Annotated in this window: 59 protein-coding genes, 3 tRNA genes and 2 riboswitches (2 of these 64 running past the window's edge); of the genes, 32 read left to right on the top strand and 30 right to left on the bottom strand. The window is 57.3% G+C overall.

Going from position 1 to position 56452, the window contains the following annotated elements; genetic code table 11:
• On the top strand, window positions 1-281 hold the 3' portion of the coding sequence (rnr, locus tag J5Y17_RS01675; protein ID WP_219783459.1) for a ribonuclease R. Its footprint begins 1975 nt before the window's first position; 281 of the gene's 2256 nt are visible here — the last part of the coding sequence; its start codon lies off the left edge, out of view; it ends in the stop codon at window positions 279-281.
• 95 nt (window positions 282-376) lie between these two features.
• Window positions 377-1633: a lytic murein transglycosylase gene (locus tag J5Y17_RS01670; RefSeq protein WP_219783458.1), complete on the top strand. Its 1257-nt coding sequence runs from the start codon at window positions 377-379 to the stop codon at window positions 1631-1633.
• A gap of 3 nt (window positions 1634-1636) precedes the next feature.
• Here the strand turns inward: J5Y17_RS01670 and J5Y17_RS01665 are convergent, their stop codons facing one another.
• The 7 genes from J5Y17_RS01665 to J5Y17_RS01635 all read right to left on the bottom strand — a co-directional run bounded on the left by J5Y17_RS01665 (window position 1637) and on the right by J5Y17_RS01635 (window position 8652).
• A complete protein-coding gene (locus J5Y17_RS01665; protein WP_219783457.1) occupies window positions 1637-2116 on the bottom strand; it encodes an RNA pyrophosphohydrolase in 480 nt (159 codons plus the stop codon).
• 66 nt (window positions 2117-2182) lie between these two features.
• Entirely contained in the window at window positions 2183-3508 is a 1326-nt protein-coding gene (locus tag J5Y17_RS01660; RefSeq protein ID WP_219783456.1) for a S41 family peptidase, read from the bottom strand.
• Between the two features lie 45 nt (window positions 3509-3553).
• Window positions 3554-4675 (bottom strand): murein hydrolase activator EnvC, encoded by a 1122-nt coding sequence (locus J5Y17_RS01655; protein WP_219783455.1) that lies wholly within the window; start codon window positions 4673-4675, stop codon window positions 3554-3556.
• Entirely contained in the window at window positions 4672-6198 is a 1527-nt protein-coding gene (gene gpmI / locus J5Y17_RS01650) for a 2,3-bisphosphoglycerate-independent phosphoglycerate mutase (RefSeq protein ID WP_219783454.1), read from the bottom strand. The genes J5Y17_RS01655 and gpmI overlap by 4 nt, the downstream gene beginning before the upstream one ends.
• A gap of 104 nt (window positions 6199-6302) precedes the next feature.
• A complete protein-coding gene (rlmH, locus tag J5Y17_RS01645; protein WP_219783453.1) occupies window positions 6303-6773 on the bottom strand; it encodes a 23S rRNA (pseudouridine(1915)-N(3))-methyltransferase RlmH in 471 nt (156 codons plus the stop codon).
• Entirely contained in the window at window positions 6773-7174 is a 402-nt protein-coding gene (gene rsfS / locus J5Y17_RS01640) for a ribosome silencing factor (RefSeq protein ID WP_219783452.1), read from the bottom strand. Before rsfS ends, rlmH begins: the two co-directional genes overlap by 1 nt.
• 161 nt (window positions 7175-7335) lie before the next feature.
• Complete coding sequence (locus tag J5Y17_RS01635; RefSeq protein WP_370628816.1) at window positions 7336-8652, bottom strand: mechanosensitive ion channel family protein; 1317 nt, start codon at window positions 8650-8652, stop codon at window positions 7336-7338.
• A 258-nt stretch (window positions 8653-8910) separates the two neighbouring features.
• Here J5Y17_RS01635 and leuC point away from each other — a divergent pair, with 258 nt between their 5' ends.
• The 3 genes from leuC (at window position 8911) to J5Y17_RS01620 (ending at window position 11581) form a co-directional block, all read left to right on the top strand.
• Window positions 8911-10338, top strand: a complete 1428-nt coding sequence (gene leuC / locus J5Y17_RS01630) for a 3-isopropylmalate dehydratase large subunit (RefSeq protein ID WP_219783450.1) — start codon at window positions 8911-8913, stop codon at window positions 10336-10338.
• Between the two features lie 12 nt (window positions 10339-10350).
• Entirely contained in the window at window positions 10351-10956 is a 606-nt protein-coding gene (leuD, locus tag J5Y17_RS01625) for a 3-isopropylmalate dehydratase small subunit (RefSeq protein ID WP_219783449.1), read from the top strand.
• 106 nt (window positions 10957-11062) lie between these two features.
• A complete protein-coding gene (locus J5Y17_RS01620; protein ID WP_219783448.1) occupies window positions 11063-11581 on the top strand; it encodes an HdeD family acid-resistance protein in 519 nt (172 codons plus the stop codon).
• Window positions 11582-11625: 44 nt separating this feature from the next.
• On the opposite strand, the gene J5Y17_RS01615 is transcribed toward J5Y17_RS01620, so the two are convergent.
• Window positions 11626-12282: a 3-oxoacid CoA-transferase subunit B gene (locus J5Y17_RS01615; protein WP_219783447.1), complete on the bottom strand. Its 657-nt coding sequence runs from the start codon at window positions 12280-12282 to the stop codon at window positions 11626-11628.
• A gap of 11 nt (window positions 12283-12293) precedes the next feature.
• Window positions 12294-12947 (bottom strand): CoA transferase subunit A, encoded by a 654-nt coding sequence (locus tag J5Y17_RS01610; protein ID WP_219783446.1) that lies wholly within the window; start codon window positions 12945-12947, stop codon window positions 12294-12296.
• 371 nt (window positions 12948-13318) lie between these two features.
• Between J5Y17_RS01610 and J5Y17_RS01605 the strand changes: the two genes are divergently transcribed.
• The 3 genes from J5Y17_RS01605 to leuB all read left to right on the top strand — a co-directional run bounded on the left by J5Y17_RS01605 (window position 13319) and on the right by leuB (window position 16361).
• A complete protein-coding gene (locus J5Y17_RS01605) occupies window positions 13319-14155 on the top strand; it encodes a hypothetical protein (protein ID WP_219783445.1) in 837 nt (278 codons plus the stop codon).
• A gap of 65 nt (window positions 14156-14220) precedes the next feature.
• Window positions 14221-15195 carry an endonuclease/exonuclease/phosphatase family protein gene (locus tag J5Y17_RS01600; RefSeq protein WP_219783652.1) on the top strand — a complete coding sequence of 325 codons (975 nt, stop codon included), beginning with the start codon at window positions 14221-14223 and terminating at the stop codon, window positions 15193-15195.
• A gap of 62 nt (window positions 15196-15257) precedes the next feature.
• On the top strand, window positions 15258-16361 hold the full coding sequence (gene leuB, locus J5Y17_RS01595) for a 3-isopropylmalate dehydrogenase (RefSeq protein WP_219783444.1): 1104 nt from the start codon (window positions 15258-15260) through the stop codon (window positions 16359-16361).
• Between the two features lie 74 nt (window positions 16362-16435).
• Here leuB and J5Y17_RS01590 read toward each other — a convergent pair whose 3' ends face one another.
• Entirely contained in the window at window positions 16436-16756 is a 321-nt protein-coding gene (locus J5Y17_RS01590; protein ID WP_219783443.1) for a hypothetical protein, read from the bottom strand.
• Window positions 16757-16830: 74 nt separating this feature from the next.
• On the opposite strand from J5Y17_RS01590, the gene J5Y17_RS01585 reads away from it, so the two are divergent.
• The 4 genes from J5Y17_RS01585 to J5Y17_RS01570 all read left to right on the top strand — a co-directional run bounded on the left by J5Y17_RS01585 (window position 16831) and on the right by J5Y17_RS01570 (window position 20152).
• Window positions 16831-17778: a DMT family transporter gene (locus J5Y17_RS01585; protein WP_219783442.1), complete on the top strand. Its 948-nt coding sequence runs from the start codon at window positions 16831-16833 to the stop codon at window positions 17776-17778.
• 66 nt (window positions 17779-17844) lie between these two features.
• A tRNA-Pro gene (locus J5Y17_RS01580) sits at window positions 17845-17921 on the top strand.
• Between the two features lie 387 nt (window positions 17922-18308).
• Window positions 18309-18851, top strand: coding sequence for a hypothetical protein (locus J5Y17_RS01575; RefSeq protein ID WP_219783441.1), 543 nt, complete (start codon window positions 18309-18311; stop codon window positions 18849-18851).
• A 167-nt stretch (window positions 18852-19018) separates the two neighbouring features.
• The gene (locus tag J5Y17_RS01570; RefSeq protein ID WP_219783440.1) at window positions 19019-20152 is read left to right on the top strand and encodes a S8 family serine peptidase; all 1134 of its coding nucleotides are present in this window, start codon (window positions 19019-19021) and stop codon (window positions 20150-20152) included.
• Between the two features lie 216 nt (window positions 20153-20368).
• Here the strand turns inward: J5Y17_RS01570 and J5Y17_RS19125 are convergent, their stop codons facing one another.
• The gene (locus tag J5Y17_RS19125; RefSeq protein ID WP_255571788.1) at window positions 20369-20836 is read right to left on the bottom strand and encodes a nucleotidyltransferase family protein; all 468 of its coding nucleotides are present in this window, start codon (window positions 20834-20836) and stop codon (window positions 20369-20371) included.
• A 556-nt stretch (window positions 20837-21392) separates the two neighbouring features.
• Between J5Y17_RS19125 and J5Y17_RS01560 the strand changes: the two genes are divergently transcribed.
• From J5Y17_RS01560 to J5Y17_RS01530, 7 genes are all read left to right on the top strand, one after another.
• Window positions 21393-21572, top strand: coding sequence for a hypothetical protein (locus J5Y17_RS01560; protein WP_219783439.1), 180 nt, complete (start codon window positions 21393-21395; stop codon window positions 21570-21572).
• Between the two features lie 16 nt (window positions 21573-21588).
• Window positions 21589-21891 (top strand): helix-turn-helix domain-containing protein, encoded by a 303-nt coding sequence (locus tag J5Y17_RS01555; protein WP_255571786.1) that lies wholly within the window; start codon window positions 21589-21591, stop codon window positions 21889-21891.
• A gap of 218 nt (window positions 21892-22109) precedes the next feature.
• Complete coding sequence (locus tag J5Y17_RS01550; protein WP_255571785.1) at window positions 22110-22634, top strand: Tn7 transposase TnsA N-terminal domain-containing protein; 525 nt, start codon at window positions 22110-22112, stop codon at window positions 22632-22634.
• Between the two features lie 267 nt (window positions 22635-22901).
• A complete protein-coding gene (locus J5Y17_RS01545) occupies window positions 22902-24773 on the top strand; it encodes a Mu transposase C-terminal domain-containing protein (RefSeq protein WP_219783438.1) in 1872 nt (623 codons plus the stop codon).
• Window positions 24709-25725 carry an ATP-binding protein gene (locus tag J5Y17_RS01540; RefSeq protein WP_219783437.1) on the top strand — a complete coding sequence of 339 codons (1017 nt, stop codon included), beginning with the start codon at window positions 24709-24711 and terminating at the stop codon, window positions 25723-25725. Before J5Y17_RS01545 ends, J5Y17_RS01540 begins: the two co-directional genes overlap by 65 nt.
• The gene (locus J5Y17_RS01535) at window positions 25722-27392 is read left to right on the top strand and encodes a TniQ family protein (protein WP_219783436.1); all 1671 of its coding nucleotides are present in this window, start codon (window positions 25722-25724) and stop codon (window positions 27390-27392) included. Before J5Y17_RS01540 ends, J5Y17_RS01535 begins: the two co-directional genes overlap by 4 nt.
• 110 nt (window positions 27393-27502) lie before the next feature.
• Window positions 27503-28012, top strand: coding sequence for a hypothetical protein (locus J5Y17_RS01530; RefSeq protein ID WP_219783435.1), 510 nt, complete (start codon window positions 27503-27505; stop codon window positions 28010-28012).
• A gap of 195 nt (window positions 28013-28207) precedes the next feature.
• Here the strand turns inward: J5Y17_RS01530 and J5Y17_RS01525 are convergent, their stop codons facing one another.
• The 4 genes from J5Y17_RS01525 to J5Y17_RS01510 form a co-directional block, all read right to left on the bottom strand.
• Window positions 28208-30343 carry an ankyrin repeat domain-containing protein gene (locus J5Y17_RS01525; RefSeq protein ID WP_219783434.1) on the bottom strand — a complete coding sequence of 712 codons (2136 nt, stop codon included), beginning with the start codon at window positions 30341-30343 and terminating at the stop codon, window positions 28208-28210.
• A complete protein-coding gene (locus J5Y17_RS01520; protein ID WP_219783433.1) occupies window positions 30343-30552 on the bottom strand; it encodes a hypothetical protein in 210 nt (69 codons plus the stop codon). The genes J5Y17_RS01525 and J5Y17_RS01520 overlap by 1 nt, the downstream gene beginning before the upstream one ends.
• Before the next feature lie 48 nt (window positions 30553-30600).
• Window positions 30601-30963: a hypothetical protein gene (locus J5Y17_RS01515; protein ID WP_219783432.1), complete on the bottom strand. Its 363-nt coding sequence runs from the start codon at window positions 30961-30963 to the stop codon at window positions 30601-30603.
• A gap of 289 nt (window positions 30964-31252) precedes the next feature.
• Window positions 31253-31329: transfer RNA gene (locus J5Y17_RS01510), tRNA-Arg, on the bottom strand.
• Between the two features lie 174 nt (window positions 31330-31503).
• On the opposite strand from J5Y17_RS01510, the gene J5Y17_RS01505 reads away from it, so the two are divergent.
• Complete coding sequence (locus tag J5Y17_RS01505) at window positions 31504-32562, top strand: LacI family DNA-binding transcriptional regulator (RefSeq protein WP_219783431.1); 1059 nt, start codon at window positions 31504-31506, stop codon at window positions 32560-32562.
• A gap of 147 nt (window positions 32563-32709) precedes the next feature.
• A complete protein-coding gene (gene ilvD, locus J5Y17_RS01500; protein WP_219783637.1) occupies window positions 32710-34554 on the top strand; it encodes a dihydroxy-acid dehydratase in 1845 nt (614 codons plus the stop codon).
• 57 nt (window positions 34555-34611) lie between these two features.
• Here the strand turns inward: ilvD and J5Y17_RS01495 are convergent, their stop codons facing one another.
• Complete coding sequence (locus J5Y17_RS01495) at window positions 34612-35520, bottom strand: META domain-containing protein (protein ID WP_219783430.1); 909 nt, start codon at window positions 35518-35520, stop codon at window positions 34612-34614.
• Between the two features lie 138 nt (window positions 35521-35658).
• Window positions 35659-35763, top strand: a riboswitch (TPP riboswitch).
• Between the two features lie 44 nt (window positions 35764-35807).
• On the opposite strand from J5Y17_RS01495, the gene thiB reads away from it, so the two are divergent.
• The 3 genes from thiB to J5Y17_RS01480 are packed head-to-tail and all read left to right on the top strand — an operon-like array spanning window position 35808 to window position 38990.
• On the top strand, window positions 35808-36782 hold the full coding sequence (thiB, locus tag J5Y17_RS01490) for a thiamine ABC transporter substrate binding subunit (RefSeq protein ID WP_219783429.1): 975 nt from the start codon (window positions 35808-35810) through the stop codon (window positions 36780-36782).
• Window positions 36758-38302, top strand: a complete 1545-nt coding sequence (locus tag J5Y17_RS01485; RefSeq protein WP_219783428.1) for a thiamine/thiamine pyrophosphate ABC transporter permease ThiP — start codon at window positions 36758-36760, stop codon at window positions 38300-38302. The genes thiB and J5Y17_RS01485 overlap by 25 nt, the downstream gene beginning before the upstream one ends.
• The gene (locus J5Y17_RS01480) at window positions 38295-38990 is read left to right on the top strand and encodes an ATP-binding cassette domain-containing protein (RefSeq protein ID WP_219783427.1); all 696 of its coding nucleotides are present in this window, start codon (window positions 38295-38297) and stop codon (window positions 38988-38990) included. The genes J5Y17_RS01485 and J5Y17_RS01480 overlap by 8 nt, the downstream gene beginning before the upstream one ends.
• A 48-nt stretch (window positions 38991-39038) precedes the next feature.
• Here the strand turns inward: J5Y17_RS01480 and J5Y17_RS01475 are convergent, their stop codons facing one another.
• From J5Y17_RS01475 to dapF, 6 genes are all read right to left on the bottom strand, one after another.
• Window positions 39039-39857 carry a cytochrome c1 gene (locus tag J5Y17_RS01475; protein ID WP_219783426.1) on the bottom strand — a complete coding sequence of 273 codons (819 nt, stop codon included), beginning with the start codon at window positions 39855-39857 and terminating at the stop codon, window positions 39039-39041.
• 17 nt (window positions 39858-39874) lie between these two features.
• Window positions 39875-41188, bottom strand: coding sequence for a cytochrome b (petB, locus tag J5Y17_RS01470; protein ID WP_219783425.1), 1314 nt, complete (start codon window positions 41186-41188; stop codon window positions 39875-39877).
• Between the two features lie 11 nt (window positions 41189-41199).
• Complete coding sequence (gene petA, locus J5Y17_RS01465; RefSeq protein WP_219783424.1) at window positions 41200-41763, bottom strand: ubiquinol-cytochrome c reductase iron-sulfur subunit; 564 nt, start codon at window positions 41761-41763, stop codon at window positions 41200-41202.
• Window positions 41764-42007: 244 nt separating this feature from the next.
• A complete protein-coding gene (locus tag J5Y17_RS01460) occupies window positions 42008-42649 on the bottom strand; it encodes a glutathione S-transferase (RefSeq protein ID WP_219783423.1) in 642 nt (213 codons plus the stop codon).
• Window positions 42646-43905 carry a tRNA (N(6)-L-threonylcarbamoyladenosine(37)-C(2))-methylthiotransferase MtaB gene (mtaB, locus tag J5Y17_RS01455; RefSeq protein WP_219783422.1) on the bottom strand — a complete coding sequence of 420 codons (1260 nt, stop codon included), beginning with the start codon at window positions 43903-43905 and terminating at the stop codon, window positions 42646-42648. Before mtaB ends, J5Y17_RS01460 begins: the two co-directional genes overlap by 4 nt.
• A complete protein-coding gene (gene dapF / locus J5Y17_RS01450) occupies window positions 43905-44741 on the bottom strand; it encodes a diaminopimelate epimerase (protein WP_219783421.1) in 837 nt (278 codons plus the stop codon). Before dapF ends, mtaB begins: the two co-directional genes overlap by 1 nt.
• 114 nt (window positions 44742-44855) lie before the next feature.
• Between dapF and J5Y17_RS01445 the strand changes: the two genes are divergently transcribed.
• Window positions 44856-44931: transfer RNA gene (locus J5Y17_RS01445), tRNA-Lys, on the top strand.
• A 167-nt stretch (window positions 44932-45098) separates the two neighbouring features.
• Here the strand turns inward: J5Y17_RS01445 and nqrF are convergent.
• From nqrF to J5Y17_RS01415, 6 genes are read right to left on the bottom strand one after another with little or no spacing between them, the layout of a single operon-like run.
• Entirely contained in the window at window positions 45099-46322 is a 1224-nt protein-coding gene (nqrF, locus tag J5Y17_RS01440; protein ID WP_219783420.1) for an NADH:ubiquinone reductase (Na(+)-transporting) subunit F, read from the bottom strand.
• Between the two features lie 15 nt (window positions 46323-46337).
• Window positions 46338-46946: an NADH:ubiquinone reductase (Na(+)-transporting) subunit E gene (gene nqrE, locus J5Y17_RS01435; RefSeq protein WP_066601138.1), complete on the bottom strand. Its 609-nt coding sequence runs from the start codon at window positions 46944-46946 to the stop codon at window positions 46338-46340.
• Complete coding sequence (locus J5Y17_RS01430) at window positions 46946-47599, bottom strand: NADH:ubiquinone reductase (Na(+)-transporting) subunit D (protein ID WP_219783419.1); 654 nt, start codon at window positions 47597-47599, stop codon at window positions 46946-46948. Before J5Y17_RS01430 ends, nqrE begins: the two co-directional genes overlap by 1 nt.
• Window positions 47599-48411, bottom strand: coding sequence for a Na(+)-translocating NADH-quinone reductase subunit C (locus tag J5Y17_RS01425; RefSeq protein ID WP_219783418.1), 813 nt, complete (start codon window positions 48409-48411; stop codon window positions 47599-47601). Before J5Y17_RS01425 ends, J5Y17_RS01430 begins: the two co-directional genes overlap by 1 nt.
• The gene (locus J5Y17_RS01420) at window positions 48404-49603 is read right to left on the bottom strand and encodes an NADH:ubiquinone reductase (Na(+)-transporting) subunit B (protein ID WP_219783417.1); all 1200 of its coding nucleotides are present in this window, start codon (window positions 49601-49603) and stop codon (window positions 48404-48406) included. The genes J5Y17_RS01425 and J5Y17_RS01420 overlap by 8 nt, the downstream gene beginning before the upstream one ends.
• 4 nt (window positions 49604-49607) lie before the next feature.
• Window positions 49608-50951 carry a Na(+)-translocating NADH-quinone reductase subunit A gene (locus J5Y17_RS01415; RefSeq protein ID WP_219783416.1) on the bottom strand — a complete coding sequence of 448 codons (1344 nt, stop codon included), beginning with the start codon at window positions 50949-50951 and terminating at the stop codon, window positions 49608-49610.
• A gap of 169 nt (window positions 50952-51120) precedes the next feature.
• On the opposite strand from J5Y17_RS01415, the gene J5Y17_RS01410 reads away from it, so the two are divergent.
• On the top strand, window positions 51121-52152 hold the full coding sequence (locus J5Y17_RS01410) for an FAD:protein FMN transferase (RefSeq protein ID WP_370628813.1): 1032 nt from the start codon (window positions 51121-51123) through the stop codon (window positions 52150-52152).
• Between the two features lie 29 nt (window positions 52153-52181).
• The gene (gene nqrM, locus J5Y17_RS01405; RefSeq protein ID WP_219783415.1) at window positions 52182-52421 is read left to right on the top strand and encodes a (Na+)-NQR maturation NqrM; all 240 of its coding nucleotides are present in this window, start codon (window positions 52182-52184) and stop codon (window positions 52419-52421) included.
• A gap of 18 nt (window positions 52422-52439) precedes the next feature.
• On the opposite strand, the gene J5Y17_RS01400 is transcribed toward nqrM, so the two are convergent.
• Complete coding sequence (locus tag J5Y17_RS01400) at window positions 52440-52637, bottom strand: hypothetical protein (RefSeq protein WP_219783651.1); 198 nt, start codon at window positions 52635-52637, stop codon at window positions 52440-52442.
• Window positions 52638-52715: 78 nt separating this feature from the next.
• On the opposite strand from J5Y17_RS01400, the gene J5Y17_RS01395 reads away from it, so the two are divergent.
• The 5 genes from J5Y17_RS01395 to tenA all read left to right on the top strand — a co-directional run bounded on the left by J5Y17_RS01395 (window position 52716) and on the right by tenA (window position 56395).
• On the top strand, window positions 52716-53237 hold the full coding sequence (locus J5Y17_RS01395; RefSeq protein WP_219783414.1) for a CBS domain-containing protein: 522 nt from the start codon (window positions 52716-52718) through the stop codon (window positions 53235-53237).
• Between the two features lie 114 nt (window positions 53238-53351).
• Window positions 53352-53448: riboswitch (TPP riboswitch) on the top strand.
• A 61-nt stretch (window positions 53449-53509) separates the two neighbouring features.
• Complete coding sequence (thiM, locus tag J5Y17_RS01390; protein WP_219783635.1) at window positions 53510-54298, top strand: hydroxyethylthiazole kinase; 789 nt, start codon at window positions 53510-53512, stop codon at window positions 54296-54298.
• A complete protein-coding gene (gene thiE / locus J5Y17_RS01385; protein ID WP_219783413.1) occupies window positions 54295-54918 on the top strand; it encodes a thiamine phosphate synthase in 624 nt (207 codons plus the stop codon). The genes thiM and thiE overlap by 4 nt, the downstream gene beginning before the upstream one ends.
• On the top strand, window positions 54915-55718 hold the full coding sequence (gene thiD / locus J5Y17_RS01380) for a bifunctional hydroxymethylpyrimidine kinase/phosphomethylpyrimidine kinase (RefSeq protein WP_219783412.1): 804 nt from the start codon (window positions 54915-54917) through the stop codon (window positions 55716-55718). Before thiE ends, thiD begins: the two co-directional genes overlap by 4 nt.
• Window positions 55715-56395, top strand: a complete 681-nt coding sequence (gene tenA, locus J5Y17_RS01375) for a thiaminase II (protein ID WP_219783411.1) — start codon at window positions 55715-55717, stop codon at window positions 56393-56395. Before thiD ends, tenA begins: the two co-directional genes overlap by 4 nt.
• 3 nt (window positions 56396-56398) lie before the next feature.
• Here tenA and J5Y17_RS01370 read toward each other — a convergent pair whose 3' ends face one another.
• A protein-coding gene (locus J5Y17_RS01370; RefSeq protein ID WP_219783410.1) for an HAD family acid phosphatase crosses the window boundary here: on the bottom strand, window positions 56399-56452 show its 3' portion. Its footprint extends 408 nt past the window's final position; 54 of the gene's 462 nt are visible here — the last part of the coding sequence; its start codon lies off the right edge, out of view; the stop codon is at window positions 56399-56401.

Genomic DNA, 56452 nt, shown 5'->3' with positions numbered 1-56452 from the left:
GCACCATGGGCGCGGAGTTTTTCCATTTCGATCCCGAAGAACAGACCCTGATGGGCGCTGACACAGGCATCGTGATTTCTATCGGGCAAAAAGTCACCGTCCGGATCGCCGAAGCCGTGCCTGTGACCGGCGGGCTGGAGCTAGAACTTCTGTCCGTCGATGGCGCCATGTTGCCACGCGGCCCGCGTCGCGCCAAAGGCCGGCCAGTGTCCCGTAAATACAACAAGAGCAAAGCCAAAAAGGCCAAGATACAGAAAAAGGTTCAGCGTCGCAGGAAATAAGATCGCAGCGGAAATTCGCCGCCCGCAATTTGCCCGGTTCAAGCTACAGGCCGATTCAGTTTAGCCTGAAATAAAATTAAAATGGAGCAGTCAGCATGCGTTCTCTTGTTCTTGGTGCCGCCGGTATTTTTCTGGGGCTTGGCCTTTCCTCAACGTCGGCGCAAACGTCGGGGCGAGTGATAGAAACCCCACCCCAACTTCCAGGAGCTCAATTGGTGCAAAATGTGGCATCTCAGGCCGGATTCGAGACTTGGATCGCGAATTTCAAACAGCGAGCACGGCGCGAGGGCATTTCCGAAACGGTGCTCAACCAGGCGTTTCGTGGCGTTCAATACAACGCGGATGTGATCGCAAAGGATCGCAAACAATCCGAGTTTACCAAGCAAATTTGGGATTATCTCGACAGCGCCGCCTCCCCTACCCGTGTGTCCAACGGCCAGAAGGCCATGCGCCAACATGCCCGCACATTGGACGCGATCGAACGCCACTATGGCGTCGACAAACATGTCGTGGCCGCAATTTGGGGTCTTGAAAGCGCCTATGGCGAGCATCGTGGCGACATCAACGTGATCGAAGCGATGGCGACGCTGGCCTATGACGGACGGCGAGGGAAATTCTTTGAAGCACAATTGATCGCAGCGCTGAAAATCCTTCAAAAGGGCGACACCCATCCGCGCAACATGAAGGGCAGCTGGGCAGGGGCCATGGGCCACACCCAATTTATTCCGACCTCGTTCGAGGCCTTTGCCGTCGATGGCGATGGCGATGGCAAACGCGACATCTGGTCAAACGACCCGACGGATGCCCTGGCCTCAACAGCCGCCTATCTGGCGCGGCACGGTTGGAACAAAGGTCAGCCGTGGGGGGTCGAAGTGCGCTTGCCGCGTGGGTTCGACTATAGCTCCGCCCGCCGTGACAACATGCGCAGCCCCTCTGATTGGGCCGCTTTGGGCGTGGTTGGGGTCGATGGCAGGGCTGTGCCGAACTATGGCCGCGCTTCTATCCTCTTGCCTGCGGGCTCTGCAGGAGCTGCCTTCATGATCTTCGACAATTTCGCGGTGATCGAGCGGTACAACAAAGCGGATGCCTATGTGATCGGGGTCGGCCACCTGTCGGATCGGCTCAAGGGCGGACCTGCCATACAGGCGTCATGGCCCCGCGGGTATCAGCCGCTGTCCTTCCAGGAAAAGAAACAGATGCAGCGGATTTTGACGCGCAGAGGTTTTCTCGACGACAAAGTGGACGGCATCATCGGCCCGAACACGATCAATGCGATCCGCGCATTTCAGAATTCCATCGGGGTCACCCCCGACGGCTACCCGTCACAGGAATTGCTGAAACATCTGCGTTAATCTTTAAGCAAGGTGGCCGGAGAATTCGGCCACCAATGCCTCATAGATGTCACGCTTGAACGGCACGATATCTGAGACCAATTCAGCTGAATTCGACCATTTCCACTGACCGAACTCCGGGTGATCGGTCTCGATATTGATCGCGGTTTCCGGCCCCGTGAGACGAAGCGCAAACCACAGCTGTTTCTGGCCGCGATATTTGCCCTTCCAGACCTTGCCCAAAAGGTGATCCGGCAAGTCATAGGTCAGCCAATCCGAAGTTTGCGCGACCACTTCGACCTGATCGGCGGTCACCCCGATCTCTTCCCACAATTCTCGCAGAGCCGCTTCTTGCGGCATCTCGCCCGGATCAATCCCGCCCTGCGGCATTTGCCAGGCTCCCGGCGTGTCGATGCGCTCGCCGACAAAGACCTGGCCTTTGTCGTTCAACAGCATGACGCCCACGCAGGGGCGATAGGGAAGCGTAGAGAAATCTGTGCTCATGGGTTTTCTTTGCCTTCAGTAAAAGGGGCGCTCAATGCGCCCCCTTATAAGCTCTGTTATTTGGGATCAGTTGCCGATTTTCGACAGGCCTTTCAAAAGGTCGATCGCATAGGCCAGTTGGAAGTCCTCATCGCGCAGCTTCGCGGCCTCTTCGGCGGCGGCGCGCTCCTCTTCAATCTTGGCACGTTCGTCCTCGGTCAGGCTGTCATTGTCCAGCGCACCGCGCAGATCGGCCTCGGAACGGAACGTCGGCGTGTCCTCCGTCTCTTCGGTGACAGGCTGGCGCGGCGGTTGCTGCACAACGATGTCAGGCGAAATGCCCAACGCCTGAATCGAACGACCCGACGGCGTATAGTAACGCGCCGTGGTCAGACGCATGGCACCATCAGAACGCAGGGGCATGACGGTCTGAACCGAACCCTTGCCAAAAGATTTGGTGCCGACCACAACCGCGCGGTGATGATCCTGAAGCGCGCCGGACACAATCTCGGACGCCGAGGCAGAGCCGCCGTTGATCAGCACGACAATCGGCTTGCCCTCGGCCAGATCGCCCTCGGTGGCGTTCACGCGGGTGCTTTCTTCCGGCGTGCGGCCACGGGTCGAAACGATCTCGCCCTCATCGAGGAAAGCGTCAGAGACCTTGATCGCCTGATCCAAAAGACCGCCCGGGTTGTTGCGCAGATCGACGATGATGCCGTCAACATTATCGATGCCACCCAGTTCTTCGATCCCCTCTTTCAGACCGCTTTCCAAGTTCGGATAGGTCTGGTCGTTAAAGGTGGTGACACGCAGCACAATGGCATGATCTTCGACACGCGAACGCACGGCGGTGAGTTTAATCGTGTCGCGGATGATCGACACATCAAACGGCTCTTCGACGCCTTCGCGCACCACGGTGATGATGATCTCGGAGCCCACCGGCCCGCGCATCAACTCCACGGTTTCATCCAAAGTCATGCCCAGAACGCTTTGACCATCCACGCCAGTGATGAAATCGCCCGCTTCGATCCCGGCGATATCCGCAGGCGTCCCATCCATAGGCGCGACGACTTTGACAAAGCCTTCTTCTTGGGTCACCTCGATGCCAAGACCGCCGAAGGAACCGGAGGTCTGCACACGCATATCCGCAGCGTCCTTCGGCGACAGATAAGACGAGTGCGGATCGAGCGAGGAAAGCATGCCGTCAATGGCCGCCTCGACCAGATCTTCGGCATCGACCTCTTCGACATATTGCGCGCGGATGCGTTCGAACACATCGCCAAACAGGTCGAGCTGCTCATAGACATTCGACGATTTCTCCGCCTCTTGTGCCAGAAGCGGCCCCGCGAACTGGGTCGAGATCAACGTGCCTGCAAGGATGCCGGCCACGCCAGCCATCATGTATTTTTTCATCTCAGTCCTCTCTCACGAACCCACATCTGCAAGTTCTGAATCGTCTCACAGCGGGCCGCCAGCAAACCACCGTTCCGGGTTCACGGGCTGGCCACCCTCTCTTACCTCTATATAAAGCGTCTCCGACAGACTCGCGCCAGTGCCTTGGGTAGCATTTTTAACAAAGTCGTCGAGATCGGGAGCAGCGCCCCCCATGAGACCCACGGCCGTTCCGGCGGGAACAACCGCGCCAACATCACCATAAACCTCATCGAGCCCGGCCAGAATGAGCAATAGGTCATTTCCGGGCTCAAGAATGATCACGTTTCCGTAGTCGAGAAACGGTCCCTTATAGCGCACGGTGGCGGGCCAGGGCGTGGTCACAAGCGACAAGGGCCGCGTCGCCCAAAGCCAGCCGGGGCGTTCCACGCCCGCCGCATCGGCCTCGTTAAAGCCCCGAAGCGGTCGGCCCGGCACGGGCGCGGACCATGTGCCGGGCTCCAGCGCCGGCATAGGCGCGATCCCATCCACCACATCCATCACGGCAAGCCCCGCAGCAAAGGCTTCAAGCGTCTCCGAACTGTCGATCAATGTTTTGATCCGCTCCGGATCGGTTGTGAACCGCCGCGGCAGATCGGTGCGATCCGACATGGCCTGCGACAGATCAGTGCGCGCCTGTTGCACGTCTTGAAGTCCTTGCGACAGGGTCTCCAAAGCCTCGCTCTGCAACTCGCGCAGGATTTGCACCTCTTCGAGGCGAATACGCATTTCTTCGACCTCGGCCTGCACCGACGGCGCGACAGAAGCCACCAACATGCCGGCTCGCGCCTGTCCCAGAGGGCCACTCGGATGCACCAAAGCCTCGGGCGAGGCATCCGGTTTCATACCGATTAGAACCCCCAAAAGCTGAGCATATTGCCCGCTTTCATCGGCGAACTCGCGCGACAACTCGCTCTCGCGCAAAGACACCTGTCTGAGACCCGAACGCATGGCTTCGAGACCATCTTCATAGGCGCGCACGACGCCTGTCAGGGCCTTGACCCGATCCGGTGCAGACTCGGCGGCCTCCAACCTGCTGTGCGCATCGTTGAATTGCGCAACCGCCAGCTCGGCCAGGGCCGCCGGGCTTTCCTGGGCCACGACCGGCGTGGCCAGCACCAAGGCAAAGGCTGCGATCAGGGTCTTCATTTGACGATGAGACTCACACCCGTCATTTCCTTCGGCTGCGGCAATCCCATCAGTTCAAGGATCGTCGGCGCCACATCGGCCAGACGCCCACCATCGCGCAGAGACACGCCTGCGGGCCCGCCGAACAGGATCACCGGAACCGGGTTCGTGGTATGCGCCGTGTGCGGCCCGCCGGTCACCGGATCGACCATGGTCTCGCAATTGCCGTGATCCGCGATCACCAACATCGCGCCGCCGACCTTTTCCAGCTCGGCGACCACCTTGCCCAGACCGTCATCCACCGCCTCACAAGCAGCCATCGCAGCCTCCAGAATGCCGGTATGCCCGACCATATCAGGGTTGGCGAAATTGGTCACAATCAAGTCGTAACCCTCATCAATCGCCCAGACGAATTTCTCCGCCACTTCCGGCTCGCTCATCTCCGGCTGAAGATCATAGGTCGCCACTTTCGGCGATTTCGGCATGAAACGATCTTCGCCCTCCTCCGGCACTTCCTTGCCGCCATTGAGAAAGAAGGTCACATGCGGATATTTCTCGGTCTCGGCTAGGCGGAACTGTTTCAGCCCGTGTTTGGCGACCCATTCCCCCAGCGTGTTCTTGATGTCGCGCGGCGGATAGGCGGTTTGCATATAGGCGTTGTGGCCCGTGGAATATTCCACCATGCCCAAGAGTTCCGAATAGGTCGGACGCGGGCCGGTGTCGAAATCCGCGAACTCCGGCTCACCAATCGCGCGCAGAATCTCGCGCGCCCGGTCGGCCCGGAAATTATTGCAAAAGACCCCATCGCCATCGACGATGCCGTCATAATCCCCAATCACGGTGGCTTTCACGAATTCGTCCGTGTCACCGCGCGCGTAGGAGTTTTCCACAGCCTCAAGCGCCGTCGCAGCGCGTTCCACGCCGATGCCTTTGACGATGGCCTCATAGGCCTGAGACACCCGCTCCCAGCGGTTGTCTCGATCCATCGCGTAATAGCGCCCGATCACAGTGCCGATGGTCGCAAACTCCGGCAGACGTTTTTCAAACTCCGCCATGAACTTGACTGCGGATTGCGGCGCCACGTCACGCCCGTCGGTGATCGCATGAATCACAACCGGCACACCGAGATCGGTGATCGCCTGCGCGGCGGCCAGCGTATGCTCGATATGGCCATGCACGCCACCGTCGGAAATCACACCCATGAGATGCGCTGTGCCACCCGCCTCTTTGACGGTCTTGGCAAAGCGCACAATCGCCTCGTTTTTAAAGAAAGAGCCGTCTTCAATGGCTAGGTCAATCTGACCCAAATCCATCGCAACAACTCGACCCGCACCGATGTTGGTATGCCCCACTTCGGAGTTGCCCATCTGCCCGGTCGGCAGCCCCACATCCGGCCCGAAGGTGATCAGTGTATTGTTCGGACACTCCGCCATCAGCCGATCAAAATTCGGCGTCTTCGCCAGAACCGGCGCGTTGGCCTCGGGCGTCGGGCCAACGCCCCAACCATCGAGAATGCAAAGAACAACGGGTTTCGGCGCGGCCATAGCGGGCTCCTTTACAATAAGAGAACGACCTCTTTGCCCCTATCTAACGCGCCACCGCGTGCGTTTGAACCGCTTTGCGCTTCTTCTTGGCAAAAATACTCTCACTACACCCGATGATAGGGCGATCCGGCCAGAATAGAGGCGGCGCGATAAAGCTGTTCGGTCAGCATCGCTCGGGCCAGCATGTGCGGCCAGACCATTTTCCCCAGCGAGATTGAGAAATCCGCCTGCGCCCGCAGGCTTGGGTCGATCCCATCCGCACCACCGATGACGAAAGCCACGTCAGAGCGCCCGGCATCGCGCCATTCCGCCAGTTTGTTGGAAAATTCGGGCGAGGACACAATCTTGCCGCGCTCGTCCATCGTGACAATCACGCCGCCTTTCGGCAGGGCGCGCTGCAACAGATCGGCTTCGGCCTTCATGCCGCCGCCTTTCTTGTCTTCGACTTCCGTGATGGTCAAAGGCCCGAGGCCCAGCGCACGCCCGGTGCGGTCGAACCGGGTGGTGTAATCGTCAATCAGCGCGGCTTCAGGACCGGCGCGAAGCCGGCCCACAGCGCATATCTGAACCCGCATTAGCTCTCGGACGAAACTTCAGTGGCTCTGCCCTTGAGCGCCTCTTTGGCCTCTTCCGGGGACATCCACATTTTTTCGAGCTGGTAGAAATCGCGCACTTCCGGACGGAAGATGTGGACGATCACATCGCCTGCGTCGATCAGCACCCAGTCGCCCTGTTCCTTGCCCTCGACACGCGAGAAAATGCCGAACTGCTGTTTCAGCGTGTCGGACAGTTTTTCCGCCATCGCGGACACCTGACGCGTCGAACGACCGGAGCAAATGACCATGTAATCGGCCACTTCGGATTTCCCCGAGAGGTCGATGGACACGAGGTCTTCGGCTTTGTCTTGATCAAGGAAAGAGGTAACGAAATCGAGCAATTGCTCGCCTCCGATCTTCACCGGCATGGCTCCCGTCATGGGCGCCTCCGGGGTTGCGGCGCTGTTTGCCGCGCTCTGTGCGTGAGACAGGACATAGTCCTCCTTGGGATACGCGCCGGTCGGCCCCGGCACTGGGCATGGATCAAAGATAGCATCGCTCTGGCGAAATCTCAATGTTTGGCGAATTCGCGGAGCAACGTTCAGTCCAACGCCTTCGTCGCAAGGGTAGAGCCATCCAACACGCGCACCTCGCGTTGCGGGAAGGGAATGGAAATCTCATGGGCTTTGAACGCATCCCAAAGCGCCAGATAGACATTGCCGCGCACATTGGTGAGGCCGCCCGTGGGGTCCGTAATCCAGAACCGCAGGATGTAATCCACGGAGCTGTCGCCGAAGCCCACGATGTGACAGACGGGCGGTTTCGATGTGAGCACACGATCCACGGTCTGCGCGGCCTCAATCGCGACCTTGCGCACCAAATGTGGGTCGTCGCCGTAGGCGGTGCCGAAATAGATGTCGAGACGCACGAAATCATTGGTGTGAGACCAATTCACCACCTGACCTGTGATCAGATCCTCGTTCGGGATCAGGTATTCCTTGCCGTCCCGTGTCGTGATCGACGCATAGCGTGCGCCCAGCGCGTTGATCCAACCAAAGGTCTCGCCCAGAGAGATCACATCACCGGGCTTGATCGACTTGTCCAAGAGAATGATCACACCCGAGATGAGATTCGACACCACCTTTTGCAGACCAAAGCCCAAACCGACACCAATCGCGCCCGAAAGCACCGCAAGGCCGGTGAGATCGAAACCCACAGCCTTCAACCCGATAAAGAAGGCGGAGCCAAAGAGAGCGAGCTGAACCACCTTGATGATCAGCTCTTTCATCGAGGGCGAAATATCCTCATTCCGCCGGATTTGGGTCGATGTTTGCCCCGAAATAAGCTTGGCCATGGTAAAGAGCAGGCCTGTGACGACTAGCGCCTTGAGCACCGCAAGAGCAGACAGGCGGAAGCTGCCGAAGGTGATGGCGACAGAGTCGAGAAACGCCGCCGCGCCCTCAATGCCGCCAAAGAAATAGAGCGTCACATAGGCCCAAAGCCCCCAGCGCATCAGGCGGCGCAACGCACGGTTTTTCACCAGCTGCACCACCAGTTCAACCGCGACCCAAGCCGAAACGATTCTTGCCAGAATCGCGATAAGGTAGGAGCGCGACGGCCAGGTGATTTCCTGCATCACGGCATAGACACCCCAAAGCAGCACCGCCCAAACGATCAGAACCAGCCGCTTTTCAATCGCCAAAAGCCAACGGAGTTGCCATTTCGGGCGCCCTTCGAGCCCCCGCATCCAATCGCGCATCCGCGCCTGCAAGTAGCGCCCCAAAAAGATTGCGACACTTAAAGCAACGAGTGAAATCCCGATCTGATAAAGGTTCCAGCGCCGAAGCAGCCCCTCGAGAAAGGTCAGCACATCGCTGCCCGTCTCGCCCAAAAGGTTGGTGATCTGTGTCGGATCCACGCCATACTCCCTTTTCACCAAGCTTTGCATGGCCGGGCGCGCACCTGCAAGCGCATCTCTCTTGCGAGACTCGCGGGCAAGCTATATGTCAGCGCCATGGAACGTATGTTTGAGATCGCAGACCGTGCATGGTTGCCGTGGCGTTTCCACGGCGCAATGCAATCCGTGCTAGCCCGACTTTGATGTCGGACCTTTCGGCGTGTCCGCGCGCCTGATCCAAAACTTTCCAATTTCACAGCACATCCACGGGAGAGCGAAATGACCGCCCCGAAGACACTCTATGATAAAATCTGGGACGCCCATGTGGCCCATGAGCAAGAGGATGGCACCTGCCTGCTCTATATCGACCGCCACCTCGTCCACGAAGTGACGTCCCCTCAGGCCTTTGAAGGTCTGCGTATGGCGGGCCGTAAAGTCCGCGCGCCGGAAAAAACCATCGCCGTGCCGGACCACAACGTGCCGACCACTCTGGACCGCGTGTCCGGCGTCATCGCCAACGAAGAGTCCCGCATTCAAGTCGAAGCCCTCGACAAAAACGCGAAAGAGTTTGGCGTGAACTACTACCCGGTCTCTGACGTGCGTCAGGGCATCGTGCACATCGTCGGCCCGGAACAGGGCTGGACCCTGCCCGGTATGACCGTTGTTTGCGGCGACAGCCACACCGCGACTCACGGCGCGTTTGGTGCGCTGGCCCACGGTATCGGCACCTCCGAGGTGGAACACGTTCTGGCGACGCAAACGCTGATCCAGAAGAAATCCAAGAACATGAAGGTGGAAATCACCGGCAAGCTGCGCCCCGGCGTGACCGCCAAGGACATCACGCTGGCCGTGATCGGCGAAACCGGCACCGCCGGCGGCACCGGCTACGTCATCGAATATTGCGGCGAAGCGATTCGCGATCTGTCGATGGAAGGTCGGATGACCGTCTGTAACATGGCGATCGAAGGTGGCGCCCGCGCCGGTCTCATCGCGCCGGACGAAACCACCTTTGAATATGTCAAAGGCCGCCCGCACGCCCCGAAAGGCGCGCAGTTCGAGGCCGCTCTGGCGTGGTGGAAGACGCTTTACACCGACGAAGGCGCGCATTTCGACAAGGTCGTGACGCTGAAAGGCGAAGAGATTGAGCCGGTTGTGACCTGGGGCACCTCGCCCGAGGACGTTCTGCCGATTTCCGCTGTTGTGCCTGCGCCCGAATCCTTCAAAGGCGGCAAGGTGGACGCAGCGAAACGCGCCATTGAGTACATGGGTCTCGAAGTGGGTCAGAAACTGACCGACATCCAGATCGACACCGTATTCATCGGCTCCTGCACCAACGGTCGGATCGAAGACCTGCGGGCCGCGGCTGCGATCCTCAAAGGCAAGAAGATCAAGGACGGCATGCGTGCCATGGTCGTGCCGGGGTCTGGTCTTGTGCGTGCGCAAGCTGAGGAAGAAGGTCTCGCCGACATTTTCAAAGAGGCCGGTTTCGAATGGCGTCTGGCCGGGTGCTCCATGTGCCTTGCCATGAACCCCGATCAGCTGTCCGAGGGTGAGCGCTGCGCCTCCACCTCGAACCGCAACTTCGAGGGTCGTCAGGGCTATAAGGGCCGAACGCACCTCGTGTCGCCTGCCATGGCCGCCGCTGCCGCCGTCACCGGTCACCTGACCGATGTGCGCGAGCTGATGAACGAAACCGAGACCGCCTAAGGAGCCGCAAAGATGGAAAAGTTCGAAAAACTGACCGGTATCGCGGCCCCCATGCCGCTGGTGAACATCGACACGGATATGATCATCCCGAAAGTGTTCCTGAAAACCATCAAGCGCTCCGGCCTTGGTGTGAACCTGTTCGACGAGATGCGCTACGACCGTCAAGGCAATGAAATCCCCGATTTCGTCCTGAACAAACCGCAGTATCGCGACACGCAGATCCTCGTGGCGGGCGACAACTTTGGCTGTGGCTCCTCGCGGGAACACGCGCCTTGGGCGATTGCGGATTTCGGCATCAAATGCGTGATCTCCACGTCGTTTGCCGACATTTTCTACAACAACTGCTTCAAGAACGGCATCCTGCCGATCGTGATGCCGCAAGAGGTTGTGGATGTGTTGATGAAGGACGCCGAGAAAGGCTCGAACGCCCGTATGGTCGTCGATCTGGAGGCGCAGACGGTGACCACGTCTGATGGCGAAAGCTTCCCCTTCGAGGTTGACGCGTTCAAGAAACACTGCCTGCTCGAAGGCCTCGACGATATTGGCCTGACCATGGCGCATGTCAAAGACATCGACGCCTATGAAGACAAAATGGCTCAGGCGCGCCCCTGGGTTTAATCCTAAGGCGTGATCGCGAAAAACATGAAACGGCGTGCCACATGCGCGCCGTTTTCTTTTGGCCGTAAACACTTATATCTACGGTAAGGCATAAAAGGAGAGCGTCATGACGAACTGGAAAACATGGGTCGCGATTGGCGTACTGACCTTTCTCTTCGGCCTTCTGGCGCTCGGAAATGCGGTTGCGACGTCGCTCGCAATCACCGTGGTGCTCGGCGCTCTTTTTATCTTGGCAGGGGCGGCGAAACTTTGGGCCGGGTTCTCAGGCATTGAACACGACAACCGCGTGTTTTCGATGATCTGGGGGCTGATCAGCCTTATGATCGGCGTGAGTTTCGTAGCCAATCCGATGGACGGCACGGTCTCCTTGACCCTCGTCATCACCTTTTTCCTACTGATCTCCGGCGTGGTCCGGCTTTTGATGGCTTGGCGGATGCGGGAAAGTCGGATGTTCTGGATGCTGCTTCTCTCGGGCGCGGTGACCGTGCTTTTGGGCGGCTATATCCTCGGGAATTTCGCCGCGATTTCTCTGTCGCTTTTGGGGCTTTTTCTGGGGATCGAGCTTTTGGTCGATGGCGCGGCCCTGGTCGGCTTTGGCCTCTTCCTGCGGAATTTCCGTTCCTAGGGGCGCGTATGAAAAGAGGGGCTGAGCCCCTCTCTCCAACAATCTCAGCAATCCAACTGCATCTCCGGCACATCCGATCCATGGATCAGTTTCGCCTCGGTCATCTCAAGGATCACTTCAAGCGGCACATTCGGCGCGCGCTCAATGAGATGCAGCCCGTCATCTTCGGGCTTCATGACCGCCAGTTCCGTAACGATTAAATCAACGCGCCGCTGAGAAGTCAGCGGCAGGGTGCATTCCCGCACAATCTTAGCCTTGCCTTTGGCGGAGTGCTGCATCGCGATGATCACCTTTTTCGCGCCCGTGACCAAGTCCATCGCGCCCCCCATACCGGGGGTGTAGTGACCGGGGATCATCCAATTCGCCAGATGCCCCTTTTCATCAACCTGAAGCGCTCCCAGAACCGTCAGATCAAGATGCCCTCCGCGGATCAGCCCAAAGGAAAAGGCAGAATCAATGGTGGACGCCCCCGGCACGAAAGACACAAAGCGCCCGCCCGCGTCGGTGAGGTGACGGTCGGTCATGCCCTCTGGCGGACGATGGCCCATGCCGACGGCGCCGTTTTCGGCCTGAAAGAACACGCCCATGCCTTCGTCGAGATAGTCCGACACCAATGTCGGAATGCCGATGCCGAGGTTCACAAGGCTCCGGGGTTCGATTTCCTGCGCGACGCGGCGCGCAATGAGGATTTTAGGGTCCATGATTGTCGCTCCTATGCCGAGGTCTTGATGACGTGATCCACGAGCACGCCAGGAGTTTTGACCAAATCGGGCGGGATCATCCCGACAGGCACGATCTCTTCGGGTTCGCAGATCACCGTTTTGCCCGCGAGTGCCATGATCGGATTAAAATTCGTGGCCGTCAGCATGTAGGCCAGATTGCCGACATAATCACAGCTCCGCGCCGCGATCAGAGCGAAATCGGCCGTAAGCGGCTTTTCCAGCAGGAAGGATTTACCATCGACCTCGACGATCTCCTTTCCCTCCGCGACCTTGGTGCCAACGCCTGTCGGCGTCAAAATCCCGCCGAGACCGACACCTGCCGCACGGATGCGTTCAACCAGCGTACCCTGCGGCACCAATTCCACTTCCAACTCGCCCGAGGCGAATTGCGCCTGCACGATCGTATTGAGGCCCATGTGGCTACAGATGAGTTTGCGAACACAATGCGCCGCAAAGAGAGGACCGGGGCCTGTGGTATCACGCGCCGTGTCGTTGGAAATCAGCGTCAGATTCTTTTTACCCGCGTCCGCCAACGCGTGGACGATCCCGTCCGGCACGCCGACGCCCATAAATCCCGACAACATGACGGTCGCGCCATCCGGTATAAGCCCGACCGCTTCGTCGATTGATATGGCCAGATGCATGTCTTCTCCTCCAAGCCTCGCTCTGCGTGGGAGAGAAAATCACGGAACCGGGAGCATTTCCATGCTTTGGGTCAAGAATGTAAAAAAGGAGCCTTATTTCTTAATGTCGTAATCCTTAACGAAAAGCACCCTAGATATGGTAGTCCGCCCAGATTACGCCACAAGCATAGTCCACAATGATGCAAAATCGCACCGCTTTGTCCACGAAAGCGCCTCATTTCTATTGTTAACCTTAACCATTCCTTGCTGGCAGATATGAAAGTGGGCAAAAGTTGGGCAAGATTGTGGCAATCCGTCAAACATGGCGGGATCAAAATGGGAAAAGAGCGCGGCACCGTATCGCGCTCAACCAGTTTGAAGGGAAATGGGCAGTGTTTCATCGCGTGCTAGGAGCGCTTTCACGTGCATTCTTGGTGGTCGTTCTGATCATCATTCCGTCCATGCTGTTGCCGAATGTGTCTAACGATGCCGCACAAGTCGTTGCCCTCGTCGCCTTCTTCGGCGCGGCTTTGACCTTTTTCGAATATGTCTCCGCCTATCCGGGCCTCGTGGAATTCCGGGACGCGCCGCCGTTCAACCGGGTGCGGTTCACCTCGCTTTTCACGACCATTGTCTTGCTGTCCCTGATCGCGCGCGGCACGCAGAACCCAACGATCGTGACCGAATTTGTCACCGCCGTCGGCGCGCTGATCGGCTATGTCCTCGACTTCCCCTATTCGCCCGTGCGTCTGATGATCCTCGCGATGCCGGACGGCAGCTCCGTGCAAGAACTCGAAATGATGCGCGAAGCAGCTGGAATGAGCTATCTGATTTCGCTCATGGCGCTGTCGATCTTCCTCATCGTGCTGCGGCTTGGCCATTGGCCCTCCCGCTCCGGGTCCTTCAATGTTTGGATCAACCTGCCCACCTTCGACCCGACCGCAGGTGGCGACGTTGTCGAGCGGCTGAAACGTGACGCACGTTTCAATATCGTCATCGGATTTCTTCTGCCCTTCCTCATCCCAGCGGTGTTGAAATCGGCGACGAACCTCTTCGGCGGCCTTGGCACCACCACCGACCAATCCATGATTTGGGCCGTCGCCGCATGGGCATTCCTGCCGTCCTCTCTTTTCATGCGGGGCATCGCCATGGGCCGGATCGCCTCGATGATCGCCGAAAAGCGTCGCCAAACCTACGCCCGCGTCGATCTCGATCACCTTCCGGCGTGATCCGACTCGCCACACTTTTTCTCTGCCTTTTGCCTGCCTCTTTGGCCGCACAAGACCCTTTGCGGGTGGCCACATGGACGGTGGAACTTACCCGCAAGGGTCCCGGGCTTTTGCTGCGCGACATCAACGAGGGCGACGATCCCCAGGTGCTTGCCGCGATACAGCATATCGACGCGCTCTCGCCGGATGTGCTTTTGCTCACCAGTTTCGACACCGATCTCGATGGCCATGCGCTAGCCGCTTTGGCCAATCAGCTTGGCTATCCCTATCACTTCACCCGCCTAGGCAACTCCGGCCGCCCGACGGGCCGCGATCTCGACAAGGACGGGCGTTCGGGCGAACCCGAGGATGCGCAATACTACGGTGAGTTCACCGGCCAGGGTGGCGTGGCTCTCCTGTCGCGCTTGCCGATCATGACCGACGACATCCGCGATTTTTCCGAAATGCTCTGGCGCGACCTGCCCGAAGCCTCCCTACCCGAGGGGTATTTCCAAGACGAGGATTTGGATGTTCTGAGGCTCTCGTCGCATGTGCATTGGAATGTGCCTGTGATGTGGAATGACCAACCGCTGCATCTCCTCAGCTACGCAGCTGCCTCGCCAGTGTTTGATGGCGACGAGGATCGCAACGGGCGACGCAATGCGGATGAGAACCGGTTCTGGTCGCTCTACCTCGATGGCGCTCTGCCGGTGCCGCCGCCCGAAGGCGCGTTCATTCTCTTGGGTGACAGCAATCTCGACCCAATGGACGGCGATGGGCGGCGTGAGGTGATGCAGGCGCTGCTCTCAGACCCTCGCTTTCAGGACATCAAGCCCCGCTCTGACGCTGGCCCAGTGGCCAATGCGGACCATCTTGGCGATCCGGCACTCGACACAGCGGACTGGACGGATCCCGAGCCCGGCAACCTACGCGTGGACTATGTTTTGCCCTCTTCCGAACTGACGGTCGTGGATGCTGGCGTGGCTTGGCCCAATGCGAACCTGAAAGAAAACGACTTTCGCCATGGGCTTGTCTGGGTTGATATCGCTCCCATTCCTTGACGAGGCGGCAAGCAGTCGTTACGCCGCTTTCAACCTTAAAAAACCAAGGACTGGACGCGATCATGAGCACGCCTTCTCTTCTCATTCTCCCCGGTGACGGCATTGGCCCCGAAGTGATGGCCGAAGTCGTTCGGATCATCGATTGGTTCGGTGACAAGCGTGGACTCAAATTCGATGTGACCATGGATCTCGTGGGCGGCGCCGCCTACGACAAACATGGTGTACCGCTCGCGGATGAGACCATGGCGAAGGCGCAAGAAGTCGATGCCGTTCTCCTCGGCGCCGTGGGTGGTCCGAAATACGACGTGCTCGATTTCTCCGTGAAACCGGAACGCGGCCTGTTGCGTCTGCGCAAGGAAATGGACCTTTTCGCCAACCTGCGCCCGGCACAGTGCTTTGACGCGCTGGCTGATTTCTCCTCGCTGAAAAAAGACATCGTGGCCGGTCTCGATATCATGATCGTGCGCGAACTGACCTCCGGCGTTTACTTCGGCGAGCCGCGCGGCATTACCACCGTCGACGGCGAGCGCGTGGGTATCAACACCCAGCGGTACACCGAATCCGAGATCCGTCGCGTCGCCATCGCCGCCTTTGAGCTGGCCATGAAGCGCAACAAAAAGCTTTGCTCAATGGAAAAGGCCAACGTGATGGAGGCCGGCATCCTGTGGCGCGATGTGGTCACCGAGGTCTCCGCCGACTACCCGGAAGTCGAGCTTTCGCACATGTATGCCGACAACGGCGCGATGCAGCTTGTCCGTGCGCCGAAACAGTTCGACGTGATCGTGACCGACAACCTGTTCGGCGACATCCTGTCCGATTGTGCCGCGATGCTCACCGGCTCGCTGGGCATGCTGCCCTCCGCTTCGCTGGGCGCGCCGATGGAAAACGGTCGTCCGAAGGCCATGTACGAGCCGGTGCACGGGTCTGCGCCGGACATCGCAGGTCAAGGCAAAGCAAACCCGATCGCCTGTATCCTCTCCTTCGCGATGGCGCTACGCTACTCCTTCAATGAAGGCGTGGAGGCAACCCGCCTCGAGCAAGCGATCGAAAAAGTGCTCGCCGATGGCGTCCGCACCGGCGACCTTCTGGCCGAAGAAGGTGTGGCTCCGGTCTCCACCACCGGCATGGGTGATGCGATTCTCGCCGCTCTGGACGCATCTCTCTGAGCGTAGCGATCCTTCATTAGAAAAGGGCGTCTCTCATATGAGGCGCCCTTTTTCGTTTCATCGGCGTCATGTCCTCAGTCGAAGATGTCGAAAATATCCTCCGCCATATCGAACAAACGATGCGCCGTGGATTTGCGTTTCTTTTTCTTCTTCGAGGTCTTCTTGGGACCCGCCAGTTTCGCCTGAAAGTCTTTCTTACCTTTCACGGTCACCGGTTCTTGCGGTTTATGCAACGCCTTCATCCGGGACAAGGGCGCGCCGCAGGCCGAGCATTTCAACTCATGCCGGGTCGTGCCACCCAGCGTCAGAACCGTTTTCGACCCACAATAGCAGCAGGTTGCAGATTTCTGTGTGTAATACATGAGCTTCACATGGGGGCGATTGTCATAGGACACAAGGCTTTGCCCCTCCCCCGTTGAAAGCTCTGCCGCGCATGCTACCGTGATGAGGGAAACAAACAGGACAGCGCATGAATATCACCGGAGCCTTCTACGCCCTCGCCGCCTTCGCGGTGTTCTCGACCCATGACGTGGTGATCAAATTCCTGGGCGGCTCCTATTCGCCGTTCCAGATCATCTTTTTCTCGACGCTCTTCTCGTTTCCTCTGGTGATGTTCATGCTGATCCGGGACCGGACCGAGGGCCACCTGCGTCCCGTCCATCCATGGTGGACGCTGTTTCGCACGATTGCGGCGATGGTCAACACGGCGTCTGCCTTTTATGCGTTCTCCGTTCTGCCGCTGGCGCAAGTCTACGCGCTGATCTTCGCCACGCCCTTGCTGATCACCATCCTGTCGATTCCGGTTTTGGGAGAGCGTGTGGGCTTTCACCGCTGGGCCGCCGTCATCGTCGGCCTAATCGGCGTGATCGTCGTGTTGCGCCCCGGCGCGACCGAGTTCACGCTGGGCCATATGGCGGCTCTGTCCTGTGCGGGCTTTGGCGCGTTTGCCTCCGTCGTCGTCCGCAAAGTCGGCCGCGAAGAGCGCACCGCAGTCCTTATGCTCTATCCTTTGATTGCCAATTTCGTCGTCATGGGGCTCGCAATGACCTTCTTCTATCGTCCGTTTCCTTTGATGGATTTGGGCTCTGTCGGCATGGTGTCGCTTTTGGGCTTTACCGGCGGCGTCATCCTCATCCTCGCCTACCGCGCCTCTGAGGCCGCCATCGTCGCCCCGATGCAGTATTCTCAGATCATATGGGCCACGATTTTCGGCTATTTCATTTTTGGCGAAACGGTCGACATGCCAACGATCGTGGGTGCGGGAATCATCATCCTCTCCGGCCTCTACATCGTCTTCCGAGAATCGCGCGGCGGACATTCTGCGAACACGCCAGTGCTCAGAACCCGCTCCCGCGCCTCCTCTGCGGCCTCTTTCCGCATTTCCCCCTTTGTGAGACGTGGAAAACTTCGCGGATAGGGAGGCGAAAAGCGCGAATTGGCTCTTGCCAAACCCTGCAGGTGGCTATATTCCGCCCGTCACGGTCGGAGCGTAGCTCAGCCTGGTAGAGCACTGTCTTCGGGAGGCAGGGGCCGGAGGTTCGAATCCTCTCGCTCCGACCAATTCAAACTTGGGGTATGCCCCATAGTTTTGCCACTTTGCCCCCCATAGTTCTGCCTCTGGCTCATAAAATAGGCACCTTTCCTCGTCAGATGATTTCGGGATTCAAGCATCTTATAAGCTCGATCTCTTGTGAAGCGTTTTGTAAGTTTGGGCGGGGAGCAGTCGTTCGCTGCAAACCGAGCCAACGGCCGCTATCCGCACAAACTGTACTTCCCACCTTCATACTGCTGCCCCATTTTTTTTGAACACTGCGAGCGAGGTGATAATCTTTCTGGGAGGCAAACATAATCGGGAGAGGATGTCATAACTCAATCGAGCGTCGTGTATATCTTCGCTCTTCGCGCATGTCGTTTCGCTCTGTGCGACTGATTGTTTTTGGTCTGTTCTTGGCACTCTTTGATGTGATCGCGGCGCCAGCCCTCTCTCAGTCGTTTTGGGAAAGAACGCACCTTGTGTCCGTTCATGATGACGGCAACCTGTCGTCCGTTGCCCAGAAGTTGGGACGCGGCGGATATGAGCTGTCCGGGGGGCAAGCCATCCGGTTCGGCGGATGGTACGACAGTAATTGGCGCGACATTCATGTGACCTTTCTAACTGAGATTAAAACAGATTTCGGAATTCTCTGGGGTTTTAGCACTGGAGAGGCGGGAGAAAAGTATCGAATAGATCCGAGCTTGAAATTCGGGGTGATCATGCAAAAACAATTTGGCAAATCCGGGACGCTGTCTTTCTCTTTTAAGACAAGTGTGTTCGGGCACCTCCAGGAGAAAAATTGTGTCGCAGACTATGGCGTCATCTCTGGACCCCAAACTGTGAATTGTAGATTGGCGGCATCCCCATTGCCGCCTGCAGAAACTCTCGGCTACACGCTGAATGAGGCCCCGAGTGATCGTCTGCTGGTGACTCTCAAATATCAAGTTCTATTCTGAGGCCAATGTGACCATAGATAGTTGATTGTCTGCCGTTTCTTCGCTCAGTCGGCATTTCAGACGTATTTTTGCCACATTTTTGACGCAAAAAAGATCGAATTGAGTCTAGCATGTTAGGAGTTGGGTCTAAAACGACACTGCATCATTCATTCAAGGGAGACGCCGAGATGAATAATTCGCACCGAAAATTCGCCGAGATCAGAATGCCCGATGGGCACGAAATGCATTCGAAATGCGATCAGCGACAAGGTGCGACAAGGCGACTTGGCGTAACGTTGATGGTCTTCGCTCTGTCTTCCGCCGCGTACGCCGAAGATCTCTCGGAGTATTCGGGTGACCTGTCGACTGAGGTAAACGCGCTTGAAATCTATGCCCCTCCAAACGGGGTTGGCGGGGGCGGAGGAAAGAAAGACACCCCGCCTCCTTCATCAGGACCAACCTATTACGACTGGATGAGCCCGGGATTGGAAACGGCTTGGACGTATAACGGCGGCAGCTATCTTGGTCAGGGCGTCACGATCACTGTCGTGGATGATTTCTCCAGTCGCTCAAAGTATCGCGGCGATCTCGGGGATGGCTCAAACCGTTTGCGCCACGGCGAATGGACACTCAAACAAGCGAGCATGATCGCACCTGAGGCAACGATGGTGATGGATGATTTCTATGGTGCAGGTGCAATTTCACTTTCATCCGGTTTCAATGTCTTGAACCTCAGCTATGGCTATACCGCACCGCTTGATCGTGCTCTTGAACATTCGATCGTAGCCGCCGCCGAGGCCGGGACAGCTTTGATCGCGAAATCGGCGGGGAATGACTATGGCAACGTGGTGGGATATCGGGCTGACGGAGGCTATGACTATTTGTCTTTGGCTCTGATCGACACGCTCGACAACACGGGCAATACGATCTCTGCGACGGGTTATAATTCCGTGCTCTTTGTTGGAGCCTTGGACTGGAACGTTGTGGACACCAATGACCCGCTGGCTGGCATGGCAAGCTATTCGAGCATTGCCGGTAGCAACGAAAATGTTCAGCGTCAGTTTCTCGTGGTCGGTGTAGAGGCGGGCACAAGCCCCTATAGCGCGGGAACCGGTCTGGCGGGCACGTCGTTCGCGGCACCGATTATCGCAGGTTACGGCGCAGTTTTGAGCAGCAAGTTCGTAGGGGCGACCCCGAACCAAGTGGCCGGACGCCTTTTGGAAACGGCACGGGAAGATACGATCCTGAACTATAATCCGGCCATTCATGGCCAGGGTGAAGCGGATATGGCTCGCGCAATCGCGCCCACAACAATCGAGTGAAGTGCAGCGACTGAACTGCCCGAAGATTACATCCGATTAGGTTTTGGTGCTCTTCGGGCATATTTGGCGCAAATCCCGAATGTCCGCTTTGGGCTGGAGAACCGTCGCTAGACGCTGAACGCACGAATGGCAGCAATGGGCCGTTTTGGCCTTCTTTTCCTGCGTCGCAATTGAACTCATCTGCCTTTCAACGAGCTTCAGAGTTGCTTTTCGCCGTCAAACCGGAACGGCTTCGCTCAACACACGATCTCTGATCCGCTCTGGAAGATCTCCAGGCGTCTTAACATCAACCTTGACGTTCAAGGCTTCTGCGAGAGATTCCTGTAAGCCTCCCAAATCGAAAAGAGTGGTTTCGGGCATAGGATCAACTAAAATATCGAGGTCGCTATCTTCCGTATCTTCTCGACGCAACACAGAGCCGTAAACGCGAGGATTTGATGCACGATGTTGAGCGACGAGTTGCCGGATCACGTGACGACATTGTTCAAAAGCCAGCGAAGGTTTTTTCTGGCACATTTCCCGTCCTTCAAATCCTTCAAGATTTTGAATATTAGCCGCGACGCAAAGCCGCTCAAAGCGCAGGGCAACTGCTCGCGCACTCACACCAATGAACGGAACCCAGGTGGTGAGATCAAGAAAGCGTAAGTAGAGATTATCTGGGTACCGGCACAGAATCGTACTCACATATGCTTAGCGAAGCAATGTATGGGCGGAGAGTCTTGCAATACTATCCTCATCGAGCATCAGGAACGGGTCTCCTTCGGAGCGCTGCGTCGCAGTGGAAAGGCCTCATAAGCGCTCCCAATTTGGACCGATGACCATCTGCACAGCAGCCATGATGATCATCGGCAACGTAGCTTGAGATCAGAAAGCACTTGGGCAAGGTTTCTGTTTGCATGATAAAGTGGCCATATGAAAATTCATCCTATCTGGTCTCGTCTGAAAGCTTTTATGCCCGCACTGGCGGGTTCGGCCTGCGTTATTTTGATTGTAGTTGCATACGAGCATTCAACAGAAAGGCAGCAACAAAAGCGAGAAGAAGAGGCGCAGATCTATTGGTGTCGCGCTCTCGCGAAAAGTGTTGGGGAGGGACAAGTCGAATTGCATGACTTCCTCGCGACGCGTTGTCCGGCGAGCTTCCTTAGCGATAATTTGGGATCACCCTAGAAAATTCCACCCACACCATCATGCGGCCATGGCGGATGTGTTCCGTTCGTGCACGTTTCTAAATGGGACACCAATGGCTGCTTCGGAGGGCCTGGAAGGGCAAATCTCTGATACAGGTTTCTGGGCCACTTACATCAATCAAGTCACCGGACAAAAAAGAACTGCCAAACCTGTTTTCATTAGAAAACACAGTCTTGATTTGAAACTAATTCCAGTGGTCGAAAATCAGTATCATATTGAAAACGCTTATTAATTGTTGATTTTTCCGCTTGCTTGCCGATTCGCATTCAGCTTTAAGTCAGATGTCCGAAAAAACTTTACGACTGGCGAAAAACCTCATGAACAAGCCTGTAAATACGCAGCACGAAGATCTGAAGCACAGACTCAGGCTACGTGGCTCGTCCTTGTCTCAGGTCGCCCGGCTCATCGGAGAGCGTCCCTCAACGGTCACTCTCGTGAGCCAAGGCTCTAGAAAGTCTGACAAAATTCAAAAAGCGCTGGCGGAAGCTGCCGGCTGCTCACCTAAGGAGCTTTTCCCGGATCGCTATCAAGATGATGGGGGGATTAAATGACCCGCTAGACCCCCAATCTTCCATGGGGAAATGAAAAAGACCTCCCGATCGCCAAACCAGGGAGGCCGTTTCATTGGTATCGATTTTGCAACTTCGACGCCCTTGTGTCCCCCAAAATCAAAGCAAAGTCAATCCGCCGGGAGATTTCTCGGCGGAGCAGAATTCTTATTAAACAAGGGCGGCGAAATGCACTCACCCCATGCTGAAACAGCATGGGAATGGAGATGCTGTGCCGAATTCAAATGTACCACTCAAACGCCTACCTCGAACCTCTTCGTAGCCGCGCGACACGCAATGTCATGAAGCCATCTCGCGCCTCTAGCCGCGGCTTTCTGCCCCTCACCTTGCCCAAAGATGGAAGGCTTCGGACAATTTTCTATGAGAGCATCCTTGAGAAGCGCTTTCTGATGCTCATGGCGGTGAGCGGCGACCTGTTCGACATTTGGGAGCAACCCACGGAAATTCGATATCGCAAGCCAAACGGCAGGATCGGGCATCACATCTTTGATTTTCTGATCACGCTAATGTCCGGGGAACGGATTGCCGTGGCGATCAAACCCTTGGAGCGGGTCTGGCAGCGGAATTTTGAGCGCGAGCTGGAATGCATCGCATCGCACATGCCCAAAACCTTTGCCGATAGCTTGATGCTCATTACGGACCGGGATCTCGATGTTCAGGCAGCCAATGCGGCCGGTCGGGACCTCATGATGCGAAACCGCTCTTTGATGGGAGTGGCAGCATGACCGAGAGATTTCATATTTCTGCAAATGATCAAGTCACTTTGTTCCAGCGCGCATTGCGTCTGAAACGGTATGATGACGCAGGTTATGTCTTCGAAGAATTAGATAAACCCGGCCTCACGCACAGGATCGGTTTCGCTGAATTTACGCACCTGTTGGCCGGGCCGGATATGGTCCTGCAACGCGATTTCTTTTGCGCCGGGAAACCGACTGCGGGAGATCAAGCATGGGGAGGCTGGAGCCTTAACTCGTGCGCAAGACGACGAGCAAATGACTGCGCTTTGGCGAAAGACCTGTGTGGATGCGTTTTACACATTGTATCTGCACGGAAAGGTGAAGCGAAAAGATGTGTGGATTACGCCTGTCGAAGCTGAACTGCGATTTTTGGCGGAAGATAATTTTGGCAGGGTCTATCAGGAGGCAAAGTCACGCGCAGGCCAGAGAATTGAGATACCAAAATTCCCGAAACCCCGCACTTTGCTGACATGGGTACGCAACTATGAGAATGCTGGCTACCATATCGATGGTCTCGTCAGCCGGTACTATGCATGTGGCAATCGCCATCGCCGTTTCAATGCAGAAGAACTGGCGCTCATTTCTCGTGTCGTGGATTTGTACGCATCAACTCAAAAGCCAAATAAGGCAAAGGCGGTCAGGAGGACGCTCGACCTCTTTAATAATGAAAATGTCTGCCGGAGAGCAGAGGGGCATCCTGAACTGATCGTTCCATCCCGGCGAACGGTAAGGCGTTTCTTGGACCGCGTAAGCCCCTACTATCTGGATGTGAAGCGTCTCGGCATTGATGCCGCCAATCGGAAGCATATCTTCCGTACATCCGGTTTGGATGTGCAGATGCCCCTAGAACGCGTGGAGGTGGATGAGAACAAGCTCGATGTCATCTCACTTTTCGCCACAACCGGGCTTTTGGATTTGCTCCCCGCAGATCGCCTCGAAACCTTGGAGAAAGGCCGGCGATATCTCTACCTGTTTAAAGACTGTGCTACGAAATGCGTGCTGTCTTTACGCCTCGCCGCTTCACAGAACGCTGAAGATGCCATTCGTGGTCTGAAAGATGTGCTGAGAGACAAGACGGCGGTTGCGCAGGCGTGCGGCTGTACGGCGCCGTGGCATATGCGAGGCCGTCCATTCCAAATTGTTGCCGATCATGGTGTCGCATTTACAGCTGCCAACTTCAAACTGGCATGTGAGCGCATCGGCGTGGGGTTAGAGCATCCACCTGTTGGTCAACCTGCCTTACGCGGAAATGTCGAAAGCATTTTCCTGACATTGGGGCACGAGCTGATGCCGCACCTGATCGGCAGGACGTTTTCCAACACGAAGGAGCGAGGCGACTATCCTGCCGAATATTTGGCGAGCCTCACAGACGATCAGCTGATCATGACCATCGTGAGTTATATCGTCGATATCTACCACAGAACTCCACATTCCGGATTGGGGGGAGAAACACCCTTGGATGCTTGGGAGCGACACAATCAGGCGAATAACATCCCAACCCCGCCTGACGGCCATGAACTTCGGGCCGCTTTTGGTCGCGCCTTTGAACGTACGCTGAACAAAAGCGGCATTACACTTTTTGGCATTGATTATTCCTGCGACGAACTCCGTGATGCCTATCTGCATAGCCCGACGCGCAAAGTCACGGTGCGAGCCGATCTGGATGATCTAAGCTGGGTGTCCGTCAGTGTCGGCGGGCAAACCGTTCCCGCACGCGCCAATGAACAGATATTTTCCGGAATGAACTATGCCGAATGGCAGGAAATCCGGCGAAATATTCGGCAAACCCATAGGGCAAATGCGGAGGTTCATATCGAGCAGATCAGACGTGCTTATGATCGCATTGATAGCGAGGTGCGAAAGGCCATGCTGCGCAATGAGTGTACGCCGTTCTACATCAAGGATGAAGATGTTCTCCGGAACGAACGCTCGATGCGGCTGACCATCCGAAGGGATGAGGTCGATCCCGACGCGCCTCTGGAAAATCTGATTTCTCCGCCAGAGTTGCCAACCAATCCCTTGGCGCGTGGAAAGAGAATTTCGCCGAAACCGTACACCCCGGATGATCCAGACACTGCGCCGGGGGCGCCCGCACCGAAGAAACGCTGGGGGTTTAACGATGACTGATCTGCCTGCGAGCCGTCCCGACACGGCGGAAACTCTGAGTGCGTTGAATGCGCGTTTCGTTCAGCATGAGCGTTATGATCAGCTTTTTGATCTCGCACATCGGCTTGTCTCTTTGCGTTTGGCGGATTTGCGTTCCGGGCGGGTTACGGAAGGTTTGAGTCTGGCGCTTACCGCGGGCTCTGGCAGCGGCAAGACCACCGCGATGCGGCATCTGGTCCGGGCGATCCAGAGGGAACTGTCCGTTTCCGACTATCCGCAGGCCAAAATCATCAGTGTCAGTGTGCCGTCGCCCGCCACTCTCAAATATGTGGGGCTGCGAATTCTGCACGCGCTTGGCTATGAACTGACCGCCGAGAGACAGGCTTGGTACATTTGGGACAAGGTTCGGTTCCATCTGCGAGAAAACCGTGTTCTGTTTCTGCATCTGGATGAGGCGCAAGACCTCAACACGCGAAACTCGAAGAGTGAGTTGCCGCATGTCGCCAATATGCTCAAAACGATCTCTCAAGATGACGCGTGGCCCGTAGGATTCTTCCTGTCAGGGACAGAGGGTCTGAAAGACATCATCAATTTCGACACGCAATTGGGGCGGCGCATCAAGGGCATTCGCTTCGAACCACTGAAGCTTCACAGTGATGCTGATGATGTGGTCGAATTGGTCGAAAGCTATTGCTCGGCGGCTGGCATTTGTTTGGAATCCGGTGCGGAGGAAGACGCTCTAGGTGAGCGGATCATCCATGCCGGCGCTTACGAATTTGGGTTAGCCATTCGACTGACGCTCATGGCGATCGAGAAAGCGCTTTACGCCGAAGTGGATTGCCTCTCCCGCGACCATTTTGCGACGGCATTCGAGGAGTGGAAAGGGTGCGGCGATGCTTTCAATCCGTTTCTCATCCCGGACTTTACACAGGTAGATCCGCGGAAGCTGTTTGGCGAGGAGGGCGACCTATGAGTTTCACCTGCGCCCTTCCTTTGTCTGTCCCGATCATCCCCGGTGAAACGGCGACCTCTTTGGCCAGCCGTCTCGCGCATCGGAACGGAACGCCGCGCTTGATTTCCTTCTGCACCGATCTGGGCATAGATTACTTTCGGCTTAGCAATGGCGATGTCGATGAGGTTCGGCATGTTGCGGTATTGGCCGGTCAGGACGCAGACATATTACAGTCCAAGACACCATCACTTTCCGAGCAGGACTGGTTCCTGCTCGGTGACGAAACCATAAAGTTCACAGTGTTTCAGCGCACGAAGCCGCAAATCTGCCCGATGTGTTTCAGGGAGGCATGCCAAAACTCTGGGGCACCATTTGCCTATCAACTTGGCATCTGGCAGCTCACCTCAGTTCGTACTTGCCACAAACACGGCTGCTATTTGCAAGAGTTGCCCAAAGCGCCATCGGGGAACGATCATTTCGACATTGCGAGCCTGGCGCTGGGTGCAAACCTCACATCCCCAAGATTTCCTGACCCAAAAGACCTTGAGCTTGAACGGTATCTATTGAGGCGCATCGCCGGGCAAAAGGGGAACGACTGGATCGACACATTGCCTATCCATGTCGCATCGCAAACCTGCGAGTTTTTCGGTTTGCTGCTGCTCAAGGGGCCAAGATCCAAACGGCATGAGACCAGCGCGTCAGAGTGGCTAAAGGCGGGGCGGATCGGCTTCAGCTTTCTGCGCCACGGACCGCAGGCGCTGATTGAGAAAATGGATGAACTTGAGCAAAACAGGCCCGACGACACTTCGCTCTACATTGCGCGCTATGGTGTCTTTTTCGAGTGGTTGCGAGATCGGGATACCGACCCGCATTTCGATGACCTGAGGGACTTGGTGCGCAAGTTCATCTTTGAAACATTTCCAGTTCCAAAGGGTGGACAGGTTCTTGGGCAGAAAAATCTGAGACGCCACAAATATACCTTTGACAGCCTGGCCAAGGAAAAACGCCTCAACAAGGCACAGTTGGGCTATATGCTTCTGGAGCTCGGATATGTGAAACGCTGCGAAGGGTCATCGCATTTTGCCCCTATCGGCTACATCCCCGCAGCAATCGGTGACGATGTCGCCGGAAAACTCAAAGCGCTTCGTACGTCGGCACAGGCCGCGAAGAATATGGGGATATCCAAGCCGGTACTAGATGCCCTGACACAGAACGGCGTGATCGAAACCTATTTCAAGCATCCGCAGGCTGTTCCCGTTTACCACCCCAGTGTCATCGCTGAATATTGGCACAAGCTCAGGGATACATTTGAGCCCCATGCGGACATAGAAAAGCGCGGCAAACCAATGGCGATTCGTGACGCCGCACGCGCATGCAAAATGCCGCTTTGGCAAGCTCTTGCGCTGATATTGCGCCATCCAATCCCGGTCACCAAGCGAAGCCGGTATCACAAGGGTTTCGAGGAACTGAGGGTAATTGCGTCTGACCTGACTGACATTCTTTCCAAGGCGCAGCGGCAGGTCACACCCGTTCGAGAATCGGCAAAGGCGTTGGGAACTGACGCCGAGGGTATCTATACGTTGATTGCAGCCGGAAATCTGACTGAACAACGTCCCGAAGAAAATGATCGGCATACCCGGGATCGCTTGATTTATCGTGAGAGCTTAAAGGATCTTCTGATATCTTGAGATTGAACAGGCAGAAGACAGGCATGGGCAAGGCCCACGGAAACTCTTGCCCATGTCGATCCTGTTATGCATGCTCTGGGTCCAAGTATTTTTCATGAATGGATTTCGTTTTGACGATCATTGATGTCATCGATTTGCTGGATCGCTTTCAGACATCCATTGTTGGGGTCATCGGCTTTTTCGGCGTCATCTGGACTTTGAGAGCAAATGCGAAGCACGACAGAGAGACGCATGAGCGACAACTGGCAACCAAACGCCAAACATTGCGGCGCATCCTTGCAGCCGAGTTTCGGAACTATGCGCGCGCTCTGAAGCAAAATCTCGACGGCCCAACTCCGGACAGCGAATTTATTTCGATTGGAAGGGTGCGGAGGCTTCTCTCTGACAGTCTGTCATCTGATTTGGGTCTGCTGAACCTGGATGAAGTCGATATTATCGTGAATGCGATAATAAGCCTTGATGGAATGAACCATTTCCTCGCGAACCATGCTGTCGATATCTCAGAAGCACGTTTTCTGATTCCAGCCACAATGTGGGGCGAGGTCAAGTATTGCCTAGCCACGACAAAAGATGCTTTGGATGGGGCTATTGAGGCTTTGGCGCTGACGGGTGAAGTGTAGCTGCTGAGCTACATGCATTCTTTTTAGAAACCTATTCAAATTTAGTATCCTCTATCGTCTTCACAGGTACTCTGAACCGCGTTGAATAGACAGTCTTTCGATGAAGCGACGTAAAATCCTACTGTGCTGCCAAGGACAGAATAAATTTCTGATGGTACGCTACGAAAATAGATAAATCGTTTGTCGTAGAGGCTTTCAAATTTTTTGATTTTGTATCGGCGCTTCTCTCAACCAAACCCGATCAACCGGCTGTATCCAAAGTAAAAAGTCAGCAGAAAGTCGCGAATGGCCGAAAAAATGAAGGCGCGACAAAGCGGTCCCACCTCGCGCATCCCGCGATCTGATATCGGCACCATGATCAACCAATATCTTTAGTAGCCATGGGTTTCCCACTTCGGCCGCATACAAAAATGGTGTCAGATTCTCGTTGTCAGTCACCGCGTTAATATCAGCGCCAGCGTCCAACAGACATTGAACAATTTTACGGGTCGTCGGGTTATCTCCTTGCAGGAGGTGCTCTGCGATTCCGGGCAAAATGGCCAATTCATCCTCCGTGTATTGCGAGAGCGACTGTGCGCGAGCCTCCTCCGCTGTGAAAGGCGAAGTTGTCTTGCGCAGGAATGCAGGGAAATCAGCACCCACTGTCCCGGCTCGCCTTGCCGCTTGGGCAAAAGCACTCGGGTTTGCAAAATGTCCGACCGCCTCGAAAAGAGCTGTTTGTTGTTTCTCTCCCCTGATTTCAACATCTGCACCTCGGTTGAGAAGGGCCTGAACAAAATCGACTCGCCCCATGGAAATCGCTTCAAATAGTGAGGACTTTCCGCCCTTGGTTCTATCGTTGATCACCTCTTCGCTCGTCACAGGAAGCAGAGCCCAGAAGCAAGCCTCATTGTTCCCTTGAAGTGACATTAAAAGAGGAGATCCCCCGTTCTTGTCCAAATTGTTAGGATCAGCGCCAGCTGCCAACAGTTGAGTGACCTTATCGACCTGTCCAAGGTGGGCAAAAAGCGCAATTTGCGGTGTTGGCGTCTTGCCATACCCCTTGATGATCCGGTCGGGATTCCGAAGATCGACCTGACGGCTTTTCCATTTTGAAAGATCAATGAAATAGTCATCTAGGGGATGCAATTTGAAAATTGGATCAGCTTCCGGAAACAGATTTGGGAAGTCTCTTTCTACAGCGAGCTCAGCGTCTGAAATATCGAGAGCAAGACCGAGCCCTTCACAAAGCCCTTCCCACTTTGCATAGATTCGTCGTTTTCCAAGCATCTTCGAAATGTTCAAAATGTAATGTAGACAGCTCTTCAGCTGATCTGCGCTGCGGAACTGGAACCAATTTGCAGCCTCATCGAACGCATTCAGGGCGTCTTCGAGCTTTCCAAACTGAGCGAAATAGCGCCCCCTAAAAAGGCCAAGACCAGCCAAACGAGGTTGCCCATGTAAAGAACTTTCGAGGCTTTCGAAAAGCGCTTCGGCAGTGGCGGCTTCCCCTTCCGCCTTGTCGCGACGTGGGTCCGTAAGTCGCGTGATTTCAATTATGGCGCTCTGTTGTACTTCATTCAGATCACAGCCCTCTCTCAAGGCTGGGACATCCAACTGTGCCGTGATCGCCGACTGAATTTCATGGAAATCAAAGGGAATTTCATACCGTGGCTTATGGTTCCGGCAATCGACCAAACTAAGATCACAATACCGCTGATATAGTCTCGCGGCCAACAACGCCCGTGCAAATTTTCGGTCCCAGTTCTTCATGAGTTCTAGGATCATGCGGATTTGGGTGTCGTTTTCACCTTTAGACCAGCGCCGGATGTTTTTTTCCCAATCGCCTCCAGATATGCTCGGCCCCAAATTGATTTCGATTTCGGCCGCGAGCCGTACAAGCCCAAAGTCTTTCACACGGGATTGCCACAAAAGCTGCGTAGCTTGCCCAGGATTGCCGAGTAGTTCTTCTGGCGAAACGCCCGTGACGGGCAAGACGTTGCAAAAGATATCTTGGAAGCAACCGAATGCTACCCTGTCGAAAACGCCGCGCACGACTTCGGCGGGCAAAGCTGAACAATCAAGGCGAAGGCATAACTCGGTGTACTTCCGAAGCATAGGTAGGAAGTCGGTTGCATCCCACTCGTCATTGCCATTCGCATCATGGAAATCACGGAGATGCTTTCTCAGAAGCTCATTCGCCGCCTCGGCGGACAAAGGTTTGCCTTTTCGAAGGCGTTGAAGCTCTTTCTTGAGTGCTGCATCATTTGCATCGTCAACGTGCGACATCGCACGGATCAGAAATGCGACGATTTCTGAAGGTTGGGGGATGGGGGTAAGATCGTAAACCATTATTCCTGAACCTGTTGTCTGTGCAGTCGAGCCAGTTCTGCTTTTACGTTCCGATACGCCCGATGATCGCTGGGCGTACGTGAAAAAACCAAGAGGCCACCACCAGCAAGAAAGAGCTTGGCATGTTTCTTCCCATGAACATAACGCGCCCCTAAATTCACCTCGTTTGCAATCACTTCGTTTAGTGTTTTATCTTTTGAATAATACATATTGTACCTCGATAGCGGGATGGTGGCACAGCCACCATCCCAAACCATTTATTTCTTGGTGTTGGAGCTTTTAGAGCCCTTTGCAGCAGCCCTTTGCGCACGTGTGGCAAAGCTTCCCTTGGCCGTCTGGCCGCCTGACTTGACTGCACCTGCGGCCTGAATCCGGGCGGCTGCGGATTGGGTCATGCTTTTTGTTTTCGACATCCTGATTTCCTTTCGTTTCGAGGATGTCTTGAAAATGGAAGGAATGCCCGACACTTTCAAAAGACAAGCTGGGGACAGCATTTCGGGATTTTGATGGCAGGTCTCCGAAGCCCCACCAAGAGGGAAGCCTTTGATACGGGACTTGCCTGTTTTTATGAGTGTTGCGCCCAATAAGAGAAGGCGTTTGGCAGAGAAAGGCAGAGGCAAGAGCTCTCGTCAATAGAGGCAAGTCTCTGAACGCACAGCGCTGCGTATACGTGACACTACGCTGTTTCCACTCTATCTAGAGGCACAACTTTGGGTCACAGCTCAAAACTAAAATCAGTTAGGGCATTTGCCCTACAAAGTTGCGACCGACCTTTTAGGTTTTGAGTCGCTCCTTTTGTGAGCTGCCTTCTCCTATGGAACGAACACCTGATCCCGCAGAGATATCGCTCGGGCACTGAATGGCTCGCGTCCAGGCTATGCTTCTAGACTCAAAAGTCTAATAAGACAGTGGTGACCCCGGCAGGATTCGAACCTGCAACCTGCCCCTTAGGAGGGGGCTGCTCTATCCAGTTGAGCCACGGGGCCACATCCGTCTCATAGCCTCGGCACCCGCATCGGCACAAGGGTTGAGGCGGGCCGTGAGCCGAGAAATCGAACCTGGCGCCTGTTAGCGATAACAATTTTAATCTGCGCCAGATGGACAAGGCAGTTTTATGGTGTAGACTGAGTGAAATTACAAACAGTTCAGAGGGTCAGGCCATGTCACAGGGTTCCGGAAACACACCGTCGAAACGGCCGCTTACGCTTCGAGATGTGTCCGAAGCCTCCGGCGTGTCCGAGATGACTGTCAGCCGCGTGCTGCGCAATCGTGGCGATGTATCCGAAGCGACCCGGACCAAAGTTTTGGAGGCCGCCCGCGAACTTGGCTACGTGCCGAATAAAATCGCCGGTGCTCTCGCGTCTTCCCGGGTGAACCTCGTGGCCGTGATCATCCCCTCGATGTCCAACATGGTCTTCCCCGAGGTCATGACCGGCATCAATGAGGTACTAGAAGACACCGAACTTCAACCCGTCGTCGGCATCACCAATTACAAACCCGAACGCGAAGAGGCAGTCCTTTATCAAATGCTGTCCTGGCGTCCCTCCGGCGTGATTATCGCAGGGCTGGAACACACCGAAGCCTCAAAGGCGATGATGGCGGCGGCTGGCATTCCGATCGTGGAAATCATGGACACGGATGGCGAAGCGATCGACTCTGCCGTTGGGATCTCGCACCGTCGCGCGGGCCGCAAAATGGCGCAGGCGATCATTGATGCCGGCTACAAACGGATCGGGTTTCTGGGCACCAAAATGCCGCTTGATCACCGCGCCCGCAAACGCTTCGAGGGTTTTACAGAAGTGCTCGCGAAATCCGGTTTGGAAATTGCCGACAGCGAATTCTATTCCGGCGGCTCCGCGCTCAAAAAAGGCCGCGAGATGACCGAGGCCATTCTCAAGCGCAACGAAGAAGACCCAATCGATTTCCTTTACTATTCCAACGACATGATCGGTGCTGGCGGCCTCATGTATTGCCTCGACAACGGCATCGACGTGCCGGGGGATGTTGGCCTTGCCGGGTTCAACGGCATCGAATTCCTTGATGGTCTGCCGCGTAAATTGGCCACGATGGATGCCTGCCGTGCCGAGATCGGGCGCGCCGCGGCTCAGATTATCGCCAAACGGGTCGAAGATGAAAACGCAGCAGGCGGCGAGATCATCACCCTCGAGCCCTCGCTTGAGTTTGGCGAGACGCTTAAACGCAAGAAAAAGCTGATCTAAGGTTTCGAGCCAAGGGTCAGCACCGTTTCCAGCAACATTATTCATCCGCGCACATGTGTTCGTGACTGGAAATGTCGCGCCGAAAGCCTTATGCAACGTCAACCCGCCCAATAGGCGGCTCATATGACGTTACAGAAAGCCAACACCATGCCTCATTACAGATCCCGCCGCTCGACCCATGGCCGGAACATGGCCGGTGCCCGCGGCCTTTGGCGCGCGACCGGCATGACCGATGGAGATTTCGGCAAGCCGATCATCGCGGTCGTGAACTCGTTCACGCAATTCGTGCCCGGCCACGTCCACCTCAAGGACCTCGGCCAGATGGTGGCACGCGAGATTGAAAAAGCGGGCGGTGTGGCGAAAGAATTCAACACCATTGCGGTCGATGACGGCATTGCGATGGGCCACGACGGGATGCTCTACTCCCTGCCCTCGCGCGAAATCATCGCGGATTCGGTCGAGTATATGGTCAACGCGCATTGCGCGGATGCCATGGTCTGTATCTCCAACTGCGATAAAATCACCCCCGGCATGATGATGGCCGCGATGCGCCTCAACATTCCGGTGATCTTTGTCTCTGGCGGCCCGATGGAAGCTGGCAAGGTGCAGATCGGTGATCTGGAACGTGCTGTGGACCTCGTCGATGCGATGGTTGCCGCCGCCGATGATCAATACACCGACGAACAGGTCGACGCGTTCGAACAAAACGCATGTCCGACTTGCGGGTCCTGCTCCGGCATGTTCACCGCGAACTCTATGAACTGTCTGGCCGAAGCTTTGGGTCTGGCACTTCCGGGCAACGGCTCGACGCTGGCGACCCATGCGGATCGTAAGAACCTGTTCCTCGAGGCCGGGCGTAAGATCGTCGAGATCACCAAGAAACACTACGACGAGGAGCTTCCGGGCTACCTGCCGCGTGAGATCGCGACCTTCGAGGCGTTTGAAAACGCCATGTCTCTCGATATCGCCATGGGCGGCTCGACCAACACGGTACTGCACCTCTTGGCCATCGCCTATGAGGGCAAGGTGGATTTCACCATGCAAGACATCGACCGTCTGTCGCGCAAGGTCCCCTGTCTCTGCAAAGTCGCGCCGAACATCCACAACGTCCATATGGAAGACGTGCACCGTGCTGGTGGCATCTTCTCCATTCTGGGCGAAATGCATCGTGGCGGATTGCTGCATGGCGATGTGCGCACGGTGCACAGCGACACGATGGCAGCTGCGATTGCGAAATGGGATATCACGGTTGCGAATAACCCCGAAGCCGAGCAGCTTTTCAAAGCGGCCCCCGGCGGCGTGCGTACGACGCAGGCGTTTTCGACCGAGAACCGTTACAAGGAACTCGACACTGACCGCGAAAATGGCGTGATCCGTTCCGTGGAACACGCGTTTTCGAAAGACGGTGGTCTGGCCGTTCTGTTCGGCAACATTGCTGAGCGTGGCTGTATCGTGAAAACGGCGGGTGTGGATGAAAGCATCCTGAAATTCACCGGCACCGCCCGCGTTTACGAATCGCAAGACGACGCCGTTAACGGCGTTTTGACTCGCGAAGTGCAAGCTGGCGAAGTGGTCATCATCCGCTACGAAGGCCCGCAAGGCGGTCCGGGGATGCAGGAGATGCTCTACCCGACGTCCTATTTGAAATCCAAAGGTCTGGGCAAGAAATGCGCGCTTTTGACCGATGGGCGCTTTTCTGGCGGCACCTCGGGTCTTTCGATTGGCCACGTGTCGCCTGAGGCGGCCGAGGGAGGTTTGATCGGGCTGGTGGAAACCGGAGATACGGTCGAGATCGACATCCCGAACCGTTCGATCCAGCTCAAGGTCGATGACGCCGTGCTCGCGGCCCGTCGCGAAGAGAAAGGCCCGCTGCCGTGGAAACCTGCGGCCCCGCGTCCGCGCGCTGTCTCCACCGCGCTCAAGGCCTATGCGATGCTGGCCTCTGCGGCGGACAAAGGCGGAGTGCGCATCCTGCCGGAAGACGCGCAATAAGGCTCTAATCCAGCTATAAAGATATAAACGCCGCTCCATTCGGGGCGGCGTTTCATATTAGCGACGTGCCGTGATCAGCCGCTCACCCTGACTGTAGAGCACAAGCGCGCCGGTCTCGTCGATGTCGAATCGCTCCACTTTAGCCAGAGCCTCCAAAACACGCGCCTCCTGCTGCATCAGGGACTCCGGGCACATCATTTGGGTGGATGCCAGCTGACCGAAACGAAGACCGTCGCCGGTCACCTCAACTCCGCCCATATAGCGATTGCAACCGGTCGAGCCCGCGACCCGGTCACCGTCGAACGCCAGCGTCGCGTTGCTTGCGTCAATCACGCCAGCCCCCGCGACATCCTCGATTTGCCACTCCGGTCCGCTCAAAAGGTCCATCGTCTCCCCCGCGCAGCCTCGAAATGAGGTCTCGCCACGGGTCAAGGTCACCGTTTCCGGATAGACTTGCCCTGACATGTCGTCACGACAAAGCTCTGGTGACACTAAAAGATCAAGCTCAGTCGCGTCGTAGAGAAGGCCCTCGTCACGCAACTGCGCCACCGGCAACTCAGCTTCGACCACGGTTTCACCGTAGTCCAATTCAGCCAGCATCTGACCTTCGCTCACCGAAACACGCCAACCCGGCTCATTCCCACGCGCCGTCCAAGGTGCCTCGCCCCCCGCAAGCGCACAGTTCATTTCGACCCCATTCCAGCCCAAAAGCGCCTCTTCGCCCTTAATCCAGAACAGGACATCTTCCGCCTCGTCCTCATAGCGCGCGCCTGAGGCAGAGAGCGTCTGGGGCAGGGTCACAAGGCGCTCATCCATCTCGAGCATGGCAGCCTCATCGGCGAACCCAACGCGGCCCGAAAGACCCTCGCACATTACTTTCGTGCTGAACCCGACCGGCACAGAATTGGCGAAAACCGGGGCCGCCAGGGCCACGGCGCCCACAAACACAAAACTCGCAACCTTCATGGCATCCTCCAACCAGTAAGATGGATAGAGTCTATGCACATCCCCGTTCCGGGTCCATCTCTTCGCCATCAAAGACCTGTTATGCGTCCGTTATCATTTCCATGGGGCTTGCGTTTGACGCCCCGGATCACTAGCTTCGCGCCTACCTCGGGGTGCCCGTGTCAAACACGGCTGAGATGCAAACGCGAACCCGTTGAACCTGAACCGGCTAACACCGGCGGAGGGAAGGTATCAGCGATGTTCCACACGCGACCTTTTTCTTCGCCCATATGACTATGGAGCGAGCCATGAAATATGGATTGACCCTTGCGGCCCTACTGGCTGCAACCTCTGCACAGGCAGAGACCCTCACCGTTTACGCCCCGGATTATTTTGCCTCCGAATGGGGCCCCGGACCCGCAATCAAGGCGGCCTTCGAAGAACAATGCGGATGCGAGCTGGAATATATCACCGGCGATGTCCTTCCGCGCATTCGCCTTGAGGGCGCGCGGACAGAGGCAGACGTCGCGATCGGCATCAACGTGGATGCGATGAAACAAGCCCGCGACACCGGTCTGTTCGCGCCCCATGGCGTGGACCTGTCACCCCTGACCATGCCGATTGAGTGGACGGATGAGACGTTTTTGCCCTTCGATTGGTCTTTCGCGGCCTTTGTCTATGACAACACAAAAATCACCAATCCGCCGAAATCCTTTCATGAACTGGTGAATTCCGACCAAGACTGGAAAATCGCCATTCAAGACCCGCGCACCTCGAGTTCGGGTCTAACGCTGGTCCTTTGGGGGCACGAAGTCTTTGGCGATGAGGTCGAAGAGGCCTGGGCGAAACTGGCGCCCAAGGTGACCACCGTGACCAAAGGCTGGTCGGAGGCCTACGGTATGTTCACCGACGGTCAGGTCGATATGGTGCTCTCCTACACCGTCTCCCCCGCCTATCACATCATCGCAGAAGAGGACGAAACCAAATCCGCAGCCCTCTTCGACGAAGGGCATTACATGTCCGTCGAACTGACCGCGAAACTTGCAGGCACGGATCAGCCGGAATTGGCGGATCAGTTTATGAATTTCGTCCTGTCGCCTGCGTTCCAAAACATCATTCCCACCGCCAACTGGTCCTATCCCTCCGCACTTCCGAAAGAGCAATGGCCCGAGGCGTTTTCGCAGCTGAACTATCCCGATAAGGCGATTCTTTTGGGTGAGGACGAAGCCGCAGCCCTGCGGGATGAAGCGATTTCTGAATGGCGCAGCGCGTTTTCTCAGTAATCCTCTGGCCCGGTCTCATCACGGCGGCTTTGGTCGCCGCTTTGAGCTTTGGCACATTGGGCGCGGTGGCCTTGCGGGCGGAAAGCTTTTCCGCCCTCTCCCGTTTTGACTGGATGGCAGTGCGTTTCACGGTGGTGCAGGCGCTCCTGTCCGCCGCACTCTCCATCCTCTTCGCCATTCCCGCCGCGCGCGCTTTGGCGCGGCGCAGCTTTCCGGGTCGCGGCCTGTTGATCACGCTTTTGGGCGCGCCTTTTATCTTGCCCACCATCGTGGCGATCCTCGGCTTGACGGCTGTGTTCGGCAATGCGGGATTTGTCTCTGTTGCGCTCAGTTGGGCGGGATTAGAGCCTATTTCGATCTACGGCTTTCACGGTGTCGTATTGGCGCATGTGTTTTTCAACCTGCCTTTGGCAACCCGGCTTCTGCTTCAGGGTTGGGGGGCGATTCCGGCTGAAAGATTCCGTCTCGCCTCCTCGCTGCACTTCGGCCCACGTGATATTTTTCGTCACCTAGAACTGCCGATGCTCAAAGAGATCGTGCCCGGCGCCTTCACCGTCATTTTCCTGATCTGCACCACCTCCTTTGCCATCGCGCTCACCTTTGGCGGCGGCCCCAAGGCGACCACGGTCGAGCTCGCGATCTACGAGGCGTTTCGCTATGATTTCAACCTTGGCAAAGCCTCGCTTCTGGCGCTGATCCAAGTGGCGATCTGCGCTGTCGCGGCGGCTGCCTCTTTGAAATTTCGCGTTCCACAGATGGGGTCCGGCGGGCTTCATCGCGTGGTGCAACGCTTCGACGCCCGCAATACTTCTGCACGTGCGCTGGATATGCTCTGGGTTGGTCTGATCAGCGTCTTTCTTTTGACGCCCCTGCTCGCCATTGCCTTGCGTGGCGCGCCGGGGCTTCTGGACCTACCTGCCTCCGTCTGGTCTGCGGCATTGCGGTCGATTTTGACGGCCATCGGCTCCGCATTTCTGGCGATCTTCATGTCTCTGGCTCTCGCCCTTTCCGCGCTTCGGTTTCGTAGCCTTGAGATCATCGGCATGTCCTCCATCGCTGCCTCGCCACTGGTGATGGGCACGGGGCTTTACATCGTGCTCTTTGCTGTCACCGATCCCGCCGATTGGGCCTTGCCGATCACGGCTTTAGTCAATGCTGTGATGTCGATGCCCTTTATCTTGCGCGCCTTGGGTCCGGCTCTGAGTGGCGCAGAGCGTGACTACGGGCGCCTGTCTGACAGTCTTGGTTTGACTGGTTTCAGCCGGGTTCGGCTCGTTCTTTTCCCACGCCTGCGCGTACCTATGGGGTTCTCTGCGGGTCTTGCCGCGGCCCTTTCGATGGGGGATTTGGGCGTAATCGCCCTTTTCGCCCGCCCGGAAGCCGCAACGTTGCCACTACAGATTTATCGCCTCATGGGATCTTATCGCATGGATCAGGCGATGGGGGCGGCTTTGCTGCTTTTGGGGCTGAGTTTGGCTCTGTTTTACATCTTCGATCTTTGGGGGAGACGCCGTGCTTGAGCTTCGATCCATCCGTCTGACGCAGGGTAATTTCACTCTTTCCGGAGACTTTTCGATCCCCGATGGAGCGCGTGTCGCCATCATCGGCCCATCGGGCGCGGGTAAATCCACGCTGTTATCGCTAATCGGTGGGTTCGAGGCGCCGGACGCCGGCGCAATGCTTTGGGACACAAAAGACGTGACACAGGCCCTGCCCCACGAGCGGCCGATCTCGCATCTGTTTCAGGACAACAATCTATTTGCCCATATGACAGCGGCGCAGAATGTCGGGCTTGGGATCAAGCCCAGCCTCCGACTGAGCAAGGCGGAGCAGGAGCGTGTGTCCGAAGCGCTCAGTGCCGTCGGTCTAACAGGCATGGAGGTCCGCCGCCCTGCGGAGCTTTCGGGCGGTCAACAAAGCCGTGTCGCGCTCGCAAGAGTGTTGGTGCAGGAAAAGCCTTTGATCCTGCTGGACGAGCCCTTTTCCGCGCTGGGTCCGGCAATGCGCGGCGAGATGATCGGGTTGGCCAAAGAGGTCAGCGAGAAACTCGGCGCGACGATGTTGATGGTCACCCATGATATTGCGGATGTGGACCGCTTTGCCGATCTGGTGATCTGGATCGAAGACGGTCAATGCCAGCCGCCGCGAGACTGGGCGGAGATGAAAGCCGATCCGCCTGAAGGGCTCAAAGCCTACATCGGAACATAAAAAAGCGCCCCAAATCGGGGCGCTTTCTGTTTCGAACCAACTCTAAAATCAGAGCGTGGTCTTTTTGCCTTTGTGCGGTGCCCAAAGCTTTTTGTTCGTCAGGTACAAAAGCGAGGTCAGGATCACAAGGAAGGTCACGGCAACGAAACCGGCTTTCTTGCGGGCCATCATCTTGGGCTCAGCCGCCCACATCAGGAAGGCCGCAACATCTTCGGCTTCGTGGTGCAACTCATTGGAGTGACCGTCAGCAAATTCGACGTCCTCACCATAAAGCGGCGGGGCCATGGCGATCCAACCGGTCGAGAAGGCGGTGTTCTCGTAATAGGTGGTGCCCGCTTCGACTTTCTCTTCGCCGGTGTAACCGGTGAGAATGGCGACGATGTACTCAGGGCCACCAATACCTTTGAGGAACTGGTTGATCCCGAGGCCAGCCGGACCGTGGAAGCCCGCACGGGCCTTCGCCATCAGCGAAAGATCCGGTGCATTTTGCGCTTCGTTGGCCGGGAAGTGGTCGTTCTCGGTCAGCGGACGTGCGGCACCTTCGTTATAGTCGTAGAGATGCATGTTCGCGGCTTCGTCAGCGACCAAAAGCTGGGACGCATAGGCGCGCACCTGATCTTCGGGAAGCTGCGGGCCACCTTCATCCGCGAGGGTGCGGATCGGCACGAACTTCATGCCGTGACAGGCGGAACAGACCTCAGTGTAGATCTGAAGACCGCGCTGAAGCTGCATCTGGTCATATTTGCCAAACGGGCCCTCAAAGGAGAAGTCCACGTCATGGATGTGCCCGCCTTCGCCAGCGGCCAGAGCGGCCGTGGCAGAAAGACCCAAAGCGGTGAGGGCGGAGAGGGTGAGGTTCTTGATCATTGTCCCTGTTTCCTTTCTCACTCTGCCGCGCCCGGATAGTGGGACGCGAAATCTTCTTCGATAGAGGCCGGCAGCGGGGCCGGTTTCTCGAGCACACCCAGAAGCGGGAGGATCACGAAGAAGTAGGCGAACCAATAGGTTGCACCGATCAGCGAGATATACGGGTAGATGCCGTCAGTCGGCATGGCGCCAACCCACATCAGCACGATGAAGTCCACGGCCAGAAGCCAGAACCACCATTTGAAGCTCGGACGATATTTGCCCGAACGCACGGTCGAGGTGTCCAGCCACGGCACGAGGGCCATGGCGATGATGGCGCCGAACATGGCGAGCACACCGAAGAATTTCGCATCAACGATGCCGCCGGTGAGCATGGACACGAGTTGCACGGCCCAAACGTCAGCGGTGAAGGCACGCAGGATCGCGTAGAACGGCAGGAAGTACCATTCCGGCACGATGTGTGCAGGCGTCGAAAGCGGGTTGGCTTCGATGTAGTTGTCCGGGTGGCCCAGGTAGTTCGGCATGAAGCCGACAACCGCGAAGAAGGCGATCAACACCACGCCTAGGGCGAAGAGGTCTTTGATCACGAAATACGGCCAGAACGGCAGTGTGTCTTTCTCGGCTTCGGCTTTCGAGGTGCGGCGCACTTCAACACCCGTGGGGTTGTTGTTGCCGGTGTTGTGGAAAGCCCAGATGTGCACGATGACCAGACCTGCGATCACGAAGGGCAGGAGGTAGTGCAGCGAGAAGAAGCGGTTCAGCGTAGCGTTGTCCACGGCCGGTCCGCCCAGAAGCCAAGTCTGGATCGGTTCACCGATGAACGGGATTGCGCCAAAGAGGCCGGTGATCACGGTCGCACCCCAGAAGGACATCTGACCCCAGGGCAGCACGTAGCCCATAAAGCCGGTTGCCATCATCAAGAGGTAGATGATCATGCCGATGATCCAGGTGATCTCGCGCGGCGCCTTGTAGGAACCGTAGTAGAGACCGCGGAAAATATGCAGATACACAGCGAAGAAGAACAGCGATGCGCCGTTGGCGTGCAGATAACGCAGCATATGTCCGCCGTTCACGTCACGCATGATGTGTTCGACAGAGGCGAAGGCCAGATCGACATGCGGGGTGTAGTGCATCACCAGAACGATACCGGTGACAATCTGAAGCGCGAGGCAGAACGCAAGGACGATGCCCCAGATCCACATCCAGTTCAGGTTTTTAGGCGTCGGGATCATCAGCGTGCCGTAGATCAGGCCGATGATAGGAAGCCGTTTCTCGACGCCTTTGGTAAAGGTCGTCTTCGGCTCGTAATGGTCGTGCGGAATACCAGACATAAGTTCCTCCCTTAGCCCAGAACAATCTCGGTGTCGCCGTCGAAGGCGGCAGTCGGAACCGGAAGGTTCTCGGGCGCCGGCCCTTTACGGATACGACCGGAGGTATCGTAGTGAGAACCGTGACACGGGCAGAACCAGCCGCCAAAATCACCAGCGCCATCGCCCAGCGGCACGCAGCCGAGGTGGGTGCAGACGCCCATCATAACGAGCCATTCGCCAGCTTCGTCCATGGTGCGGTTCTGATCTTCGGCGTCGAGCGCCGCATCTTTGTTGTCGTTGCGCGCGATCGGGTCGACCAGTTCATCCATGGTCACCGCGCGTGCCGCGTCGATTTCATCCTGGGTGCGACGACGGATGAACACCGGCTTGCCGCGCCACTTGACGGTCAGCTGCGTGCCGACCTCGATGCCGCTGATGTCAACGCGGATCGAGCTAAGCGCCTGAACGTCTGCGGAGGGGTTCATCTGGTTGACCAGCGGCCAGACTGCGGCACCGGCGGCAACTGCACCAGCGCCACCAGTGGCGTAGTACAGGAAATCGCGTCGGGTGCCTTCGTGTTCATCTACGTGGGACACTGCAATTCTCCAATTTCTTCGGCCGGTCCTCCCCGGCCAATGCATGAGAGGCCGCAGTTTTCCCGCAGCCCTTCGCAGGCGGTTTTAGCGAGCGTAGACGCCCACGTCTAGCATTCAATGAATTGTGAACACACGCGATCTGTCGCGGTGTGGTGTCTTGGGGACAGGTAAGATACATCTCCGAGATACCTATATTCACTAACATCGACGCGATTTACGGGTAACGAGAGTTTTTCGTTGATTATCAATTCAGTGAAATGGCCGGAAAAACCACCGGATCGTCTCCCGGCTGCCATTTTGCATATTTCAGCATAATCTGCGCAAACCGCTCGGACGCCAAAAAACGTTCCAACCAGCCCTGAACCCCCGTCCAATCCTCCCCCTCGAACCATGCTCGGTCCACCATGGCGAATTGTCGCACGAAGGTGATCGTCGCCAGATCGGCGAAGCTGGGCCTGTCACCATAGAGCCAAAGGCGTTCCCGCAGCTGTCCGTCCACCTGCCTCAGGATGGCTGCCGCCGCCTCGCGTTCCGCCAGAGGTTCGACACCCTCATAGCGCGTTTCATACTTGTAGCGGTCCAGCGCAGTCTTGAACGGGCCTTCGATCTGCGCGATCCAGTCTTCGCCCTCGGCGGGCATATCGCACAGCCCCTCCGGGTCGTTCTGCACCAACGCCCATTCCATAATCTCGCGGCTTTCCTCGATCACGCCTGTCTCCGTGATCAACACAGGCACCGTGCCTTTCGGTGAGGCCTCAAGCATCTCCTGCGGCTTATCGCGAAGAACCACCTCGCGCAGCTCTACTTCAATGCCGGCCGAGGCAATCGCTAGCCGCGCCCGCATCGCATAGGGACAGCGGCGGAAGGAATAGAGAATCGGCTTCATACGGTGAGCTGCGTACCCTTGACGCCACTGATCACCGCTTTGAGGATCGCACCCTCATCCTGAGCCGTCTCGAAACTCACTTCCGTGAACTGTTCCGTCCGGCCCATATGCGGGTTCTCCATCAGAATCACATGCTCCCGCCCAATCTGGGCCTGCAAATGCTTGTGAACCTGTTCGTCCCCAATCGCCCGCAGCCGCGCGGCGCGGTCACGGATCACCTTGCCATTCACCTGACGCGGAATTTTCGCGGCGGGCGTGCCCTCGCGCTTCGAATAGGGAAAGACATGCAGCCACGTCAGGTCGCAGTCGGTCACCAGCTTCATCGAATTCTCGAATTGCGCCTCGGTCTCTGTCGGGAACCCCGCGATGATGTCGGCGCCAAAGGTCATCTCGGGCCGCAGCTTGCGCGCCTCTTCGCAGAAGCGGATCGCATCATCGCGCAGGTGCCGCCGCGCCATGCGTTTCAGGATCAAATCATCGCCATGCTGCAAGGACAGGTGCAAATGCGGCATCAAACGCGGCTCGGTGGCGATCGCCTGCATCAGCATCTCGTCGGCCTCGATGGAATCAATCGACGAGATTCGCAGGCGCCGCAGGTCCGGCACCAGTTTCAAAATCCGCATCACCAGATCGCCCAGACGCGGGGTCGCGGGCAAATCCGCCCCCCAAGAGGTCAGATCAACCCCTGTGAGCACCACTTCGTTGAAGCCCTTGTCCACCAGCCGCTTGATCTGATCGACCACGACACCGGCTGGCACAGAGCGCGAATTGCCCCGGCCATAGGGGATGATGCAGAAGGTGCAACGGTGATCACAGCCATTTTGCACCTGCACATAGGCGCGGTGCCGTCCGAATCCGTCGATGAGGTGCCCGGCGGTTTCCGTCACGGACATGATGTCATTGACCTGCACGCGTTCGGTGTCGCCGATGAAATTCGGCCCCATGTTCTGCCAGGTCTCGGGCTGCATCTTTTCCGTATTGCCGATCACCAGATCAACCTCGCCCATTGTGGCAAAAGTCTCCGGCTCGGTTTGGGCCGCACATCCAGTGACGATGATCTTCGCCTCCGGGTTTTCGCGCCGCAGCTTGCGAATCTCCTGGCGGGCTTTGCGCACCGCTTCGGCGGTCACGGCACAGGTGTTGACCACAACAGCGTTCTCGATGCCATTGGCCTCGGCCAGCTCTTTCATCGCCTCGGTTTCATAGGCATTGAGGCGACAGCCGAGTGTCGCAAAAATCGGGGGATTAGCGGACATCAGACGCGCTCCAGAAAAGACGTGTCAAATTCCGCCTGGAACACCAACTGCGTCGGACCGGTCATCCAGACGCCGTCCTCACGCCAATCGAGCGTCAGCCAGCCGCCATCGACTTCCATCCGTACCTTTTTGTCTGTCAGGCCGCGCACAGAGGCCGCCACGGCCGTCGCACAGGCGCCAGAGCCACAGGCCAGCGTGATCCCCGTGCCGCGTTCCCAGACGCGCATTCTGATCTCGTCGCGCGCCCGCACTTCGGCAAACTCCACGTTTGTGCGCTGCGGAAAGAGCGGATCGTATTCGACGCGCTTGCCCCAACCGGCAACATCGACCTCTTTGATGTCCGGCACAAAGAACACTGCATGGGGATTGCCCATGCCCACCGCGACAGGCTCGCCGTCGAGCGGCAGGAAGTCGGTGTCGACCGGATGCGACAAAGGCACCTCGTCCCACATGCGCTGCGGGTGGCCCATATTGACCGAGACCTCATCGCCCGCACGCCGGGCGATCAGAATCCCCCGCTCGGTGCGAATTGTGATCTCGTCCTTTCCCGTCTCATCCAACATCAACCGCCCGACACAGCGCGTGGCATTGCCACAGGCGCCCGCACGCGATCCGTCGGAGTTCCAGAAATCGAGATCAATGTCTGCGGCGTCCGAACTTCTGATCTCTGCCATCTGATCAAAACCCACGCCGCGATGACGGTCGCCCACGGCGCGCGCCAGATCAGCGGTGACAATCGCGTCCCGCCCCCGTGAATCAACAATCACGAAGTCATTGCCTAGCCCATGCATTTTCAGAAAAGGGAGGCGGCGGGAGGTGTCAAAATCCTGTTGCATGGGCGGGCATATAAACCTTGTCGGAACCTTTTCCAAGAAAATCTCAGTTTTCCGCTTGACGCTCCTGACCCACGACATTAAACCCCGCCGCACAGCCGATGAGGCTGAGAGAGTGGGCCGTTAGCTCAGTTGGTAGAGCAACTGACTTTTAATCAGTGGGTCGCAGGTTCGAATCCTGCACGGCTCACCACTTTCTTCCTAGATCGAAGACAAAAAGCCGCGAGACATCAGTCTGGCGGCTTTTGTTTTGCTTGTCTGGCGACTCATCTCCCAAAGTTCCCAAGGCTCAAAACGAAAACTGCCGCCAAAACCCCACTGGGCTTGGCGGCAGTTCGTTATTTCAGGCCCTTGGCGGGGTTACCCCCCGAAGTCATCAAGCATGATGTCTTCGCGGTCCACGCCGAGATCCAACAGCATGTTGATCACGGATTGGTTCATGATGGGCGGGCCACACATGTAATATTCGCAATCTTCAGGCGCCGGGTGATTCTTGAGGTATTCTTCAAACAGCACATTGTGGATGAAGCCGGTGTAACCGCCCCAATCGTCCTCCGGCAGGGCGTCAGAGAGCGCCACGTGCCAGGTGAAGTTCGGGAATTCCTTGGCCAGTTCGTCGAAGTCCTCAACAAAGAACATCTCACGTTTCGAACGCGCGCCGTACCAGAAGGTGATCTTGCGGTCGCGATTCTCGAGGCGTTTGAGCTGATCGAAGATATGCGAGCGCATCGGCGCCATGCCCGCACCGCCGCCGATGAAAACCATTTCCTTTTTGGTGTCGCGCGCAAAGAATTCGCCGAACGGACCGGAAATCGTGACCTTGTCACCGGGTTTGAGGTTGAAGATGTAGGACGACATCAGACCCGGCGGGATACCTTCGGAACGCGGCGGCGGCGAGGCGACGCGGACGTTGAGCATGATCATGCCCTTCTCATCCGGGTAGTTCGCCATCGAATAGGCGCGCTCGATCGGCTCGGTGACGGTCGATTCGTACTGCCAGAGGTTAAACTTGTCCCAGTCTTCGCGATATTCTTCCTCGATATCGAAATCCTTATAGGACAATTTGTGCGCGGGCGCTTCGATCTGGATATAGCCACCAGCGCGGAAGTTCACATCCTCGCCTTCGGGCAGGTCCAGAACCAGCGCCTTGATGAAGGTCGCCACGTTGTGGTTTGAGCGCACGGTGCACTCCCACTTTTTAACGCCGAAGACCTCTTCGGGCACTTCGATCTCCATATCCTGCTTTACCGCCACCTGACAGGACAGGCGGTCGCCACAGGCGGCCTCACGCTTGGTGATATGGCTTTCCTCGGTCGGCAGGATAGACCCGCCGCCAGAATGGATGCGCACACGACACTGCGCACAGGTGCCGCCGCCGCCACAGGCCGACGGCACGAACAGCTTTTGGCCGGCCAGTGTCTGCAACAGCTTGCCACCGGCGGGGACGGAGATCGTCTTTTCACCATTGATGGTAATGTTGACGTTGCCGGAGCTCACAAGTTTGGAGCGCGCTGCCAGAATGACCGCAACGAGCGCGATCACGATCAGGGTAAAGAGCACAACGCCCAGACTGAATGTCATCATGGTTCTGGCCCTCCCTTACAGTTTCACGCCGGAGAAGGACATGAAGGCCATCGCCATCAGACCTGCGGTGATGAAGGTGATGCCAAGCCCCTGAAGCCCGTCCGGAATGTCCGAGTATTTCAGCTTTTCGCGCACACCGGCCATTGCAGTGATCGCCAGCGCCCAGCCAAAGCCCGAAGACAGACCGTAGGTGGCGGATTCAGCGAAGTTATAACCGCGCTCCACCATGAACAGAGAGCCGCCCATGATGGCACAGTTCACCGTGATCAGCGGAAGATAGACGCCAAGCGCGTTGTAAAGCGGTGGGAAATACTTATCGAGCACCATCTCTAGGATCTGCACCAGAGCCGCGATCACCCCGATGTAGGAGATCAGACCAAGGAAAGTCAGATCCACATCCGGGAAGCCAGCCCAAGCCAGCGCGCCGGGCGCCAAGAGTTTGGTCAGGATCAGGTTGTTGGCCGGCACGGTGAGCGCCTGCACCACCATCACGGAGATGCCGAGGCCCATCGCGGTCGAAATTTTCTTCGACACCGCGAGGAAGGTACACATGCCGAGAAAGAACGACAGCGCGAGGTTTTCAATAAAGACGGCCTTAACCGCGAGTGAAATGAGACCTTCCATCAGTGGCCCTCCACCGTCTGGATTTTATATTCACGCTCTTCGACCTGTTCCGGCTTCCACGTGCGCACGGCCCAGATGATCAGACCGATCACGAAGAAGGCCGAGGGCGGCAGGAGCAGAAGACCATTGGGCACATACCAGCCACCGTTGTTCACGGTTTCAAGGATGGTCACGCCCCACAGGGAACCAGAGCCGAAAAGCTCGCGGATCACGGAGACAACCATCAACAAAAGCCCATAACCAAGCCCGTTGCCGACGCCGTCGATGAAACTCGCAATCGGAGGGTTCTTCATCGCGAAGGCCTCTGCGCGGCCCATCACGATACAGTTGGTGATGATCAGGCCCACGAACACGGAAAGCGTCTTGGAAATCTCATAGGCGTAGGCCTTGAGCACTTGGTCGACGAGGATCACGAGAGAGGCGATCACGACCATCTGAACGATGATGCGGATCGAGCTCGGGATTTGGTTGCGCAACATCGAGATGAACATCGACGAAAACCCGGTCACTAGCGTCACAGCCAGCGCCATGACGAAAGCCACCTGCATCGAGGAGGTCACAGCAAGTGCCGAGCAGATGCCCAGAACCTGCAAAGTGATCGGGTTGTCGTCGACCAACGGGTCGATCAGTTGCGAACGATATGTCTGTGCCATCAGTTCACCTCTCCTGCTTGCAGATGCTCAAGGAAGCTGCCGTAGCCGGCCTCCCCCATCCAGAACCGCACAAGGTTATCCACCCCGCGCGAGGTCAGCGTCGCGCCTGCAAGCGCGTCCACATAGTAATCCGTGCCTTCAGGCGGCGGCGTTTTCGCCACTGTGATCGCGAGATCACCATCCTCGGCAAAGAGTTTCTTGCCGTTCCAGAGCGCTTTCCAACGCGGGTTGTCCACCTCGGCCCCCAGACCCGGCGTCTCGCCGTGCTGGTAGAATTGCAGGCCGAAAATGTCGTTGCCGTTCTCTTCGAGCGCAATGAAACCATAGAGCGTGGACCAAAGTCCGTAGCCCTCGATCGGCATCACAACCTTGTCGAGCGCCCCGCTGTCGTCGCGCAGCAGATAGACGAGGCGGTAAGCCTGCATCTGACCGCCGAGACCGGCAGGGTCTTCGTCAATCGGGCGCATGATCGATGGGTCTCTGGCATCAGCCAGCGCATCGAATTCGGAGGTCTCGAAGGCATCGGTGAATTCACCCGTCGAGAGATCGAGCACATGCGGCTCGAATGCCTCGAAAGCCTCGTTCACGGGGGTGTTTTCGTCATAAACGCCCGCAACCTGAAGAATATTGATCCGCTTGTCGCGCAGCTTGTTCTCGTCCTGAATCGGGCGCAGCGCCACAGCGGCGGCAGACACGACCATTGAGGCCACGAGACAGAGCGCCACGGCGACGAACACCGTCTTTCCCACACTGTCCGGCGGCGCGTCGAGGAAACGACGGATCAAGCCTTTGTTTTCATTCGCTTCAGACATTGCGCTTGGCCCTCCGTTTGATGTTGGCCTGCACGACGAAATAGTCGATCAGCGGCGCAAACACGTTGCCGAAGAGGATGGCGAGCATCATGCCTTCGGGGAACGCCGGGTTCACCACGCGGATCATCACGACCATAAAGCCAATGAGCGCGCCGTAGATGTAACGCCCCATGTTGGTATGCGCACCGGACACAGGTTCGGTCACCATAAAGGCGAGACCAAAGGCAAAGCCGCCGGTCACCAGATGCCAATACCACGGCATCGCGAACATCGGATTCGTGTCGGAGCCGATAAAGTTCAAGAGACCGGAGAAGGCCATCATCCCGGCCATACAGCCGATGATCAGGCGATAGTTGGCGATCTTGGTCAGCAACAGGAATGCGAGGCCGATCATACAGGCGATGGTCGAGGTTTCGCCCAGCGAGCCCTGGATCGTGCCGACAAAAGCATCCATCCAGCTGATGCCATGTGCCGCAAAAGCGCCGACACCCTCAGAGGCGCCAATGGCCAAAGCCGTCGCACCGGAGAAGCCATCGACAGGCGTCCAGATCGAGTCGCCCGACATGCTGGCCGGATACGCGAAGTACAGGAACGCGCGGCCCACAAGTGCGGGGTTGAGAAAGTTCTTGCCCGTGCCGCCGAAGACCTCTTTGCCGATCACGACACCGAAAATGATGCCCAAAGCCACCATCCACAAAGGCGTCGAGGCGGGCATGATCAGCGTGTAAAGCATGGAGGTCACGAGGAAACCCTCGTTCACCTCATGGCCGCGCACGACCGCAAAGATCACTTCGAAAATCCCGCCCGCGACCAGCGTCACGATGTAAATCGGCAGGAAGTACAAAAGCCCATGCGCCATGTTGGCCAGCACATTGTTAGGATTGAAGCCAATTCCTAGCGCCTCGATGATCGCCGCACGCCAGCCCGAGGGACCGTATTCAGCAATCGCCATATTGGTCTGAAGACCGGTGTTATAAAGCGCAAAGAGGATCGTCGGGATCGTTGCGATGACCACGTAGGTCATGATCCGCTTCATATCGACATAAGACCGCGCGTGGGGCGCGACGGTGGTGACCGTTTTCGGTGTATAAAGAAGACTTTCCACCATCTCGTAGACGGAGAAATACTTCTCATACTTGCCGCCTTTTTCGAAATGCGGCTCGATCCGGTCGAAGAAATTGCGAAGACCCAAAGCCTTACCCCTCCTTCTCGATCTTGGTGAGGCTATCGCGAAGCGCGAGGCCGTATTCATATTTCGCCGGGCAGGCAAAGCCGCAAAGCGCGACGTCTTCCTCGTCCAGCTCAAGAGCGCCCAGCGCCTGCGCTTGGTCCGTATCCATCACGAGAAGCGCGCGCAAAAGCTGCGTCGGCAGGAAATCCTGCGGCATCAGCTCTTCGAAAGTGCCCAGCGGCACCATGGCACGACGCCCGCCGTTGAGGTTCGACGTCAGCGCATAAAGCTTTTTGGAGAACGCAGAGCCCAGCACCGGCTGGAATGCATATTTCGACGGCATCGGGCGAATCCAGCCCATCGGGATTTGCTTGCGATCCTCTTCGATCAGGGTGATCTGCCGAGCATAGCGCCCAAGATAGCCGGTCTGCCCCGCGCCCGCACGTCCGCTCAGAATCGAACCGGAGATCACGCGGATCGGCGTATCGGTTTTCAGATCTCCGGCACAAAGATCCTCCATCGACGCCCCCGCAATCGTGCGGACAAGGCGCGGATTGGAACACAACGGACCGGAAAGAGCGATGATTCGGCTGGAATCGAGCTTGCCGGTCAACATCAGTTTCCCGATGGCAATCACGTCATGATACCCGATGGTCCAAACAATTTTCGACGCCGACGGCGGCTCGAGGAAATGCATGTGCGTCCCCGCGAGACCGGCTGGGTGCGGACCCGAGAACCCAACAGCCGTGATGCCCGCGAGATCGCTGCCCGGAATGTCCGCACCGTTCTCTTGGCAGAGATAGGTCTTACCCTCGGTCAGAAGCGCAACAGCTTGAAGGCCGCGCGCAAAGGCCTCGGCATCTTCCTTGATGATCAGCGTTGCATCGCCGCAGAGCGGCTCGCTGTCCATCGCAGTCACATAGATCGCGGCCGGCGCTGTATCCGGCGCGGGCACCTTGGAGTAGGGACGCGTGCGGAACGAAGTCCAAAGCCCGGAAGCGCAAAGTTTTTCCGTCACACCCGCAGCGGAGCTGTCATCACCGACTTGTGAAAAGTCGACCGGCTCTGCGGCTGTCGGGTCCACCTCGATTTCGACGGAAACGAGAACACGGCGAGCGCCGCGATTGATCGCCTTGATTCGACCGGACACAGGTGCGGTCACCTGAACCTCCGGCGTGTCCTTATGCGCCAGAACCGGAGCACCAGCGGCAATCACGTCTCCTTCTTCCACCGCCAAACGCGGTTTCAGACCGAGATAATCTTGCCCCAGCACGGCGACGGTTCGGACCGTTGCTGCCTCTTCGATCCTGGCGTCAGGTGCGCCGAGCACCGGAACGTCGAGACCCTTATTCAACACATGTTGCTGCACGTCTTTTAAGCCCTGTCCATTTTCCGGCTACCTTATGCGATAATGAGCCACGGTTTGGAAGGCTTCCGAGTGCAGTTCTTTTACTTTAGTGTTGAACCCAATGTCATTCTGCCGCAGAAGCATGCAGAACACCGCAGATTGAAACATCGCAGCTTAGTGGAGCAGCCTCGTGTCCGACTCTTTCCTCCTTTCTCGCCGTAGCTTTCTGGTCATGCCGATCTGTCTGGCCGCCTGCAAGAAAGGGTGGTCCGTTCTGGAACTCACCGGCCTCACGATGGGCACCAGCTATTCCATCGTCGCCGTCGACCACACCAAAGACGTGAACAAGGCCGAGTTGCAGAAAGCCGTCGATCTGGCGCTTGCCAAGGTCAACACCCAGATGTCGAACTGGGATGCGTCCTCTGAGATTTCCCGTTTCAACGCCGCCTCCGCTGGTGACACGCTGACCGTTTCCCCCGAGCTTGAGCATGTGATGCTCGCTGCCGGACACGTGCATGACGCCTCCGAAGGCCGCTTTGACGTCACCGTTGGCTCGCTCATCGATCTCTGGGGCTTTGGCGCAAACGGCACCCGCATGGATGCGCCGAGTGACGCACAAATCGCCAACGCCATGGCGCGCAGCGGCCAGTCGCGTTCGCTGGAAGTCGAAAACGGCGCCCTCACCAAGATGAACGACGGCGCAGAAGTTTACCTGTCCGCCATCGGCAAAGGCTTCGGCGTCGATCAGGTCGCGCGCACGCTCAAAAGCTTTGGCATCACCGATTACATGGTCGAGATTGGCGGCGATCTCTACACCGCTGGCCGTAACCCGGAAGGCAAAGCCTGGCAGATCGGTATCGAGACGCCCGAAGCCTTTGATCGCGGCGTAGCACAGGTTGTCGGCGTCTCCGACATGGGCATGGCCACCTCTGGCGACTACCGCAACTTCTTCGAAGTCGACGGCCAGCGTTATTCCCACATCATCGACGCCACCACCGGCCGTCCTGTGACCCACAACACCGCCTCCGTCACCGTGATGACCGAGAACGCGATGCTGGCGGACGCTTGGGCCACCGCGCTTTTGGTGCTGGGTCGCGAACGTGGTCTCGAGATCGCAAATCAACGTGATCTCGCGGTTCTGTTCATTGACCATGTCGTGAAAGACGGCGAGCATGGCCGCGTGAGCTATGCTTCGGACAAGTTCACCGCGCTGACCGCGTGATCTGACGGAATTTCTACAGGGGTCGATCCATGTCAACGTTCATTCTCGCCTTTGGGCTTCTTTTGATTGTGATGGCTGGCATGGCGCTTGGCGTAATGTTCAGCGGGCGCACCATCAAAGGCAGCTGCGGCGGTCTGAACGCCGTCGAAGGGGCGGATCATTGTCTGGTCTGCAAGAAAGAGATCGACCCGAACAGCCCGCTTCGCGAACGCCTTGCCTGTCCACGCGCGCGCAAAATGCTCGATGAGATGGAAGAAGGCGCCGCCTGAGGCGTCTTTTTTTGGCTCTTAGGCCTTGATCGGCACCAGCCCCAGAACCAGCAAAATCACCGCCGCGATCAGCCCGAAAAGCCAAAGCTGAGATCGCGGCCCTTCGGCTTTCCAGACAGAGCGATAGCGATAGCCCGCGAGACAGGCGATCACAAACAGGATCGTGGCCATCAGCGGGGAAAGCGTCAGCGGTGATCCGGTCAGCTGTTCAATCAAGACGGGTCTCCCGGTCGGAAAAAGTTTACTTAGGCTTGAATTCCTCTACGCTGAAAGACAGTTCAGGGAGGATTCAACATGCCAGCTTCTTATACCCCAAAGACCCGAGGCGCCATGGCAGACAAGCACAGCCATAGCCAAACCGTCCAGACCAACATGTCCGCAGCGCAGGCGACCGTCGGCGATGTGTTGGCGACGAAAGGCGGCGACGTCATCGCCATTCGCCCTCAGGACACCGTGCAACATGCCGTTGAGATCATGAGCGAAAATCGCATCGGCGTCGTTCTGGTCAAAGACGCCCAAGGTGCGCTTTGCGGCATTCTGTCCGAACGCGATATCGTGCGGCAACTGGCGCAAACACCGGGTCAAACCCTGCCCAAAACCGTCGACGCGCTCATGACGACAGAGCTTAAGACCACCACAACGGATGAGACGCTTGTCACTGTGCTGCGCCGCATGACCGACGGGCGTTTCCGCCACTTGCCGGTGATGGAAGGCGAGACCCTGATCGGGCTGATTTCCATCGGAGATGTGGTGAATTACCGCCTAACCGCGCTGGAATATGAGGCTTTGCAACTCAAACAGTTGATTGTCGGCTAAGACCAAAATCCTCCGCAAAATATCCGCCCGTCGAACCAACCGCGTTCGGCGGGCCATTCCATTCCCGCGATCTCCCCACTTGACGTGCCCGACAAGGAATGCGAGCAATCCCGAAGTGAGCGACAGGGGCGCTCGGGGACACCCGGGCTGAGACGAACCCTTAGAACCTGAACCGGATAATGCCGGCGGAGGGAGGCGCGTGAGAGAAAACGGGCCTCCAGTCGGTCGCGCCTTCTCTTTCGATCTCCTCGCCTGCAATGGAGGAGATCATGATGGACCAACCGGGCCTAAACCTTACCAAAATGCGCGAAACCGCGCCCTTGGTGCAGAACATCACCAATTACGTCGCCATGAATGTCATGGCCAACATTATGCTGGCCGCAGGCGCCTCGCCTGCCATGGTGCATGCACGCGAGGAAGCCACCGAATTCACCGCCCTCGCGCAGGCTTTGACCATCAATATAGGAACTCCCTCGCTGGCATGGGCGGAAGCGATGATAGAGGCCGCAAGCACCGCGCATCGGCTGGGTAAGCCTTGGGTCTTTGATCCTGTCGCCGTCGGCGCGACCGGCTATCGTCGCGACCTCGGCGTGCGTCTTTTGGCCTGCAAACCCACGGTCATTCGCGGCAATGCCTCTGAAATTCTAGCACTGGCCGGAGCGCAAACTGCGGGCAAAGGCGCCGATGCAGCCGATAGTGTCGAGGCCGCCAAGGACGCCGCTCGCGATCTGGCCCGCCAAACCGGTGCGGTTGTTGCGGTCACGGGTCCGGTTGATATCGTCACCGACGGTGAGCGCATCGCGGAAATTGCCAATGGTCACCCGATGATGCCCCGCGTCACTGTTCTAGGATGTTCCCTGACCGGGATCGTCGCCGCCTTTCTGGTCGACCAAGACCCGTTTGAGGCCACGATCGCCGCCCTCGCCTATTATGCGCTGGCCGGAGAGATGGCAGGCCGCGAATCCAAAGGCCCCGCCTCCTTCCAAACCGCCTTCATCGATGCGCTTTATGGCATGACCCCCGAGGCGCTCGACAATGGCGCAAGGATCACTCTGCGATGAGCGCTCTCGATATTCCTCCGCTCTGCTTCATTACCGAACCGGCCACGCCCGAGGCAATGATCGAACAAAGCATCGCCGCCGCCAAAGGAGGCGCCGGATGGGTGCAGCTGCGACACAAGACCCTGCCGGACGCAGAGTTCGCCGATCTCGCCCGGACCCTGATGACCGCCTTAAAGCCGCTTGGCGCCAAGCTCCTGATTAATGACCGCGTGGAGGTGGCCATCGCCGTCAAAGCGCCGGGACTGCATGTCGGCCAAAGTGACGGAAGCCCCGCCGACATCCGGCGTCGGATCGGCCCGGACATGATCCTCGGCCTCTCCGTCGAGACCAAGGATCAACTCTCGGCCATTCCCTCTGGTGTCGATTACCTCGGTGTTGGGCCAATCCGGGCGACCGGCTCGAAACCCGATCACGCCGCCCCCATCGGTCTAGATGGGTTCGCGGGCATTGTATCGCTAACGTCGCTGCCCTGTCTCGCCATCGGCGGGGTGACCCATCACGACGCCGCAGCGATCAAACACTCCGGCGGCGCCGGATTGGCGGTGATTTCCGCCATCTCGAAGGCCGACAATATGGAGGCCGCAAGCCGCGATCTCCTCAACGCATGGAGGGACGCATGATCCCGAATATTCTCACCATCGCTGGCTCCGATTGCTCCGGCGGCGCCGGGATTCAGGCCGACATCAAGTCGATTTCCGCCAATGGCGGCTACGCGATGTCCGTCATCACCGCCATCACCGCGCAGAACACCCGTGGTGTGACTGGCGTCCAGCTTTGCCCAAAGGACTTTATCGCGGCACAGATCAAAGCCATCCGCCACGACATTCGCATTGATGCGATCAAAATCGGCATGCTGGGCGATGCCGCGATCACGCAAACCGTAGCGCATGGCATCTCTGATCTCGATTGCCCCGTGGTGCTCGACCCGGTGATGGTCGCGAAAGGCGGGGATCGGTTGTTGCAACAAAGCGCCGTCTCGGCCCTGCGCGCGGTTCTGGCGCAGGTCTCCGTGATCACCCCGAACCTGCCCGAGGCCGCCGATCTTCTCGACTGTTCCGAGGCCAAGACTGTGGACAACATGCGGGAGCAGGCTCACGCACTGCGCGCACTTGGTCCAAAGGCGGTTTTGCTCAAAGGCGGACATTTGAGCGGTTCTGAGAGCCCCGATCTGCTCGTCACGGAGGCCGGAGAAACCTGGCTCGAAAGCACGCGGATCGCGACGAAAAACACCCATGGAACCGGCTGCACCTATGCGTCTGCTCTGGCCACGTGGCTTGGTGCGGGGCTGAGCCTGCCGGAGGCCGCGAAACGTGCCAAATCCTACATCACATCCGCCATTACCCACGCGGACGAGCTGTCGGTCGGCGCGGGCCATGGCCCGGTGCATCACTTCTATTCCCTACAAGGACGTCAAATATGACCTTTACTCAAGAGCTGGCGCAAGAGACCCAAACCCTGCTCGATCAAATCCACGCCATGGCGTTCAACCGCGAATTGGCGTCAGGCACTTTGCCGCCGGAAACCTTTCAAGGCTACATCATTCAGGACGCCCATTACCTCGAAGGTTTCGCCCGCGCCCTGTCCCTTGCCGCCGCCAAATCCCCTGACGCACAGGCCGTGGCACAACTTGCCGGATCCGCCGCAGGGGCCATCGCCGTCGAACGCGGGTTGCACGGCCATTACATGGGCCTTTTCGGCATCACGACCGCCAGCTTTGAAGCAACAGATGTCTCAGCCGCCTGCGATCACTACGTGTCTTTCCTGTTGCGCACCGCCGCGATCGGGGAATTCCCCGAAGCCGTCGCGGCGCTTTTGCCCTGCTTCTGGATTTACCGCGATGTCGGCAAGGAAATCGCTGAAACCAGCCGCCCGGAAAACCCCTATGCCGAGTGGATCGCCACCTATTCCGGCGAGGCTTTCGACGAGAGCGTCACGCGCATGTTGGCGCTGACCGATCGCGTTGCAGCCGGGGCGAGTTCCGAGACACGCGCCCGGATGCATCATGCGTTCAAGCGCAGCTGCTGGCATGAATGGCGCTTTTGGGACAGTGCCTACAATGGCGAAAGCTGGAAAGAAATAGAGTCTAATCCAGCTTAAATCTTAAAAATCGCCCGGCGCGCATTGCAAACAGACAAGACCCTCTGCGCGCCAGGC

The organism is Celeribacter sp. PS-C1 (genome assembly GCF_019429625.1).
Classification (GTDB): Bacteria; Pseudomonadota; Alphaproteobacteria; order Rhodobacterales; family Rhodobacteraceae; genus Celeribacter.
The sequence above is the reverse complement of the archived record's forward strand: the minus strand, read 5'-3'. Positions and strand labels throughout refer to the sequence as shown.

Coding starts and splice junctions, on each gene's coding strand:
- J5Y17_RS01540 (WP_219783437.1), top strand. CDS start 24,709: ATGATCCAGACACTGCGCCGGGGGCGCCCGCACCGAAGAAACGCTGGG.
- thiM (WP_219783635.1), top strand. CDS start 53,510: ATGGACCAACCGGGCCTAAACCTTACCAAAATGCGCGAAACCGCGCCC.
- mtaB (WP_219783422.1), bottom strand. CDS start 43,905: ATGTCCGCTAATCCCCCGATTTTTGCGACACTCGGCTGTCGCCTCAAT.
- J5Y17_RS01560 (WP_219783439.1), top strand. CDS start 21,393: ATGGCTGCTTCGGAGGGCCTGGAAGGGCAAATCTCTGATACAGGTTTC.
- J5Y17_RS01485 (WP_219783428.1), top strand. CDS start 36,758: ATGGCGCAGCGCGTTTTCTCAGTAATCCTCTGGCCCGGTCTCATCACG.
- J5Y17_RS01615 (WP_219783447.1), bottom strand. CDS start 12,282: ATGGACCCTAAAATCCTCATTGCGCGCCGCGTCGCGCAGGAAATCGAA.
- J5Y17_RS01570 (WP_219783440.1), top strand. CDS start 19,019: ATGAATAATTCGCACCGAAAATTCGCCGAGATCAGAATGCCCGATGGG.
- tenA (WP_219783411.1), top strand. CDS start 55,715: ATGACCTTTACTCAAGAGCTGGCGCAAGAGACCCAAACCCTGCTCGAT.
- J5Y17_RS01505 (WP_219783431.1), top strand. CDS start 31,504: ATGTCACAGGGTTCCGGAAACACACCGTCGAAACGGCCGCTTACGCTT.
- gpmI (WP_219783454.1), bottom strand. CDS start 6,198: ATGGCCGCGCCGAAACCCGTTGTTCTTTGCATTCTCGATGGTTGGGGC.
- rsfS (WP_219783452.1), bottom strand. CDS start 7,174: ATGACGGGAGCCATGCCGGTGAAGATCGGAGGCGAGCAATTGCTCGAT.
- J5Y17_RS01670 (WP_219783458.1), top strand. CDS start 377: ATGCGTTCTCTTGTTCTTGGTGCCGCCGGTATTTTTCTGGGGCTTGGC.
- J5Y17_RS01525 (WP_219783434.1), bottom strand. CDS start 30,343: ATGGTTTACGATCTTACCCCCATCCCCCAACCTTCAGAAATCGTCGCA.
- J5Y17_RS01660 (WP_219783456.1), bottom strand. CDS start 3,508: ATGAAAAAATACATGATGGCTGGCGTGGCCGGCATCCTTGCAGGCACG.
- thiE (WP_219783413.1), top strand. CDS start 54,295: ATGAGCGCTCTCGATATTCCTCCGCTCTGCTTCATTACCGAACCGGCC.
- leuC (WP_219783450.1), top strand. CDS start 8,911: ATGACCGCCCCGAAGACACTCTATGATAAAATCTGGGACGCCCATGTG.
- rlmH (WP_219783453.1), bottom strand. CDS start 6,773: ATGCGGGTTCAGATATGCGCTGTGGGCCGGCTTCGCGCCGGTCCTGAA.
- J5Y17_RS01620 (WP_219783448.1), top strand. CDS start 11,063: ATGACGAACTGGAAAACATGGGTCGCGATTGGCGTACTGACCTTTCTC.
- J5Y17_RS01430 (WP_219783419.1), bottom strand. CDS start 47,599: ATGGCACAGACATATCGTTCGCAACTGATCGACCCGTTGGTCGACGAC.
- J5Y17_RS01425 (WP_219783418.1), bottom strand. CDS start 48,411: ATGTCTGAAGCGAATGAAAACAAAGGCTTGATCCGTCGTTTCCTCGAC.
- J5Y17_RS01535 (WP_219783436.1), top strand. CDS start 25,722: ATGAGTTTCACCTGCGCCCTTCCTTTGTCTGTCCCGATCATCCCCGGT.
- ilvD (WP_219783637.1), top strand. CDS start 32,710: ATGCCTCATTACAGATCCCGCCGCTCGACCCATGGCCGGAACATGGCC.
- leuB (WP_219783444.1), top strand. CDS start 15,258: ATGAGCACGCCTTCTCTTCTCATTCTCCCCGGTGACGGCATTGGCCCC.
- J5Y17_RS01550 (WP_255571785.1), top strand. CDS start 22,110: ATGGAGATGCTGTGCCGAATTCAAATGTACCACTCAAACGCCTACCTC.
- thiD (WP_219783412.1), top strand. CDS start 54,915: ATGATCCCGAATATTCTCACCATCGCTGGCTCCGATTGCTCCGGCGGC.
- nqrF (WP_219783420.1), bottom strand. CDS start 46,322: ATGATGACATTCAGTCTGGGCGTTGTGCTCTTTACCCTGATCGTGATC.
- J5Y17_RS01610 (WP_219783446.1), bottom strand. CDS start 12,947: ATGCATCTGGCCATATCAATCGACGAAGCGGTCGGGCTTATACCGGAT.
- J5Y17_RS01665 (WP_219783457.1), bottom strand. CDS start 2,116: ATGAGCACAGATTTCTCTACGCTTCCCTATCGCCCCTGCGTGGGCGTC.
- petB (WP_219783425.1), bottom strand. CDS start 41,188: ATGTCTGGTATTCCGCACGACCATTACGAGCCGAAGACGACCTTTACC.
- nqrE (WP_066601138.1), bottom strand. CDS start 46,946: ATGGAAGGTCTCATTTCACTCGCGGTTAAGGCCGTCTTTATTGAAAAC.
- J5Y17_RS01495 (WP_219783430.1), bottom strand. CDS start 35,520: ATGAAGGTTGCGAGTTTTGTGTTTGTGGGCGCCGTGGCCCTGGCGGCC.
- J5Y17_RS01475 (WP_219783426.1), bottom strand. CDS start 39,857: ATGATCAAGAACCTCACCCTCTCCGCCCTCACCGCTTTGGGTCTTTCT.
- J5Y17_RS01585 (WP_219783442.1), top strand. CDS start 16,831: ATGAATATCACCGGAGCCTTCTACGCCCTCGCCGCCTTCGCGGTGTTC.
- nqrM (WP_219783415.1), top strand. CDS start 52,182: ATGTCAACGTTCATTCTCGCCTTTGGGCTTCTTTTGATTGTGATGGCT.
- J5Y17_RS01395 (WP_219783414.1), top strand. CDS start 52,716: ATGCCAGCTTCTTATACCCCAAAGACCCGAGGCGCCATGGCAGACAAG.
- leuD (WP_219783449.1), top strand. CDS start 10,351: ATGGAAAAGTTCGAAAAACTGACCGGTATCGCGGCCCCCATGCCGCTG.
- J5Y17_RS01655 (WP_219783455.1), bottom strand. CDS start 4,675: ATGAAGACCCTGATCGCAGCCTTTGCCTTGGTGCTGGCCACGCCGGTC.
- J5Y17_RS01460 (WP_219783423.1), bottom strand. CDS start 42,649: ATGAAGCCGATTCTCTATTCCTTCCGCCGCTGTCCCTATGCGATGCGG.
- J5Y17_RS01520 (WP_219783433.1), bottom strand. CDS start 30,552: ATGTATTATTCAAAAGATAAAACACTAAACGAAGTGATTGCAAACGAG.
- J5Y17_RS01545 (WP_219783438.1), top strand. CDS start 22,902: ATGACTGCGCTTTGGCGAAAGACCTGTGTGGATGCGTTTTACACATTG.
- dapF (WP_219783421.1), bottom strand. CDS start 44,741: ATGCAACAGGATTTTGACACCTCCCGCCGCCTCCCTTTTCTGAAAATG.
- thiB (WP_219783429.1), top strand. CDS start 35,808: ATGAAATATGGATTGACCCTTGCGGCCCTACTGGCTGCAACCTCTGCA.